Origin of the sequence: Pseudoalteromonas sp. P1-13-1a, from assembly GCF_001401875.1 — a bacterium.
GTDB lineage: Bacteria > Pseudomonadota > Gammaproteobacteria > Enterobacterales > Alteromonadaceae > Pseudoalteromonas.
Window position 1 is genome coordinate 57411 of record NZ_LKDV01000013.1, and the last position, 55363, is coordinate 112773.

The window sequence follows — 55363 nt, forward strand, 5'->3', positions numbered from 1 at the left end:
GCTGGTGGGAAAACAAATTAGCTGTTCTTAAAAAAAACTACCCATACTTTATAGAGTGCCCAAAAGACAACCGTTATGGCATGCACCTATACAGTAAATTTAAAATCCTTGATGCGCAAATATGTGAGCTCATTGAAGACGATATACCTTCAATTCATATATTGTTCGAAAACAATGAAGGCCTTGAAATGCAAGGGCACTTTATACACCCCGCGCCACCAAGCCCCACTGAAGAAGACTCATCGCGCCCACGCGACTCGGAGCTCATAATGGTGGCAAAAGCACTTAAAAATCCATCACGCCCGACCATTGTAGCCGGCGATTTAAACGACGTAGCTTGGTCGCGCAGCACGCGTTTATTTATGCAAATAAGTGGTTTTTTAGACCCACGTAAAGGCCGTGGCTTTTACAACACCTTTCACGCAAGTTACTTTTTTATGCGCTGGCCGCTTGACCATTTATTTCACAGCCAAGGCTTTAAAGTAAAACGCATTAAGCGCCTTGCTAAATATGGCTCTGATCATTTTGCATTACTTACCGAACTGGTGTTTGAAAACGCCAAGCAGCAATCATTAGAAGATAAACCAAAAGAGCTTAAGCAAGAAGAAATTCAAGAGCTTGCTATGAGCAAAGCCGATAAGCGAAAGGTGCCAAGGTTTGAGAAGAAGTGATAGCTATTAGTTTTTAGCTATTAGCTGTTAGTTGAATATGTTTAAACTTGAACGCCCAAGTTTAACTCATGGTACTTCATCAGCTTGTGTAGGTCGGATAAGCGAAGCGCCATCCGACACAGTAAAATACCTTGCCTTATGATCAATATTTTATGCAGTTGAGTGGCTCTGGGCGTGGAGTTGCCTTTCCGGTTTAACTCGTTTCTGCCCCAAAGTGAGTTGGAATAAATGCCCTAATATCTATTTTTCAGAAATAGCTAAACATTGAGTTTGACTTAAAATAAGAGTTAATTGATTTCCACACTGTGTAGCTCGCGCATATATTCAAAAAAATGAACGATGAGCGTATCTTCTTTTTCTGAATACCTTTAGTGTTAATAAAAATATTATAGTTGGCATTGCATTACATTTTTTGTTAAAAATAGTTTTAGTAATACATGCACATGCGCGTAACCTCGGCAGGAAGATGCATGAATGGCGCACTATAAAATTGTTATGCGATAGACAACGAGCCTATCGCAACGAAGCGTGCGGTGAGCCAGGTCACGCTTGTTGAGGTTCACGCCGCCTGGCGTGATAACGAAGCGCTCACCACGTTGACTTTAAGACTGCGGAACCGGCATGGGGGCAAGGTGCTGGGCTCGGAGTTGCGCGACGCCGCACAGCTGCCGCAATCTAGATGAGAACTGAGCCAGAGGCTTTGCATTTGGTAGAACTTCAAATATAAAAGGATACCCAGAATGTCGAACAAAGCTCTTTACATCACAGCTGCCGCATCGGTCCTGGTTGCCGTATGCGTACTGCACTTTTCGTCATCCGACACGCAGAATGTGTCTGGTTTCGCCGTTGACACCACTGCCGGAATCAAGGCTGCGCAGTGGAGTGACAACGTCACCATCACGCTGAACCCCGAAGAGCGGACGTTCCGCTACCAATCAGATGGCATCCCCTCAACCTATTTAGCCGATGCCTATCTGGTTCCGGACGATCCTAGTATGATGCCGTTCAGTACCAACCCGGACGCGACATTCTGGACGCTTGATGCAGGCGACATCGAGGCATCTCTCATCGACACGACGATCACCACGCAGCCCGTCTATTCTGAAACGCCCACCCAGACAATGTTGGGGGAGATCGGGTTCGCCATCAACGGGGCACGCATTTTCAATGACTACGAGGATATGGAGCAGACCATCGTGGCTCTCGACGACAACATCATCCACGATCACGCGGCATTTGTGGACGAATGCAACGGCCACCCTCTGGGCGACGGCACAACCTACCACTATCATGGCGTACCGATCTGCCTGAGTTCCAAGGTCGACGTAAGAGGTGAGCATTCGAGAATGATCGGCGTGTTGCAGGATGGGTTTCCCGCGTATGCCAATCAGGGGGAGGGCGGTGTCGTGATGACCAATGCCGATCTGGATGAATGCGGCGGGCATTTTGGCGTCACCCCCGAGTTTTCCGATGGCATCTATCACTACCATCTGACCGCGGACGAAGCCCCCTATTCCATTGATTGCTATCATGGAGAGGTCGAAATAGCTGCTCGTGGCGGCCGCCCCGACTTTAAAGCTGTGGCCGAAAAATTGGGCGTCAGTGAGGCAGCCCTGACCGAGGCCCTCGGCGATGGCCCACCGGATCTCGACGCGGCTGCGGAAGCCCTTGGCATTTCGGTCGATGAATTGCGCGCGGTTCTGCCCCCGCCTCCGGGTCAATAAGGCAGCGCGCGATGGAAAAGCTCGCCTATCTCGTTATCGGGGCCGCCGTCGCGGTGATCGTGATGACTCTTTTCCCGCTTGCTCAAGATACAAATGGGGCATCGGACACTGCCAAGGCACCGATGCAAATGACTATGAGCGGCATGGTCGGCCATTCCCATCCGCCCCGTGAAGTGTCCGCCGAACTGCCCGCGCCCACGGTGACGCATCTTGTCTTCCCCGACGCGATGGACGGCTACAATGTGCAAATTCTGACGGAGAACTTTACCTTCACCCCGTCGCGGATCAACCGCAAATCGGTCTTCAACGAAGGCCACGCCCATATCTACTTGAACGGCGCGAAGATCGCGCGGGCATATTCGATGTGGTTCCATTTACCCGGCAGCTTGATGCAACCGGGTGAGAACACGGTGACCGTTACGCTTAACGCGAACGATCACGGAGAATGGAGCCGGGACGGTGAGCCGATCTCGTCGACGGTAATAGTCCATGGCCCTGTAACTCGAGGCGGACAAGTAACCCGTTGAAACGCTCGCGTTTAGTGGGTTACCTATATAGGGATTGAATGGCCGTTAATGACCGATCTTGCCCTGAACATACGAATCGTCCTACGGCCGGCCACTGGTGCGAGGCGTTACTGATTAAATACCCTAATGAGGTTATGTTCACAACGAGTTTACCTACCGGTTGCACATCGCTCTTACCTGCCTAGCCTATCTGAACTCTAAGCTTAGTATCAGTTTTTCCATATCAATTGTCAGCTTAGTTTTAATTTTCTCACTGTGTTTATGGCTTTAAATACACTTGTAGGGTGGGTCTATTAGTGCATAAAACCATGCAGCTATACCCATAAAAAAAGCCTAAAAGTGATTGCTCACCTTTAGGCTTAATAATATTTTTAAAACGCGTATAAATACTCTTTTAATACGCGTATTTTACGTATGTAGCTAAATTAGCTATTGATCATAATACATTTGATATTCACAAATTCGCGCATGCCAAAGCCGCCGTGCTCTCGGCCGTAGCCACTTTCTTTAACACCACCAAACGGTAGGTTGGGTTGTGCTAGGCCGTAACCGTTAATGTTGATCATACCGGTATCAAAGTACTTTTTAGCTAGTTCAATGGCTTTTTTCTCGTCTTTTGAGAAAATACCACCGCCTAAACCATAGCGAGAGTCGTTGGCTATGCGCATTGCATCGTCGTTGTCTTTTGCTTTAATGAGCGAGGCTACAGGGCCAAATAATTCGTCGTCGTATGCTGGCATGCCCGGCGATAAATTATCAAGAATAGTCGGTGGGTAGTAGTAACCTGTTTGCGAAGGTACCTCGCCACCTGTAACTACATTTGCACCGGCTTTAACAGATTGCATTACTTGGTCGTGAATTTTATCGCGTAAATCTTCACGAGCCATTGGGCCTAGGTCTGTATCTTCAGCCATCGGGTCGCCCATTTTTAATGCTTCAAATTGCGCTTTAATTTTTTCTTTAAAGTCATCATATAATGACTCTACAACCACAAAGCGTTTTGCCGATACGCAAGTTTCGCCGTTGTTGATCATGCGCCCTGTAACACAGGTTTCAACAGCAAGGTCTAAATCGGCATCATCAAGAACTAAGTAGGCATCGTTGCTGCCAAGCTCAAGCACTGTTTTTTTAACGTGCTTGCCGGCTTCTTCGGCTACTTTTTTACCCGTGCCATCACTGCCTGTAAAGGTTACGCCGCTGATCGCTTTGTGCGAAATAAGCGCGCTGGCAGTTTTGCCATCAATCAGTAAGTTGCTAAAGCAATAGTCAGGGAAGCCCGCTTGCTTAAATAAGCTATCGATTTTTTCTGCCATGCCAAATACATTGCCCGCATGTTTAAGTACGGTCGTGTTACCGGCCATAATGTTAGCGGCACTGTAACGGATTACTTGATAAAGCGGGAAGTTCCAAGGCTGAATACCTAATAATACGCCCGTTGGTTGGTAGCTAATAATAGCGCGGCCGCCGTCCATATCGCGCTCTTCATCGCCAAGTACTTGTGGGCCGTTTTCGGCTGTGTAACGACAAATACCAGCGCACAGTTCAATTTCTTGAAAGCCTTGCTCGTACACTTTACCCATTTCTTCGGTCATTAATTTAGCAATAGATTCTTTTTGCTCTTCAAATAAAGAGGCTAATTTATTTAAACATTTAGCACGTTCGGTAAATGAAGTTTGACGCCATTTTAAATATGTTTCGTGAGATTTTTCGACTACCTGTTCAGCTTCTTCTTGAGAAAGCAGTGTGTAGGTATCAATGGTTTGCTCAGTTGCGGGATTAATCGTTTTAACTGTGTTACTCATTTTTATCTCCTTACAAATTAGTTATCGGTAATGGTGCAAACACAAAGCCAGTTTGTTTTATAAAGCAAAATTTATCTTAAGTGTTTGAATAGTAATAGCTTTAAGTTTTATGATGTGGCGTAAATTAAAACTAAGTGATGAGCAAGCAGTAAAAAATACTGCTTTATGCAATTTTTACAGCCTTAGTTAAACAGCTGCTGTGCTATTTGTTTGAGTAGGTACGTTTCACGAATGATAGACAACCCTTGTTTGTCGCTAAGGCTGATTGTGCGCTCGTTGTGTGCAATGGCGTCGTGAATATTAACCCATTTAGGCGTCATACCATTTTGTTGCTCGTAATGTTCAAGCTGTGCTTTACCAAGTGCTTTGTCTGCATCGCATAGATAGCAATACGACTGAATATGTATAATATCAAAGTCGTCTTTATACCAAGGGCGGTATTCTTCGTATAACCCAAACGGTTTAATAATTTGTATATTTTGCGCGCCAGTTTCCTCGCTAAGCTCCCTTATTAACCCTTGCTCTAGGGTTTCACCTTCATCCACACCGCCGCCGGGTAAGCTGTAGTCTTCGTAGCGCCGGGTATACATTAATAAAATATGTGCATCTTTAATCACAATAGCGCGGCCTGTACGGCGAGTAAATTGAGTGCCTTGGTTTAAATTTATACCAGGATGAACCATGGTTTTTAATAATTGCATTTTGTCTCCTTTTTATGACGTTAAAATTGTATCAGCTGGTATAATGGGTGAGTAATGAAAATAATTATAATTTCTAAAAAAATTATGATCGATATGGCTTAAGTGTACGTACATACTTGGTTATTAAAATTAAACGTTAAAGACTCAATAGTTTAATCATTTTTTAGAGATTCTTGTCGCCCCTTTTATTTGCATAATAGGGCGCGTAGAATAACAAGAAAAGCATAGGGATTTATCATGTTAAACATACTTTTAGTCGACGATGACGTTGAATTTAGTGACGTTGTTTGCCACATTGTCGAATTCCTCGGACACAACATTTGTACTGCAACCAGCTTAAAAGAAGCGCATCAATGGTTTGAAAATAATACCTTTGATCATGTGTTGCTCGATTTTATGCTGCCAGATGGCAGTGGCCTTCATTTGCTTGATCATTTAAAAATGATTGGACAGTCTCCTAAAGTAACGCTTATTTCTGGCCACCCTTCAGTAAAAGGGATTTTGGCAGATATGTGCGAGCAAGATGTTGGGCATTTATTAAAGCCACTACAACGCGAAGACCTAGAGCTGGTATTAAACGGCCCTAAAAAAACAGTTAAAAAGACAAAAGCTCCAGCTATTACACGCCACTTTAATACTCTAATTGGTGAATCAGCGCCAATGCAAAAGCTTTACACCATGATTGAGCGTGTAGCTAAAACCAATGCTAATGTAATGCTAATGGGTGAAAGTGGTGCTGGTAAAGAGGTGGTTGCGCAGGCTATTCATAATGCTAGCCAATGCGAGGGTCCTTTAGTGGCAAGCAACTGTGGTGCTTTATCTAAAGAGCTAATCGGTAGTGAACTATTCGGCCATGAAAAAGGGGCGTTTACTGGTGCAATTGCCCGTAAAGAAGGGGTATTTGAGCAAGCTGATGGCGGCACATTATTTTTAGATGAAGTCACTGAAATGCCTATTGATATGCAGCCAAACTTACTGCGTGTGCTTGAAACTAAAAAGGTAACACGCGTAGGTGGCAATCGTGAATTGCCTATAAACTGCCGCGTTATTTCTGCTACTAACCGTTCACTGACTGATCTGGCACAAAATAATGTTATTCGTGAAGATATTTATTTTAGACTTGCGGTTTTCCCTATAGATATACCCGCACTGCGTGAACGAAAAGAAGATATACCATTGCTTGCTAAAGCTTTTTTAGAACAGCTTAACGATGAAAATGGCACTGCGTTTTATTGGCATAATGAGCAACTCAAAGAGCTTCAGCAATACGAGTGGCCGGGTAATGTACGTGAACTGCGCCATGCTATTCATCGTGCCTTTATTATGAGCGATCCGCAGACAAGTGAAATTACCTTACCAGATAGCTTAGAGTCGCCGTTTTCGCGGGTAAATACGCAAGCAGCAGACAACCATGTTTCGGCTGGGCAAACAATCGAAGAAGTTGAAAAAGAGCTAATTCACGCCACGCTAGATAAAGTGCAAGGGAATAAAACACTCGCTGCGCAAATGCTAGGGATCAGCACAAAAACGTTGTATAACCGATTAAACGCATACGGTGGAATTGGAGAATATAAATAACCTGAACTGTAAATAATAAACCTATCTCTAGCAGCTATTTTCAACGTTAACTACGTTGAAATTTTTTGCAATAGGCCAGCTATTGACGCGTAAATTTGCCTTGTTTTCATTGAAAATCTCTGGCTAGAGAAAGTAAATTTGGTGATTACTGTAATTTAATATTTTAGTAAGTTTGTTAACCAGAGTTCAGGTTAAAAAAGTATAGGAAGTAATATGAGTGAGGAAAAAGAAGTAAATACGCTAAATAAACTGGTACACGATGCAAGAGCGCCGCTAAATAGAATTTCTATGAATGCAGAGCTTATTAAGCTGGTGTTAGAAAACGATATGCCAAAAGACAAAGCGTTAGCAGCACTCGATAAAATAATTTCAAACTGTCAGCAATGTAGCGAAAGCTTACAAAACATTACTGATTTTAATAATAAGTAGCCATTTAAAATTAGGTATTTACATATAATGAGTAAGCAAAAGCAGCAGGGTAAAACGAATATAACGTGGGCCGCTTTTATCGCGATAGTACTATGCATAGTGGTAGGTAATGCATTTTTAGCATTAAGTACTATTCAAGGATTAACGCAAACACAAAAAAGTTTGGATAATACCAGCTTATTAGCAGATGCTATAGAGCGCCTTCATTTATCAATTGTGCAGGCAGAATCTGGCCAGCGTGGCTACTTACTCACCGAAGAAGATGACTACCTAATGCCTTATTACGATGCGATAGGGCAAATAGAATCGCAAATACAGCATGTAAAGTCTCTACATTCTGAAATTGATGGACAAGCAGAACGAATTGCACAATTGTTAGTGTTAACCGAAGCTAAAATTAACGAGCTTAAAAAAACGGTTAAACTTGCCACTAATGATAAAGAACGCCGTGCATTGTATTTATTAAATACGCACAAAGGGCGAGAACTGTACAAAGATATTCGCGCTAAAGTTAATGATATTCAAGAACGAGAACTGTTGTTTAAGGTAAGTCATTTTTCGAAGTTGGCACAAATAAAAAATGAGGCAAAAATCACCTTTGCTATTACAGCAGTTACCAGTGCGCTTTTAATAATAGGTATGTTTGTATTAACACGGCTAAATTTAAGAAATGAGGCTAAATACCGCGAAGAACTTGAAAGGCAAAACGAAACACTTGCGAGTAAAGTGTCTGAGCGTACCCAAGAGCTTACCTTATATTCAGATGAGCTTAGCCGCTCAAACCGTGAGCTTGAAGAGTTTGCTTTTGTTGCCAGCCATGACTTACAAGAACCACTACGAAAAATTCAAGCATTTAGTGATCGCCTAGAAACCATGTTTAAAGATGAGCTGGGCGAAAAAGGCATCGATTATATAGGCCGTATGAAAAATGCAGCACAACGTATGTCTAATCTTATTAACGACTTGCTAGAGTTTTCGCGGGTAACAACGCGAGGTAAAGACTTTGACGACACTGACTTAAAAGGCGTAGTGAACGATATTTTAAGTGATTTAGAGGTCGCCATAAATGAAAGTAATGCGCAAGTAGAGGTGGGCGAACTGCCAGTTATTCAGGCCGATAAAAGCCAAATGCAGCAGCTATTTTTAAACTTACTATCTAACGCTGTTAAGTTTAGAAAACCAGGTGAAGAGCCACATATAAGCGTAACGTACGAGTATAAAGACGAGTTTAGCGAAGATCATAACGAAAAAGTGGGCTGGCAAATTATCACTATAAAAGATAATGGTATTGGTTTCTCACAAGAGTATGCTGATAAAATATTTGTACCATTTCAGCGCTTGCATGGGCGCTCGGAATATAAAGGCACAGGGATTGGGCTTTCAGTTTGTAGGCGTATAGTTGAGCGGCATGGTGGGATAATTACCGCTCATAGTAAAGACGGTGAAGGGGCAACCTTCATAATAAAATTACCTGTGGAAACAACGCTTTTCACACTTCAAGGAGAGGCTTAGATGCCGTATTCAAAAGTGAAACCTATTACAATATTAATGGCTGATGATGACGAGGACGATCGCCTACTTACGCAAGATGCGCTGGCTGAAAGCCGTGTACTAAACGAGCTGCATTTTGTGGAAGATGGGGTTGAATTATTAGAGTACTTAGAGCGAAAGGGTAAGTTTGAAGATAAAAGCTCATCGCCACGCCCTGGTCTGATTTTGCTTGATTTAAACATGCCGCGCATGGATGGCCGTGAAGCACTTGAGGCTATTAAAGCAAACCCTAACCTTAAAGGTATACCTGTTGTTATTTTAACCACCTCTAAGCAAGAAGAAGATATGGTTAAAGGGTACAATCTAGGCGCAGCTTCATACATAACGAAACCGGTAACGTTTGATGGCTTGGTTGATTTAATGAAAACCCTAGGAAAATACTGGGTTGAATTTGTAGAGCTGCCAACAACGTTTAACGACTAAATAATACCAATCCGCAATAATACTTAATCATACGAATTGGTATAAGTAGCAACAATAAGCCCCTAAATAGGGGCTTATTAAATGCCATTGAAAGGAGATAGCATGTTAGATAAAGTGACTCGCTTACTTTTAGTAGAAGATGATGAAGATGATTACATCCTTACACGCGACTACTTAGACCAGTTAGATTCACATACATTTGACATAGATTGGATAAGCTCTCCTGAGCAGGCAATAAGCATATTAAGTAAAAACGAGCACGATATATGCTTGCTTGACTACCGATTAGGTGCCTCAAATGGGCTAAGTGTATTAAAAAAAGCCATTGCTAATGGGTTTAGCGGGCCAATTATTATGCTTACGGGGCAATCTAATGATGAATTAGACTCCGCAGCGCTGGATGCCGGTGCTGTAGATTACCTTATAAAAACAGAAATGAGCTCGAGCCGTTTTGCCCGTGCTATACGTTATGCGCTGGCACGTAAAGATGTTGAAGGCGAGCGAGTAGAGCGTTTAAAAGCCGAAGCTGAAAACCGCTCAAAAGATAGGTTTTTAGCCCACTTAAGCCACGAATTACGTACCCCGCTTTCATCTATATTAGGTTACACAGAGCTATTGCTGCAAAGTGACTTTAGCAAACAGGCCGAGAACGAATTAGGGGTTATTTACCGAAACGGTAAACACCTACTGAGCTTGTTAAATGACGTGCTCGATTTATCTAAAATTGCTGCTGACAAATTAGAGCTTACATTAAGTGAAGTAAACTTAGATAGCATGCTTGCTGATGTTTACACCTTAATGCGTGTATCTGTGCTTGATAAAGGCTTAAAGCTTCGCTTTGAGTCTCTACAGCCTTTACCGCTTATTGTGAGACTTGATGCCACCCGCGTACGTCAAATACTCATTAACCTAATCAATAATGCGGTTAAGTTTACTGAAAAAGGCGAAATTGTAGTTAGCGCCTGGACCGAGTGGGTTGAAGGGCAAGAGATGCTATTTTTTAGTATTAAAGACTCAGGTATGGGGATTGCCCCTGAAAAACAAGCACTCATTTTTAAACCCTTTGAGCAAATAGCCGATGTTGAATCTCGATCTGTTGGCGGCGCTGGTTTAGGGCTCGCTATTTGTGCTGAGCTATTAACGCGTATGCACGGCAGTATTGATTTAACCTCGAGAATGGGGGAAGGCTCTACTTTTACTATTTCAGTGTACCCAGGCGATATTAGTGAAGTGGAACGCCAAGTATTAAACTTTAGTAGTGGCTCGCAGTTACAGACAAAATCTGCACCGTGTAAAGTAACAGGCCGCGTATTAGTGGTTGATGATTTACGCGATTTACGGATGTTAGTTGGTCATATGATTAGCACGTGTGGTGCGCGTGTAGATTATGCAGAGCATGGCCAACAAGCACTTGAAAAAGTAAGAATCGCACAAGCGTATCGCTCCCCATACGATATCATCTTCATTGATATCCATATGCCTGTAATGGGGGGGAAAGAAGCCACCATAGAGCTTAGAAAAATGGGCTACACAGGCCCAATTATTGCGCTTACAGCCGCAACAATGAAAGGCATACACGAAGAGCTTGCCGCACTCGGCTTTAACGATGTAATACCTAAGCCCGTTGATAGCTCCTCTTTGTATCAGTGTTTACAAGATTTTTTAGTATCTCCAGAGCACGCGCCTCAAGCTAAAAACATACACAGTGATAAAGCGGTAGTAGAGAAAAAACAGCGATTTTTGTTGGTTGAAGACGACCAAGATGCTGCGCAAATTACACAGTTACTGCTAGAGAGTCTAGGGGTAGAAACTGTGATCACCTCAACGTGTGCACAGTGTTTACAAACCCTAAATCATGACCAGCAATTTGATAAGGTATTGCTTGATATGCATTTACCTGACGGCCGTGGTGTAGATTTAGGGAAGCAAATTAATGAACGTTACCCTAACTTAAGCTTAGTGATTGTTAGTGGTGCAGAGCCTGATCCTAAGCAGATTAAAGATTTAAATATTAATCATGTACTTTTAAAACCGATTAATCTGAGCTTATTAGAAACCTTGATCAGCACGTAACTTAGAAGTGATTTTATGCAGTCAATTAAACTAGAAAGTGAGTTATTAACGCCCTCGAAAATAGTGTGTGTTGGGCGTAATTACACCGCACATATTGCCGAACTTAATAATGAGCTACCAGATCAAATGGTATTGTTTAATAAGCCAAATAGTGCCATAACGGATACCTTATTTACTACGCATAATAACGACACGCTGCACTTTGAAACTGAGCTGTGTTTTATTATTAAAAATAATGAGTTAGCGGGCGTCGGTTTAGGGTTAGATTTAACTAAACGTACTGTGCAAAGTAAGCTTAAAAATAAAGGGTTACCGTGGGAGCGCGCGAAGGCATTTGACGGCTCGGTATTACTAACGCCCTTTGTAAGTATTGCGGATGCTGAGCAGGCGTTTACGTTTGAGCTTAAAATTAACGATAAAGTTATTCAGCAAGGTGATACACAATTTATGATACACAAGCCTAAAGATATTTTAAGTGAAATTAATGAGTTTATGCACTTAGAAAATGGCGATGTAATAATGACCGGGACACCTGCAGGCGTTGGGGAAGTGCCTGCAAACAGTGTATTTACAGTTAGCCTATATGCTAATTCGGCGTGTTTGTTATCTCAACGTTGGCAGGTTCAGTCGTGTTAAGTATTTGCTGTTGGTAATACTTAGAAAACTGAGGGAAACTTTGTTCTAACCAAAAACGCTGACTATTTATATAAGCAGGCGAGTGTAATACCTGCTTATGTAGCGCTTTATTGATTTTATCAAGCGCTTTGGTAGCAAAGTTATTTGGCGCTCTTACTGCACATCCTATCGCTCCTAAAACAAATTTTCGGGAGTCTTCTTCTATTGGTACACTGACAATATTTTTAAATCGACTGTGATTTACAAAATAATCTCCCAGAAACGGGTAGTCTATTGTGTAATCTAAAAAGCCGCGGCTTAATCGAGCAATCACTGCTTGGCTTTCATTTTCGCTACTCCAGCTCAGCGATGCTTTACGATACACCGTGGTATTTTCGATTATTTTATTAATTTCTGAAGTAAACTTGCGCGCCGCCGCTTGACCATATACATATTGTTCGTCCGACAATAAATGAATAAGTTTAATAGGGTTCCCGTGTCGAGCTTGTATTTCTGCTGCCAGTTTTTGCGTGGTTAAAACCGAAAAGGGCGGGTATACCGTTGTTGGGGTAGAAAACTGTAGTACATCATTAGCTGTTTTTTTATGAATCACACACGGAAAGCACACATTATCGCCTTCATTTAAGTGCTTATTAATTCGCTCTTGCGGCACAATTAAGCGCGTGTGTTTTACATCATCAATAGTTTGGATGAGTTGCTCTGTGAGATTATCGCAAACCCCACCCTGAGGGGCGTGTGAGTCTTTATCTATATGAAACGGAGGCGTGTAACTTTGTAACCACACAATTTCTTCAATTGGGTGTGTATTGTCAGCGTACCCGTAATGTGAAAAGCCACCCAGTACAACGCAAAATAAAACTATATTTTTAAGCATAACCCACTAAAAATAATCCATTTAAGTTAACTTTAGTATAGTTTTACTTTGCATATGTTCAAATTTAACAACAGAATAGGCAGTAATTAAACCGCCTATTATTTTGCTTTAGTATGGCTGCGGGTAATCTTTAAAAATTGCGCCAATTTCAGCAAGGGTGTCATTGCTTAAAGTTAAGTTAAATGCGTCAATATCTTCTTTTAATTGCGCCATATTAGTCGCACCAATAATTGATGAAGTAACGCCATCGACTTGATTACACCACGCAAGGGCTAATTGTGCCGGTGTTATACCAATTTCATGCGACAAATCCACATAGCGCTGCGTTGCTTTTTGCGCGTTAGGGGTATCCCTGAAAATGCCATTTCGCTGCATAAATGTCCAACGCGAGCCCGCTGGGCGTGCACCGTTTAGGTATTTACCCGTTAGTAGGCCAGCAGCAAGCGGCGACCAAGGTAAATAAGCAATGTCTTCATGAATACATTGCTCAATTAAGTAGGGCCAATCTTTAGCGTGCGCTAGGCTAAATTCGTTCTGAATCGAAACCATTCGCGGTAAGTTATGCGCTTTAGCTAAATTTAAAAACTGGCTAATGCCCCATGGCGTGTCATCTGAAAGACCACAAAATTTTATTTTGCCGGCTTTAACGCACTCATTAAGGCCTTCTAAAATATCTAGCATGCCAGCTTGTTGTTGCTCGGTATTTACGTCACTAAAAGTAAGTTTACCTGGCCACTGCCTGCCAAAATGCGGGGTAGAGCGATTAGGCCAGTGCAATTGATATAAATCTATGTAGTCGGTTTGTAAACGCTTGAGGGAGTTATCTACAGCCTCAATAACCGCGCTGCGTGTTATATCGCCGCCATCACGTACCCACGACAAGCCGTTGCCCGCAATTTTAGTGGCCAATACAATATCACCGCGTTTTTGTTGGTTGCGGTTTAGCCAGTTACCAATAATTTGCTCTGTTTTACCGTAAGTGTCTGGTGAAGGAGGAACGGCATACATTTCGGCGGTATCAATAAAATTAACGCCTTGCGCTAAGGCATAGGCTATTTGCTCATCTGCCTCTTGTTGGGTATTTTGTTTACCCCAAGTCATGCTACCTAGGCATACTCTTGAAACATCAACCCCGCTGCTGCCTAACGGACTGTATTGCATGTAAAATCCTTAAATTGTGTAAGATCTTGAGTGTGGCTTATTAATACCAGCTCGCATACTATTTAATTAAGCGAATTGGTGTAATGCCGATAATAATGGCTCAGTGATCGCCGCCTTTTGCCCCGCTTTAAAGTCAAACATAACTACTTGAGAGTAGCCTGTTGTAGTAACAGCTTGCTGTGCATGACTATATACAGAGTAATTCATCATAAAGCGGTCGCTTTTTATATCCGAAATAGTAATACCTACGGTTAAAGTATCTGGAAAGGTTACAGGGCGCTTGTAGCGAATGTTGTTTTCGCTAATAACGGGACCTACGTCACCTGGTTTTATCGTATCAAACTGGTTTATTTTATTTAAAAAGTCGATGCGCGCAATTTCAAAGTAACGCAAGTACACCACGTTGTTTACATGTTGTAGGGCGTCCATATCGGCCCAAGCGACGGTGATATCGGTATGAATAGGGTGCTGTTCTTTGAACCTTTGCATGTATGTGTACTCTTAGTTTTAAATGAATCAGGTTATCAATATGGTGTTTGTAGCTCAAGACAATAAATACCATGTTTTTTTATAAGATGATTGTATCTATTTATTTTTAGGACTACAGTTAATTAACACAGACCACACACACGAGAACACACATGCAAAATATAATTAATTGGGCTTTAGCCAGTTTAATTTTTATAGCATCTTTTGCTTGCTACGCTATGGGTAATGCTTCAGGCGGTATCATGCTTTTAGCTGCGGGGTTTTTATTGGAATTTGTTTTTTGGCTACATTGCTTTAAAAAAGAAAAGCGCTTTAAGCTGCCGTTTTAAAAGCTGTATAAAGCTTGCTTAATTTAAACGCCAAACTTACTAGCGATTTTACTTTAGCAAGTAAACTGGCTTTATTAACCTTGCTTAATGAAAGTGAATCCTTAATAATGGCTGTATAAATAAACAGTTGTTATGTGGTAATGAAAAAGTTTATTCATATCGACATGGACTGCTTTTATGCAGCGGTTGAAATGCGTGATAACCCCAATCTTGCCAATGTGCCTTTAGCCATTGGTGGTAATAGTCGCCGAGGCGTGCTTTCTACAGCAAACTATAAAGCGCGCGAATATGGTGTACGCTCGGCTATGTCTAACTATCATGCCAAACAATTATGCCCAGATTTAGTTATTGTGCCTGGGCGAATGGCTGTTTATAAAGAAATTTCTAACCAAATACGGGCTATATTTAAACGTTATACTGACCTAATAGAGCCTTTGTCGCTTGATGAAGCCTACCTAGACGTCACCAATAGCTCGGCATTTAAAGGTAGTGCTACGCTTATTGCTCAACAAATTAGAGCCGATATTTTCAACGCTACTGGCCTCACTGCCTCTGCAGGCGTTGCTCCCATTAAGTTTATTGCGAAAATTGCTAGCGATGAAAACAAACCCAATGGCCAGTTCGTTGTATTACCAGATGAAGTTGATTCGTTTTTAAATAATTTGCCGCTGGGTAAAATACCTGGTGTGGGTAAGGTCACCCTTGAAAAGCTTAATTTAAAAGGATTGTATACAGGTAAAGATGTTCGCGAGAAAGGTGTGAATTGGATGCAACAGCATGTGGGGAATTTTGGTGTATCGCTTTATCAAAAATGTGCTGGCGAATACATTGGTAAAGTAACAACCGAGCGAGTACGTAAATCACTCAGTGTTGAGCATACTTATGAATACAACAAAAATAGCTTACAAGAGTGTCTAGATCAGTTGCCTAAATTACTGGAAGAGCTGACAGCGCGTCTTAATAAACAACAGCTACAAAATCGTATAAATAAATTAAGCGTAAAAGTGAAATTTGCAAATTTTGTGGTGACCAGTGCCGATCAAGCTCATCATCAATTAAACACAGCTATTTTTACTGAGCTACTTTCAAAAGCGTATCAACGGGGTATGCAGCAACCGGTGCGTTTACTAGGCATAGGGGTGGGTGTTAAAAATGAACCTAATTTAAATCTACAATTGAGCATTCTAGATTAGAGTGTACTTGAGTGTAACACCAAGTTGCCAGATTAAAATGAGCTCATCGCAGGTGGCTGGTTTTGTGTTTTTATATCAACGATAATAGCCCCTTATGTTTTCTAACAGGAGCTTTACTTATGGCATATCCTCAAGCGATAGCTGCACAATCACTCAGTGCAAGCTTTGCAGCATTTTCTCACGATGCACTTATTATAATTAGTGATGACTTTTCTCAACTTCCGAATAACTCACTACGTGATGCCATTGAATCACAGGCTAAAGTAGACTCTCGTATTGGTAAACAAGTTACGTTTTTAGTAATTGATAATCTACGCGTTGTTTTAGCACCTACAGGGCCGCTTAATCGCGATTACGATGATGTAAGACGCTACTTTGATGCCGCCAAACTCGCGATTAACGAAGCAAAAGCCGCGGGCAGTGTAAACCCTGCTATTTACTTACCTAAATTACATACGGATGCGCGTTACCAGCATGCATTAGAGGTGGCGTATTTAGGTGCATGCCAAGCATTATGGCAACCTTTAGAGGCGCGTGAATACCACGGTGAAAGTATTGAGCCCATTACGCAAATTGGTTTAATTGATGCGAGTGAGCAAACAGTAAAAGCTGTTAACGCAATTGCTGCAGGCCAATATGCTGCGCGCGATTTATGCGGTACTGAGCCTGAACGTATGGCGCCACCACGCTTTGCCGATTACTGTGTTGAGCTTTTCAAAGGCTCTACAGTGGCAGTTGATGTGATTGACGACATAGACACAATAGATAAAAACTACCCTATGCTTAGCACCGTTGCGCGCGCATCTTATGCGGTTGAGCGCCACCACCCACGCGTAGTAAAACTAGAGTACGTACCAGAGGGTGAAGTAACGCGTACGCTAATGTTTGTGGGTAAAGGTTTAGTATACGACACCGGCGGCGCCGATTTAAAAGTAGGCGGTTACATGGCAGGTATGAGCCGCGATAAAGGCGGTGCTGCATCTGTAGCGGGCTTTATGAAAGCGGTTGCTGATTATCAGCCAAAAGGCGTTAAAGTGATTTCTTATTTAGCGGTGGTTCGCAATTCGATTGGTTCAGATTGTTTTGTACCAGATGAAATCATTACTAGTCGTGAAGGCGTACGCGTACGCATTGGTAACACCGATGCCGAAGGGCGTTTAGCTATGGGTGACCTACTTAGCGAAATGAAAGACTTGGCTAAAACACAAGTTAACCCAACTCTATTTACTGTAGCCACTCTTACAGGCCATGCGGCACGTGCTATGGGACCTTACGGTGCGTATGTTGAAAACGGCCCAGCACGCAGTGCTAATACGTCTCGTCAAATAGCGGATTGCGGTGATTTATGGGCAGATGCAGCAGAGGTTTCTCGCTCTCGCCGTGAAGACTACGACTTTATAAAACCGCGTACCTTAGCTGATGATGTTTTATCAAGTAATAATGCGGCTTCTGCGGTTACCGCTCGCGGGCATCAATTCCCTATGGCGTTTTTAGCCGTTGTTGGCGGACTTGATAAACACGGTAACGATTCTGAGCAGCCATTGCCTTATGTGCATATGGATATTGCTGGTAGTGGTGTTGAAGGCGGTGATTGGCAGCATGGCAAGCCAACCGCGGCATCGGTAACCAGCTTATTTGCACGCTATTGTATGTAATACCAGTCCGCAATAATACTTAATCATTTTTCGGGGCTAAACGTGTCGCTATCTGTGGTAAAAATTTTCATTTACAACTAAATAGAAAATTTTTTGCCTAGGTATCAACACGTTTTTCCATCCTAAAAATAGATCACTTAATTATGCGAAATGGTATAAGCTAAAAACGCTTATGTAATAAAAAAGCCCTGTTAATTCAGGGCTTTTGTTTTTAAATTATTTTAACTTAAAGCGATTAACCACACTCGAAAGCCCTTGGCTACTTTGTTTAAGGTTGTCACTGGCATCGGTAAGCTGCTTGGTATTATTTAACGACTGCTCGGTTGATTGAGATAGCTCGTTAATACGTAAATTAACCTCGTCAGCGGCTTGCGTTTGCTGTTCGGTGGCACGGGCTATTTGGCTGTTCATGTCGGTAATTATGGATACCAGCCTTTCTATTTCATTGAGCGATGTATCGGCAGATGAAACTTGCTCTACAGTCGTCACCGACAGTGCTTGGCTTGATTTTACCGCCTCTACTGCTGCTTTAGCGCCTTCTTGCAATTTGGTGATCATGGTTTGAATTTCATCTGTGCTTTGCCCGGTTCTGCTTGCGAGTGTACGTACTTCATCGGCAACAACTGCAAAGCCTCTGCCGTGCTCTCCTGCACGAGCCGCTTCTATAGCAGCGTTGAGTGCGAGTAAGTTTGTTTGCTCCGATATACTTCTGATCACATCAAGCACAGAGCCTATGTTATTACTTTCGTTTGCTAAATCTTCAGTTACTTGGCTCACTGTTTCTATATTACTGGAGAGTGTTTCTATGGCGGTAATGGTACTGGCCACCACATTTTTACCGGTTGAAGCATTGTGTGCTGCATCGTTGGCGGCTTGTTCAGCGGCTTCGGCATTGCGACTCACATCATGAATTTGGTGCGTCATTTGCTCCATGGCGGCGGCAACTTGTGTAGAACTGTCGTTTTGTAGCTCAATGAAGGAATGGCTTGTTCTACTAGACTCATCAACTGTGTGAGCGTGTCGGCTTACATCATCTGCACTGTGCGATACATGTACTAACGACTCGCGCATTTTTAAAACAAATAAATTAAAAGAACGTGACAGCTCTGATATTTCATCATTGCCCGACTCGTTTAGCGTACGGGTTAAGTCACCTTCACCTTGCGATATGTTTTTCATCATTTCTGCGGCAAGGCGAGTCGGCGTGAGTATACTTTTACCAATAAAGTAACTTAATACAATGACAGCAATAATCATCACTAAGGCGCTAATTATGATTAGATTACGCTGCTCACTAAACGCTTCATCTATTGAATCTAGGTATACGCCTGAGCCAATAATCCATTGCCACGGGTTAAAGCCTTTTACAAATGCGACTTTACCTACTGGCTGTTCTTTTCCTGGTTTTGGCCATTTATAAGGAATAAACCCTTCTTTTTGTTGTTTTACAATGTTAACCATTTCTACAAAAAGTGCTTTGCCATCGGGGTCTTTATTATTAGTTAAGTCTTTACCGTTAAGCGCAGGCTTTATTGGGTGCATTACCATTTTGGGTTGGTAGTTGTTTACCCAAAAATAATTTGTTTTGTCATAGCGCAGCGCTTTTATGGCCTCAAGTGCTTGCGTTTGAGCTTGTGCTTGTGTGAGTGTATTATTTTGTTCAAGCTGGTGGAAATGCTCAATAACACTGTATGCCGTTTCTACCACATTTTGGGTTTTTAGATATTGCTCGTTTTTTAGTGAGCTATATTGATGAGTTAAGCTAGAGATACTTAATACAATTAAGCCAAAAATAACTATGCCAACAAGTAATGACAGCCGCTGAAAAATACTAAAACGCCTTAAATTTAGCATAAATTGATCCTTATGTGTGTACACTCAATGTGCTTGTTTTAATGGTAGTAAAAAAGCGAGTTTAAGCTAGGTGTAAGCACCATTAAGACAAAAAAAAGGCTGATTTTTCAATCAGCCTTTAGTCTATTTAGTCGTCATATGATTATTTATCATCAAAATGTCGATTAAAGAAGTTTGTGATGGTTTGGTGTAAATGTGTTTGCACCTGTTTACCGCGTAAGCTGTGTTTTGAGCCTGGGTAGGTCATCATTTCAAACTGTTTTTCGTTATCTTGTAGTTGTTTAAATAATTTAGTGGCGTGGGTAAACAACACGTTGTCATCGGCCATGCCATGGTAAATCATTAATGGGCCTTTTAAGCCGTTAGCGTATGGAAATACGGCGCTGTCTTCGTAGCCTTTGGCATTAGTTTTTGGGTGCCCAAGGTAGCGCTCAGTGTAATGGGTGTCGTAAAGCGCCCAGTCGGTCACTGGTGCACCCGATACACCAGCTTGAAAGTAATCACCGGCTTTAAACATGGTCATAAGAGCCATATAGCCGCCGTAGCTGTGGCCATAAATACCAATACGTTGTGGGTCTACGTAATCAAGCGTACGTAAAAACTCAACGCCTTTAATTTGGTCTGCCACTTCTACAACGCCTAAATGTTTGTAAATGGCGTCTTCAAACTTTTTACCGCGGTTGTAAGAGCCTCGGTTATCGAGCTGAAAAATAACATAACCTTGTTGCGCCATATATTGAAAGTATAAGTTTTTGCTGCGCCAGCTATTTGTTACGCGCTGTGCATGTGGGCCGCCGTATACATTAACAATGACTGGGTGCTTTTTACCGTCTGCAATATTACTTGGTTTAAATAAGCGGTAATGCATTACTTGGCCATCTTCTGCTTTGATGGTGCCGTACTCAGGTGTTGCTAAATCACTTAAATAAGGGGTTAATGGGTGGCTATCATCAAGCTTATTTTGTTCAAGCCATGTGATAAATTCGCCATTTACTTTACGAAGAGCCGCCGAGTTAGGCTTGTTTACCGATGAGCTGTTATCAATAAATGTTTTGCTGTCTTTTGCCATTACTACTTTGTGGTATTGGCCTTGTTCAGTGATACGCTTTATATTGCCTTTTTTAAACAGTGGTGCGCTGTATAAATGGCTTTCAAGCGGGGTGTCTTTACGTCCTGCAAAGTACACTATGCCTTTTTTCTCATCCACGCCTTTTAAGCTATCAACAACCCAGTCTCCTGAGGTGATTTGTCGAATTAGCTGGCCATTAGTGCGGTACAAATAAAGGTGTTTAAAACCATCGCGCTCAGAAGCCCAAACAAAATGCTTTTTGTCTTTTAAGAAATGCAGATCAAAGTTTAAATTGATCCATGTATCGCTGTTTTCAGTTAATGCGACTTTTTGCGTTTTAGTATCGCTATTGTAAAAGCGTAGTTCTAACTTATGCTGTGAGCGATTTTGCCATTGATACGAAAGAGTTGTGCTGTCTTTTAGCCATTTAGCACGGGCAATGTAAATGTCTTTATCGTCGCCTAAATCAATCCAGTCAACGCTTTGATTATTTAAAGACACAACACCCAGTTGAATTTCAACATTGTCAGTGCCCGTAAATGGGTAACGTTGGTTAAATAGCTTTACTTCGTCTGCGTATATTTCGTTACGGATAGCTTCTTTTACTGGGGTTTCATCTACGCGGGTAAATGCAATTTTAGATTCATCGCCAGCCCACCAGTAGCCGGTCATACGGCTCATTTCTTCTTGCGCTACAAATTCGGCCATGCCGTTTTTAATAACGCCGCCGCCATCTTTGCTTAGTTGTATTTCTTTGCCAGTATCAAGTGCTAATGCGTAAAGGTTTTGCTCGCGAATAAACGATACATAGTTACCTTTAGGAGAAAAGCGGGCATCGGTTTCAAACGCTTCTGTATTGGTAAGTTTTTTACTTTTACCAGACGCTAGCTCGTAATAATACAGATCGCCATTAAGTGGAAATAATAGGGCTTTGCCGTCTTTAGACCATTTGTACTCTAAAATACCTTTACCAAAAATACGTTGGCGTTCGCGGCGTGCTTTTTCCTCATCAGAGAGGTTTTCAGGGCCTGAAAACAGCTTTGCAGAATCAACCAGTATTCTGTTGGTGTTATCTTTTAAGTTGTATTCCCATAAATCATAGCGGTTGTAATCGTCGGTTTTGCCTTGCAGGTAAGTTACGCGGCTACCGTCTGGCGAAAATTTAAGTTGTACGGGGGCTTTACCCGACAGGCTCGGGTCGTCAAAAATACGCTCTAGTGATAATGGTTTTGCTTGCGCGCTCAGTGCACCAACAGCAAGTGGGAGTGCGAGGGTTAGGTATTTTATTTTTTTTAGCACAAGATTGCCTTAGCTTATTATAAATAGTGTATTAAATGGTAAAGCTAAGCGTGTGCAACTGCAAATAAATGCTATAAAGTGGCCATTATTAAAGACTAACTAGGATATGATGATGACAACTCCCACTTTTGAACTTGCCCCAGAGCTTAAGCGCGATTGTATAGAACTGGCAGATTGGCCTTTATGTAAAGTGCTATTACTTAACGATAGCCAATACCCTTGGTTTGTATTAGTACCCAGAAAACCTAATTTAAAAGAAATTATAGATTTGTCTGAAGACGACCAAGTTGTATATTTAAAAGAGTCGGCCAAACTCAGCAAGCTTATTATGCAAGTGTTTAGCCCTGATAAATTAAACGTGGCCGCTTTGGGTAATATGGTGCCGCAATTACATATTCATCACATTGCACGTTTTACGACTGATGCAGCATGGCCTGCTCCGGTGTGGGGTAAGTTCCCTGCAAAACCATACACAGATGAGCAAATAATAGCGCTAAAAAAAGCGCTGCAGTTATAATCTACAGCGCTTTATTAAAGTATTACGTGTTGGGTTAGTTAAGGCCTAGCACGTCTTTACCTTGTTTAAAGGTTACATCTACAGGGATATTAGCTTGGCTTAGTTTTTCTAAGTCTTTAGCAAGCTCTTCTTTAATATCGCCATGGGTGGCAATTAGCTGATCTACTTTTTCGTAATCGCCGTCACCTTGTAATGTTAAAATTAAGCGCGAAAGTTTAGCCATAGCCACGCCCATTTTTTCCATATTGACACGGTAGAAACCTTCTTCGTTTTTAGAAAAGGCGCCTTCTTGAGCAAAAAAGTTAAAGCGGATCATGTTAGCTTTACCATGTGCGCTTGATGCACCAAAGCGTACTGAGCGGAAAATACCTGCCATAAAGGTGGTGTAGTAATCTTCTAATGTACCTTCGGTAATTTCACCTTTTTTAAGTAACTGCTCAACCATGTATAAACCTAAAATATCGGCTTTACCTTCTTCAAGTGCGCTTGCGTGCTCTTGTAATGATTGGCGCACAGTGCCTTTATTTGTAATGGTGTTTTTAATACCTAGGCCGTGAGCGACTTCGTGGAACATGGTATTGGCAAAAAAGGCGTTAAAAGTAATATGCTTACGTTGCTCAGGTACAATTAACTGCTCAGCAATCGGCACTAAAATTTTATCAAATTTTGCACGCATTGCGTTTTTAAGCTGCAGGCGACGAGTGCCTTTTTCAAGCTGTACTTGCTCATCGTTTGGTAAGTTAATAGCAATAGTTTTGCTGCCCGCATTTGAGTGACCTGCGTAGTAAACCACATCGTAAGCATTTAAATCGGCGTCTGAGCCTGGCACTTCTTGCTTATATTTAGCATCTACCGGTAAACCTTTTTGCAGCTCTGGTAAAAAGGCCGCAAATTTAGCAAGGCGCTCGCTCCATTTTAAATCTTTAATTAGTACATACGACTCATAAGCAGAGCGGTAGCCAAAGAGTTGATCTTCGTAAGTTTCAATTGGGCCAATAACCACATCAACTGGGTTATTTTTCATGTCCATCCAAGCAAAGTCAGAACCCTGAAAATCATCTTTTTGAAGTGCATCAGCACGTAGGTTTAAGTAATTGGCAAATTCTTTATCATCGGCAAGTTTACTGGCTTCACGTAATAAGTCAGCTGCTTTAGCTAACTCTTGCGCGTATTCTTTTGAATAAGGCACACTGTAAAGATTACCTTGCTCATCACGTTTGATTAATGAGTAAAGGCCTTTTTTATCATCTACGTCGGCATTATTTAGTTCTTCTTTTGTTATGTCGGCTGGGTAGAATTGCGCGCCAAGGGCTTTTTCTTTGTAGCCTGATAAAAATGGTTCATCACCATTTAAACGATCCCATGGGCCGTAGTTAATATCAGCAAATTTACGTACTTTTTCATCACTCAGCTTTGCTAAAAAAGCGTCTTTATTATCGCCAAAAGCCTGTTTCCAAAATAGATCGTCCATAATTTTAGAAGCGTCGATAAGCTTAGCTACCATGGCTTTTTGATTCTCACTTAAATGAGATAGGTCGGCTTCGAGGCTAAAGTCGGTGTAAATATCTAAACGTTGTTTATCAATGTTAATTAAATCTGGGCCAGCTTGTGCGGCACTTTTTTGAGCAAGCTCTACACTTGTGGCTTCGGTCGAAGAGGGGGCTTGCTCTGAGCATGCACTAAGAAAAACGACGCCAGAGAGTAAAATTGCTTGGCTAATTTTGTTTAAGATCATTTGAATGCCTGTTAAAAAGTAAGTTTAATTATTTGTATGGGCGAACTCTGAACGCTAGCGCATACAAACGTTTCCTTATAGTGACTGCATTAAAACAAAACTAAATAGTAAATAGCAAGTGTTTGGCGTTGTGTAGCATCTTAGGGCGATGAAGGCACATTAATAACAATTAATTTATATAATTTTCTTAACTTTATCGGTAAGTTAGATAATACTCATTGTATTACTCATTTTATCCGAGGTTAGCAGTTGCATTGCGGCCCAGAAACAAAAGGATGACAGTTCTATGTCTACAGAAAATGCACTATTAACGATTTTGGTTGATAGAATCAACAACGATACTTTGGTTTTACCTACCTTACCTGAAGTCGCAATTAAAGTGCGTCAAGCGGCTGACAACCCTGATGTAAACTTAATGCAAATGTCAGAGGTAATTAGCCAAGACCCAGCACTTTCAGCGCGCATGATTAAAGTTGCCAACAGCGCAATTATGGGTCGCACAGTTAAGGTATCTAACTTACAGCAAGCCGTTACTCGCATTGGCTTACGCCAAATTAAAAATATAGCAACCGCAATGGCAATGGAGCAGCTGTTTGTTTCTAATAATGAGCTAATAAAAGGCTACATGAGTAAAGCGTGGCAAAAAACGCTAAATGTGGCGGGGCACTCAATAACGCTTATGGCGTTTTATTTACAAAATAATAAACGCACATCGTTAAATAGTGACTCTATAACGCTGGCGTCGTTGGTATATAACATTGGTGTACTGCCTATTTTAACCGAAGCTGAGCGCCACCCAGAGGTGTTTGCTAACCCAAGCTTTTTAGCGCATGCAATTCAAAAACTCAGTGGTAAAATTGGTGGCTCAATTATGGGCGCGTGGGAGTTCCCACCTGAATTTGTAAATGTTGCTAGGCATTGGGCTGACCCTACATATCGCCCTGAAGAGATTGGTTATGTTGATTTTATTCGTATTGGCGCTATTTTAGAGGGAACATTACAGGTGTCTGATAAATCAGCGGCTTTACAAACCTACATAGATAAAGGTGTTATTCCTTCTATGCAGCTATTTTCAAGTGACGAATACAACGACATGCTTGAAAGTGTGAAAGACACATTTAGCTAATTAGCAGTTATAAAGGTGAAAGCAAAAAGCACGACTGAGTCGTGCTTTTTTAGTTTTAATAGCGCTTATAATTTTAGCGTTTTATAAATCTTCTGCATCACCTAAACCGGCCGTCAGCTCTTCAAGCAGTAGCTTGATTTCTTCCGAGGCTAAAATAAAGTCAGCATCTAGTTTAACCGCCATATCTTCTTTTGGAATATCGGCGTTTTCTTCTTTTAACGTTTCTGAGTAGCTTAAACGCTTGATAGAACCATCGTTTTGCAGCATAAATTTCAGGCGTTCTTGCCAGTCAAGCGCAAGTTTAGTCACACGTTTACCATTTTCTAGGTGCGATTTAACTTCATCACATGATAAATCATGGCCTTTTAGTTTAACCTGTGCGCCACTGTCGTCGGCTTCTTCGAGTTCTGCATCAAACCCTATAGCAAAGTTTTCTGGCGTGCTGAAGTTAGTTAGCCAATCAGTTAAAAATACATCCAGGTCGTAGTTTGCAAACGCAGGAACTACCGGTAAAGTGCCCAGCGATTTACGCAGCAATGCAAGTAACTCTTCTGCTTTATTAAAACTGCCACTGTTTACTACAACCCACCCGTTTTCTTGATCGATAAAGGCAAACTGCAGGCTTGATTTTTTAAACGCTTGAGGTAATAAGGTCGTTAAAATGTTTTCTTTTAACTCGTCTTTTTCTTTCTTTTTAACCGGGCGGTTTTCTTCCGCCTCTATTTGATCTACTTTTTCGGCAACCATTTCATTAACAACAGATGCAGGTAGCACTTTTTCTTCACGTTTGGCACACACTAAAATGCTTTTTTGTGAAAAATGCGCCAGCGAGTCACCATGCTTACCAAATGCTTTTGTCCAACCAAATGTAGAGAGGTCTTGAGAGCCACACGGGCGAAATACATCTTGTTCTAACGCTTTTTCAAACTCTTCTTGAGTGTACGAAACATCTTGCTTAAAGCGATAACAAATCAGGTTACTAAACCACATAAGGTAACTTTTCCATCTTATAAATTTGCTCAATCATAGCAATAAAATGGGGTTCTCGAAATGGCTGATTTTAACCAAAGCCTTTATTGATTAAATAATGGCTTTGGCATATTTTTAGGAAACTCAATATGGTAATGCAGCCCTTTACCGGGTTCACTGTTAGCCTCTATTGAACCGCTGAGCGTTTGCTTAACTAAGTTAAAGGTTATATGTGTGCCCAAGCCACTACCGCCTTGGTCGCGCTTTGTAGTAAAAAAGGGGTCGAACAATTTAGCTAACTGCTCTTTTGTTACACCGTTACCGTTATCTTTGTAGTCAATCACAAGGAGCGTGTCATTGGCACTAATATTTATATCAATATTGCCCTGCGCAATATTATCAAAACCATGAATAATTGAGTTCATAATTAAGTTGGTAAAAATTTGGCTAATCGCCCCAGCAGGTAAATTTAGAACTAAATCATCCGGACACTGCAAGTTTATGGTGTGCTTGGTTTTTTTAAGTTTAGGGTGAAGCGACAAAATCACTTCGTTTAAGTAATCTTTAAAGTTAATTGTTCTTACAGCTTCACTGGCTTGATCTACCGCTATTTGTTTAAAGCTGGCAATGAGCTCAGAGGCTCTATCAAGGTTGGTTGTAAGCAAGCTCGTGCTTTGCTTGGCTTCGTTTATAAATTCTTCTAATGCTTTAGGCGATAAAGTTTTTTCTTTATACGCGCTTTCTAAGGTATTTAAACGCTCTTGCAAGAACGATATAGCGGTTACCCCGATACCAATAGGCGTATTTATGTCATGTGTAATGCCAGCAACAAGCCCGCCTAATGCGGCCATTTTTTCTGTGCCTACTAATCGCTCTTGAGCAAGGCTTAGCTCGTCAAGGTAGCGTTCGAGCTCTTTTTGTTTGGTTAATAACTCTTCTTCGGTGTGCCTACGTAAATCAACCTCTTCGGTTAACACTAGTTTTTGCTTTTCTAGTTCGTACTTCTGTTGCTGTAAATCCATCATTGCTTGACTTAAATTTGATGTTTTACGAGCAACATCCTGCTCAAGTTGTATATTGTGTTGGTCGAGCTTTTCATTACTAACAATCAGTTCACGTTGAGTGTGTTCAAGCTCCTTTCTGTATTGGACTACTTTATCTATTAAGTTATTAAAAGACTGCTCCATAACGTTTAGTTCGTTATGCTCTTCGGTTTCAATTTCTATGTGTTGACCTTCTAAGTCATCAAGCTCAAGGTTTTCTATTTGATCGGTTAATTCGTTTAACGGGTCGGTGAGAAGTTTTCTAAATGCCATTAAAAACAAGATGATCAAAAAGGTGGTTTTGATCATGGCGTTACCAATTAAAAAGTAAATAGATACCATTATTCGGCTAAACACCACGTCGCGGCTTGAAAATAAGGTTACATCACCCACTTGCGTAGCACGTCCTGAGAACTCAAAAATGAGTGGGAATGTATAACCAAATAGACCTGACTTAGTGTCCTCTATAATAACTTCTTCTTGAACAAGTTGTTGATTATAAAGTTTATGTATATCTAGAGAGCGCCCCAGTTGCGAAATAATTTCGCCGCTGTCGTCGCGTACAATAATGCCCTCCACCATAGGGATGGCAAGTAAGCCTTCTGCGGTTGTTATTGTTTGCTTTGTATTTAGTTCCCAAATTGCACGCGTTAAGCTTCTACTGAAGGTTTTTTGTAGTGTACTGAGCTCATCACGAATGTAGTCTTTAGTATTTACAAATTCAGCAAGCACTTGTCCACATGTCACCACAAAGGTGAGTAAAAAATACACTGATAAAACATTAGTTAACAATTTCTTAGAAAGGCTTTTTTGTAACATATGGGATTTACTCATCCGGTGTAATTATATCTAAGTTGCAATTTCTATTCTAAAAGTTAGTCAATAAAACCTTAAAAATAAATAAAAAAACTTATATTTTAAAGAGACTGACTCTTGTGAGTCGTTTTGTTTTAATAATAGTGCACTAATTTGGTTTAAAGTAATCCAAATGCCCACTTATATTACATAAGTATCGATTGGGTGGGGAATTATTAATAATAGTTAAAGTTTTATTGTAAGGTTACCGTATCACACTATACGAACAAGCAAAGTGTTAGAGTTTTAGGAACGTGTTAGAATAGAAAAAAACCAACGGATGGCTCGTTTTTATAATTTTTAGAAGGTTATTTTAGTAGTAAACATGATGAAATTTTCTATATTAGTGTGTGATGATTCCACTGTTGCACGTAAACAAGTTGTGCGTTGTTTAAATGAGTGCGTGAATGCCGACATACAGCAAGCTGCAAACGGGGCCGATGCGCTTGAGCTTTTACGCTTGCAGCAATTTGATCTTCTGTGTTTAGACTTAACCATGCCAGAAGTTGACGGTGTACAGGTGCTAGAGCGTATTAAGGCAGAAAAAATAGAGTGCTTTGTATTGGTGATCTCCGCTGATATTCAACAACAAATGAAGCAAAAGGTGGCGCAGTTAGGTGCTATCGACTTTATAAATAAACCTATTAACAAATCAGCCTTAAGCGAAGTTTTGCATAAATTTGGCATTCATTAGGTTTTTTCATGTTCAAAAAGGCTGTTTTATCTTTTAATTTGGGGTTGACAGCATAGCCTTTGTTAAGGCAGTCTTAGTGTTATGAAAACAATTAATCGCGTACTGACCATTATTATTACAACCACCATTCTTACTGGATAGTGGCATAGGTCGGTGCAACAAATTTAAAGGCCTGTGTTCACTAAGAACACAGGCCTTTTTTCGTTTTATGGGATGAGGAACATAAATAATGCGCGTTTTAAAATTTGGAGGCTCTTCGCTTGCTGACTTTGCCTGTTTGCAACAAGTAGCTCAACTTGTCAAAGCACAGTTAAAAGATGAAATGTTACTGGTGCTTTCTGCACCCGGTGGTATGACTGACTCATTAGTTGCGCTGGCAAGTGCCGCAGAGCAAGGTCAGGACTTTTCACAGCAATGGCAAGCTTTACTAAGCCGATGCGAAACATTAAAAGCAGAAGTAGAAAAAAGCAGTGGCGAAGTCGCAAACTGGCCAGATTTTCATGAGCTTAAAAATAAGCTAGATGGTGTGGCGCTTATTAAATGCTGCCCAGATCAAATTCGTGCTTTTGTAATTAGTTTTGGTGAGCGAGTAAGTGTATCGCTTATGCAAAGTTTATTAAGCTCGCACAATGCACAATACCTAGAAGCAACACGCTGTGTTGCCTCTACAGGGGGGTACATTGATGCTGAAGCCGACTTAGTAACGAGTAAAGCACGTTTTCAAGCAGTACTTAAAGAAAACCCAGCCACTATTTATATTATGCCAGGATTTACAGCCAGCAATGAGCAAGGCGAACTTACTACACTTGGCCGTAACGGCTCTGATTACTCAGCGGCAATTGCTGCTGCATGTTTAGATGCTGAAATATGTCAAATTTGGACAGATGTTGATGGGGTGTACAGCGCCGATCCGCGTTACATCAAAAAAGCGACTAAAGTTGACTTTTTATCTTATAAAGAAGCAATGGAGCTTTCTTACTTTGGCGCTAAAGTACTTCATCCTAAAACCATTTTACCGTGCGCCAAAGCGGGTGTACCGTGCGAAATTAAAAATACCCATAACCCAGATGCTCAAGGTTCATTAATTGGTAACGATTATTCATCGGATGAACCTGTAAAAGCGCTTTCTAGCTTGCAAGACTTAGCAATGCTTACCGTGTCAGGCCCTGGCATGAAAGGTAAGGTGGGTATGGCCTCTAAGGTATTTAATGCTCTTGCGCACGATAACGTATCGATTGTGTTAATTACGCAATCATCGTGCGAGTTTAGTATTAGCTTTTGTGTGCACGAAAGCGATTTAGCGCTAGCGCTAGAGGCCTTGCAAAGTGCATTTGAGCTTGAATTACAAGCAGGCTTAATTGAGCCGGTACACGTACAACGTAACCTTGCCATTGTTACTTTAGTGGGCGATAACATGCGTGCACACAAAGGTTTAGCTGCGCAGTTTTTTGCTTCTCTTGCACAGGCCCAAGTAAACATTGTAGCCATTGCGCAGGACTCTACAGAAAGTGCTATTTCAGCGGTTATTGACGGTGAGCTGTGTAACGATGCAGTAAAAATATGCCACGAGAACTTTTTTACTCACGTCCCTTCAATCGACTTATTTTTACTTGGCTGTGGCTTAGTAGGTCAAGAGCTTATTTCTCAGTTAGAACGCCAACAGGCGTGGCTTGAAAAACGAAATATTAAATTAAACCTATATGGCGTTGCTAATTCTCGTCAATTGCATTTAGACAGCGAAGGTATTGCATTTGATGATTGGCAGCAAAAGCTAGCAGCATCAGAGCAAGCGTTTGACTTAAATTTAGTAGAGCAGTTTGTAAAACAAAATCACTTAGTAAACCCAGTGATTGTAGATTGTACGTCTTCTGATGCGCTAGCGGCTCAGTATGTGGATTTTTTAAATGCGGGTTTCCATGTTGTGGCCGCTAATAAAAAGGCAACAACCAGCTCGTACGATTATTACCAAAACTTAATTGCAGCAACACAAAAAAATAACCGCAAATTTTTATACGAAACAAACGTAGGTGCAGGTTTACCGGTAATCGATAACTTACAGTCGTTATTTGGTGCAGGTGATGAGTTACTCGAATTTAGCGGTATTTTATCAGGCTCACTGTCGTACATGTTTGGTGCACTAGAAGATGGTTTATCACTTTCTGAGGCAACAATTAAAGCAAAAGAAAGCGGTTTTACAGAGCCAGACCCACGCGATGATTTATCGGGTACTGATGTAGCACGTAAATTACTGATTATTGCTCGCGAAGCCGGCATGAAATTAGAGCTTAGCGATATAGAAGTTGAGTCGGTATTGCCACAAGGTTTTGCACAAGACGACAGCGTAGATGAATTTATGGCTAAACTACCAAGTTTAGACGCTGAGTTTAACGACCGTATTCAAAGTGCCGCAGCAGAGGGTAAAGTACTTCGTTATGTAGGTACAATTAAAGAAGGCCACTGTAAAGTAGGTATTGAAGCGGTCGATTCATCGCATGCATTAAATGTTATTCGTGATGGTGAAAACGCATTAGCTATTTTAAGCCAGTATTATCAACCACGCCCGTTTGTAATACGTGGTTACGGCGCAGGCTCTGCAGTAACAGCAGCCGGTGTATTTGCCGACGTATTAAAAACGTTATCGCGCTAGGAGTTAAAAATGATAGAAGTATATGCTCCGGCGTCTATAGGTAATTTTGCAGTGGGCTTTGATGCACTAGGCGCAGCGCTTGCGCCTATTGATGGCAGTTTATTAGGTGACGTGGCCGTAGTAAGCGCCGCTCAAAGTGATGAGTTTGTTTGCTCAGGCGAATACGCGCATAAGTTACCAAGCGATGCGAGCGAAAACCTAGCATATCAGTGTTTAGTGCATTTTAGAGCGCACGTGGCGCCAGATATGCCAAGTGTAAAATTAGAACTTAAAAAGAACTTACCAATTGGCTCAGGGCTAGGTTCGAGTGCGTGCTCGGTGGTCGCAACCTTTGCAGCGCTTGATAAGTTTGCTCAAACCAATTTAAGTCAAGTTGAGCTTATTGAGTTAATGGCTGATTTTGAAGCGATAGTCAGTGGTGGGCGTCATTACGACAACATCACCCCGTGTTATTTAGGGGGCTTACAGATTACAGGCGATTTAATTCCTGATAAGTCAATTGCTTTACCAGTTGATGAAAACTGGTACTACGTAGCGGCGTTCCCTGGTTTTTCGCTTAATACCGCAAAGGCACGCTCGGTATTACCAAAAGAGTTAAGTATGCATGCGGGGGTTGAGTTTGCTCAGCGTTTATCGGCATTTAGCAGTTTGTTATTAACGCAGCGTTTTGATGATGCACTAAGCATTATGCAAGACGATATTGCAGAGCCGTACCGGGCGCCTTTAATTGCCGGCTTCAGTGAGGCAAAAGCGAACCTTCCAGCATTAGGCGCTGAAGTTGTCAGTATTTCAGGTGCAGGCCCTACGTTATTTACAGTGTGTAAAACATTAGAAGCGGCTGAAAAATGTGCGCAGTGGTTAGCGCAAAACTATATAAATGAGCAGGGCTTTTGCCACATTTGTAAATTAGATAACGACGGCACGCGTCAATTAACAGTTTTATAGGATAGGCATTTATGCAATTACATAATTTAAAAGAAAATTCTCAAAAAGTGTCGTTTGTTGAAGCGGTAAAAACAGGGCTTGGGCGCAATCAGGGGGTATTTTTCCCTGAAAGCTTAGCGCCACTAACAGATGTAGATACGTTATTAGATATGGATTTTGTTACCCGCAGTAGCAAAATTTTATCGCACCTTATTGGCGATGAACTGCCCGCTGATACTGTTGCTCAAATGGTAAAAAATGCGTTTAACTTCCCCGTAAAATTGGTAGAGGTTGAAGACAATAACTATTGTTTAGAGCTTTTTCACGGTCCTACGCTTGCGTTTAAAGACTTTGGTGGACGCTTTATGGCTGAGTGTTTAGCACAGTTTAACAAAGGCGAAAAAGTCACGATTTTAACGGCAACCTCTGGCGATACTGGCGCTGCTGTAGCGCATGCGTTTTACAACAAGCCAAATATAGATGTGGTTATTCTATACCCTAAAGGCAAAATTTCGCTTGCTCAGCAAAAGCTATTTACTACGCTTGGTGACAACATTCATTGTTACGCAGTTGATGGCAGTTTTGATGATTGCCAAGAGCTAGTTAAAAAGTCGTTTTTAGATGACGAAGTTAAATCTACACTGGGTCTTAATTCAGCTAACTCAATCAACATTAGCCGCCTAGTGGCACAAGTATGTTATTACTTTGAGGCCATTGCACAGCTACCAAAAGAAAAGCGTGCTACCGCGCATATTTCAGTCCCTAGTGGTAACTTTGGTAATGTATGTGCCGCCATGATTGGTGCTGTAATTGGTTTGCCAGTAGGTAAACTAAGCGCAACGACTAACCAAAACGATACCGTGCCACGCTACATGCTTGATAAAAATTGGGCGCCAAATGCCACGCTTGAGTCGCTTTCAAATGCGATGGATGTGAGCAAACCAAACAACTGGCCACGTGTGCAAACAATGTTAGATAATAACTGGTTTAGCTACGATAATTTTTACTCAACCAGCGTGAGCGAAGAAAATACGCAAGCAGTGATGAAAAATATTCAACAAACTGGTTATGTTGCAGAGCCGCATACCGCCATTGCATACCAAGGTCTTGTAGAGAATAAAGCACCCGGCGCAGCAGGTATCTTTTTAGCAACTGCTCACCCTGCTAAGTTTAAAGATAGCGTAGAAGAGATCCTAAATATTGAACTTGATATGCCAAAACCACTTAGCGACGCACTTGCTAAACCTTGTTTAGCAAGCGACATTAACCCTGATTATGAAGCGTTACGCACTGAAATACTTGCTAAGTTAGGCTAACTAGCTTAGCGTTAAAAAAGCGGCCTTGGCCGCTTTTTTTTGTATTTTGAACGCGCTGAATAAAGTATTTATCATTAACTAATTAAATGTAAAAAATAAAAATCATTTAAATTATTAATGCATTTATAAAAAAATATCATCTTAAAAACGCTGTGAAATAGATTCAATCCCTGTTTAAATATCCTCAACTTAAGAGCGTAGGCAAAGAGTCGTTTAAAGCGTACAATAAAGCCTCTAAAAAACACCATACACGTTGCCCTAGGAGACCCCAATGTTAGAACGTAGCATGAATATTTCGGATTTTGATCCAGAGTTATTTGACGCGATAAACAAAGAAACTGCTCGCCAAGAAGAGCACATTGAATTAATCGCATCAGAAAACTACTGTAGCCCACGCGTACTAGAAGCACAGGGTTCACAGCTTACAAACAAATACGCAGAAGGTTACCCGGGTAAACGTTACTATGGCGGTTGTGAGCACGTAGACGTTGTTGAACAGCTTGCAATTGATCGTGCTAACGAGCTATTTGGTTCTGACTATGCAAACGTTCAGCCACATGCGGGTTCTCAAGCAAATGCAGCTGTTTTCTTAGCATTATTAGAAGCGGGCGACACTGTACTTGGTATGAGCTTAGCTCATGGTGGTCACTTAACGCACGGTTCACACGTAAGCTTCTCAGGTAAGCTATACAATGCAATCCAGTACGGGCTAGACGAAGCAACTGGCGAAATTGACTACGCACAGGTAGAAGCGCTAGCACTTGAGCACAAACCAAAAATGATTATTGGTGGTTTTTCTGCGTACTCAGGTATTGTTGATTGGGCTAAATTCCGTGAGATTGCTGATAAAGTAGGTGCTTACTTATTCGTTGATATGGCTCACGTTGCTGGTTTAATTGCGGCGGGTGTTTACCCAAGCCCAGTACCTCACGCGCATGTTGTAACAACAACAACACACAAAACATTAGCAGGCCCTCGTGGTGGTTTAATTATTTCTGCATGTGGCGACGAAGCAATTTACAAAAAGCTTAACAGCGCTGTGTTCCCAGGTGGCCAAGGTGGTCCTTTATGTCACATTATTGCTGCAAAAGCCGTGGCATTTAAAGAAGCACTACAACCAGAATTTAAAACGTACCAAGCACAGGTAGTTAAAAATGCCCAAGCTATGGTTGCTGTTATGCAAGAGCGCGGTTACAAAATCGTATCTGATAAAACAGAAAACCACTTATTCTTACTTGATTTAATCGATAAAGATATCACAGGTAAAGATGCAGATGCAGCGCTTGGTAATGCAAATATTACCGTGAACAAAAACTCTGTACCAAACGATCCACGTTCACCGTTTGTTACTTCAGGTTTACGTATTGGTTCACCTGCAATTACGCGTCGTGGCTTTAAAGAAGCTGAATCGAAAGAACTTGCTGGCTGGATTTGTGACGTATTAGACAACATCAACGATGAGTCTGTACAAGCGCAAGTTAAAGAAAAAGTTAAAGCTATTTGTGCAAAATTACCTGTATACGCTTAATTGCATAAGCAGCAGTAATTTAGAGCACAACAAGGGGCCTGTTTACCTTTCGAGATTTAATTTGCAGTAGTATGTTTGGTTTTTAGGCAAGGCAGAGTCTATGTAGTGTGGTTACTCCACACAAATAGGCGATAACGCAGCATAAATGCCAAACATGCACTGCCCTCGGGTTCGTCCTAGGGGCGATTTACTCTTTGTTGCCTACATGGATGTAGGTAAGGGGCGTGAGCAGGACGCGGAAGCTTTGCTCGGTTTTTACTTAGCCCACTAGGTTACAAACCTCGCGCCGCGATCAAATCACCCCTAGATAGAACAAATTTAATCCTGAAAGGCCAACAGGCCCTATTTTTTTGCTAAGATAAAAGGCCGCTAAATAGCGGCCTTTTTTGTTTTAAAACGGAAGTACCGAGTTATGCATTGCCCATTTTGTACCGCAAAAGATACTAAAGTTATTGATTCTCGCCTAGTCGGCGGAGGCCACCAAGTTCGCCGTCGTCGTGAATGTAACGAGTGTCACGAGCGATTTACTACCTTTGAAGGCGCCGAGTTAGTTATGCCACGTGTAATTAAACAAGATGGCAGCCGAGAACCCTTTAATGAAGATAAACTACTCAATGGCCTTAATCGCGCCCTAGAAAAACGCCCTGTTAGTACAGAGCAAGTGGATGAAGTGGTTAATATTATTAAATCGCAGTTGCGTGCTACCGGCGAGCGAGAAATATCAAGTCACCTTGTGGGTGAGTGCATAATGGAGGCGCTTAAAAAGCTGGATAAAGTAGCCTATGTGCGGTTTGCCTCTGTGTATCGCTCGTTTGAAGATATACGCGAATTTGGTGAAGAAATTGCCCGTTTAGGGGAGTAATAATGCAAAACCAAACAACCTTTACCGCGCAAGATGAAACGTACATGGCACGTGCCATCGAGCTTGCAAAAAAAGGGCGATTTACAACCACCCCCAATCCTAATGTAGGGTGTGTTTTAGTTAAAGATAACCACATAATTGGTGAAGGGTTTCATCAATTAGCTGGGCAGGGACATGCTGAGGTTAATGCCCTTGCTGTAGCAGGTGAAAACGCAAAAGGCGCGACAGCGTATGTTACGCTTGAACCGTGTAGCCATTACGGACGCACTCCGCCGTGTGCAGAGGGTTTAAAAGCCGCAGGTGTAGTAAAAGTTATTGCGGCTATGGTCGACACCAACCCACAAGTAGCAGGTAAAGGGCTTAAAATACTTAGCGATGCCGGTATTGAGGTTGCATTTGGGCTTTTAGAGCAGCAAGCGCGCGCACTTAATTTAGGTTTTTTTAAGCGTATGGAGCAGGGGCTTCCATATGTTACGTGTAAAATGGCGGCCAGCATTGATGGTAAAACCGCGCTAAAAAATGGCCAAAGTAAGTGGATCACCGGCAGCGCTGCTCGACAAGATGTACAACTACATCGAGCACAAAGCTGCGCTATTTTAACGGGCGCCGATACGGTTATTACGGATGATGCTAAGCTCAATGTGAGGTTAAGCGAGTTGCCACAGGCTTTGCCTACTGAATTACCCCTACGCCAACCGGTGCGTGTTATAATTGACTCACAAAATAGGCTTACACCAGAGCTGGCAGTATTTAATATTGAAAGTGAAATAATAATTTTTACTACCAAGGTTGATAAATCAACGCAGTGGCCGCATTTTGTAAGGCATATAGAAGTGCCACAGCAAAATAACAAAGTTAATTTAACGTCTGTTTTAGCGTACCTTGCTAAGCTGCAATTTAATCATGTTTATTTAGAAGCGGGTGCTACACTTGCCGGTAAAATGACAGAGCTTAATTTAATAGACGAATATATATTTTATCTAGCGCCTAAACTAATGGGGTGCGATGCAAAAAGCTTAGTTAATTTTGCACCGCTAACAGATATGCAAAACACCGTTAATTTGACGTTTAAAGAGTGTGTGAAAATAGGCGATGATTTACGTATAACCGCCACAAAACACATTCCAACCACTTAATTAAAAGAGTAGGGCTATGTTTACTGGAATAATTGAAGCCACAGGCAAAATTGCGCTATTACAAAAAAAACAAGGCGATTTAGCCATTCGCATTCAAAGCGCTAACCTTGATATGAGCGATGTAAAGCTAGGTGATAGTATTGCCACTAATGGCGTATGCTTAACCGTAGTAGATAAGCACATTGATGGCTTTAGTGCCGACTTATCAAATGAAACTATCAGCCTCACTGGGTTTGCAAATTACAATATTGGCCAAACAGTTAATCTAGAAAAAGCCATGCAGCCGGTTTCGCGTTTAGGGGGGCACTTGGTCTCTGGTCATGTTGATGGCATTGCCACCATTACCGCTATTACGAGTAATGCGCGCGCAACAGAGTACTGGTTAAGCACAGATGAAAATTTAATGAAGTACATTCCTTATAAAGGGTCTGTATGTATAGATGGTATAAGCCTGACAGTAAACGCTGTCCAAGGTAATGAATTTAAATTAACCATAGTGCCGCACACAAGCGAGCAAACTACCATTGCTGATTTTAAAGTGGGCACACGCGTTAATTTAGAAGTTGACCAAATTGCACGTTATTTAGAGCGCCTTATTAAAGGGGCTGAGCAGCCAACGGGCTCAGACATTTCAATGAGCTTACTAGCTAAAGCTGGTTTTGTTAAATAACGACACTGATAACTTACACGAGCAAATTTATGAACTTACACAGCGCACAAGAAATCATCGACGACATTAAAGCCGGTAAAATGGTTATTTTAATGGATGACGAAGACAGAGAAAACGAAGGTGATTTAATCATTGCAGCAGAGCACATTAGCGCCGAAGCAATTAACTTTATGGCCACTCATGGCCGTGGCTTAATTTGTTTAACTATGACGCAAGAGCGTTGTGAGCAACTTGATTTACCGTTAATGGTTAAAAACAATGGCGCAGCGTTTTCTACTAACTTTACTATGTCGATTGAAGCTGCCAAAGGCGTAACAACAGGTATATCAGCAGCCGATAGAGCACGTACAGTTCAAGCGGCAATTGCAAAGGGTGCTGTACCAAGTGATATTGTACAACCTGGGCATATTTTTCCTATTATGGCACAACCAGGTGGCGTGTTAACGCGCGCAGGCCACACCGAAGCCGGGTGTGATTTAGCACGTTTAGCCGGCCTTGAAGCCTCATCAGTTATTGTAGAAATTCTCAATGCCGATGGCACTATGGCGCGCCGCCCCGATTTAGAAATATTTGCTAAAGAGCACGGTATTAAAATTGGCACAATTGCAGATTTAATTGAGTACCGAAACCTTAACGAAACCACCATAGAGCAAGTGGCTAAGTGTAAATTACCCACTGAGCACGGTGAGTTTGATTTAGTAACCTATAAAGATACGATTGACGGCCAACTGCACTACGTATTGCTAAAAGGCGAAATTAAAGAGCAAGAACCAACGCTTGTGCGCGTGCACTTACAAAGTACCTTTAACGACATTTTGCTTTCAGACAGAAGTGCGGACCGTAGTTGGGGGCTTTCTGATGCAATGGCTTACATTGCAGAAAATAACGGTGCACTGGTTATTTTAGGTAAACAAGAAAGCACCGAAGAGCTAGAGGCCACAGTAAAAGCATTTGCTGCTGCCGATGCTGGCGAAAATGTTACGCCGCGTAAATTTAAAGGTACATCGCGTACCGTTGGTGTGGGCTCGCAAATACTGGCTGATTTAGGTATTAAGCAAATGCGCTTAATGAGTCGCCCTAAAAAGTACCATGCACTTTCGGGCTTTCATTTAGAAGTGGTTGATTACGTTGAGCCACAATAAGGGCTCAGCTTTTAACTAGTCTATTTTTTTATTTTTATGGTATGATGCGCAGCAATTTTTGCGCAATCGCAACCGCTTGAACATATTTTTAGGGTTATCAAATGAAAATTATTGAAGGTAATAAGTACGCTCCAGGCAAAAAATTCGCTATTGTTATTTCTCGTTTTAACGATTTTATTGGTAGCAGCCTACTAGAAGGTGCTGTTGATGAGCTAAAGCGTACTGGTGGCGTAGCCGATGATGACATTACCGTTGTGTATGTACCCGGTGCAGTAGAGTTACCTTTAGCGGCAAAACGCATTGCGGCAAAAAAAGAGTATGATGCAATCATCGCATTAGGCGTAGTGATCAGAGGTGGTACACCACACTTTGACCTCGTTGCTGGCGAATCTAACAAAGGCCTTGCAAATGTATCGCTTGAGTATGATATCCCGGTTGCATTTGGCGTATTAACCACAGAAAGCATTGAACAAGCAATTGAACGCGCTGGTACCAAAATGGGTAACAAAGGCGGCGAAGCGGCATTAGGCGCGCTTGAAATGGTTAATGTGTTAGATAAAATTTAAGTTTAAGGAATTTTTGTGAAACCAGCAGCAAGACGTAAAGCACGTATCTTAGCACTTCAAGCCGTTTATTCTTGGCAATTAAGTGGCAATTTAATTGCCGATATCGAACAACAAATGTTGATCGAAAACGACGTGACTAAAATTGATGTTGAATACTTTAAAGATTTAGCGCGTGGCGTTGCCGTTAATTATAAGCAACTAGATGAAGCTGTATCTCCGCATTTAACACGTCCATTTGATGATTTAGATATGGTAGAGCGTGCAATTTTACGTTTAAGCGCGTATGAGCTTAAATTCCGTGAAGATGTGCCATACAAAGTAGCAATCAATGAAGGCATTGAGCTTGCTAAAATATTTGGCGCTGAAGACAGCCATAAATTTGTAAACGGTGTACTTGATAAAGCTGTTAAGCATTTACGCAAGTAATACTAACCTTGCTAAAGCGCTCTGCTAAAGAGCCTAGCTTTAACAGTTAGTACACGTTAAAAAGGAGAGCCGGCATAGGTCGGCTTTTTTGTGTATGAAGGAATTTGAATTAATAAACCGCTACTTTAAAGGTCGTGGTATAACTCGTCGTGATGTAAGCCTAGGAATAGGGGACGACTGTGCATTAGTTACCGTTCCGCAAAACTGCCAACTTGCAGTAACAACTGATACGCTTGTATCGGGTGTTCATTTTTTTGATGACATTTCTCCCCGAGCATTAGGACACCGAGCACTGGCCGTAAATCTAAGTGATTTAGCAGCCATGGGGGCTGAGCCAACTTGGGTGTCGGTGGCACTAACCCTACCAAATATTAACCAGCAGTGGATTGAAGAATTTACTGAGGGAATGCACGAAATTGCTGAGTACTTTAATGTACAAATAATTGGTGGCGATACTACGCAGGGCCCTTTAACAGTTACTATATGCGCTAAAGGCACTGTGCCAGAGGGCAAAGCTTTACGCCGTGCAGGTGCTAAAGTGGGCGACTGGGTATGTGTAACCGGCACGCTAGGTGATGCAGGCTTGGCTATTGAATCTCGCAAGCGTGGCCTAAGTATTGAGCCCGAGCACTTAAAGTACATAAATAGCCGCTTTGATTACCCCACTCCACGGGTGGCTGCAGGGCAAGTATTACGTGGCCTTGCTTCATCAGCTATTGATGTGTCTGATGGCCTTATGGCGGATTTAAGCCACATACTTGATATGTCACAAGTCAGCGCCAGTATAAATATTGAAAACATCCCAACCTCAGACGCTATGCGTTCAAGCCTGAGCTTTGAGGCGCAATTGCCGTATATTTTAGGCTATGGCGATGACTATGAATTACTTTTTACTGTCTCTGAAGATAATAAAAGCATGTTGGAGCTTAAATTACGTCAATACGGCGTAGAAGCAACGTGCATAGGGCAAATAAAAAGTGGCGAAGGGCACATTGAGCTTTTACACCACGGTGAAAAATTTAATTTTGAGCAACAGGGCTTTGAGCACTTTGCCAAGGAGCAGGTTTGACTAGCAAAAAACAGTTTAATTTAAAGCGCCCGCACCAGTTATTTGGCCTAGGGTTTGGCACTGGCCTTGCGCCTGTTGCGCCAGGCACCTTTGGTACATTTGCTGCTTTACCATTTATTTTTATGACCATGTATTTTCCGCTTTGGCTACAAATCGTGTTTGCCGTGGTTATTAGTATTTTTGGTATTTGGGCGTGTGGCAAAACCGCCGATGATTTAGGTGTGCACGACCATCCAGCCATAGTGTGGGATGAAGTTGCGGGTTATTACATTACGATGATAGGTGCAGCGCTTAGTTGGCAAACCCTACTTGTAGGCTTTTTATTATTTAGATTTTTTGATATTGCCAAACCTGGCCCGATCAAAACGCTCGATAAGCGAATGGACGGTGGCGTGGGTATAATGGCAGATGATGTACTTGCCGGTATTTTTTCGCTTATTTGTTTGCAAGCGTTAATAAAAGCAGGTTTACTACCCTTTTAATTTTTGTGTTTTATTTGTTTAACTAGGTGGCAGCGAAATGATGCGATTTTTACTGGTATGTGTACTTATGTTGTGTGCCATGCCAAGTTGGGCTTCTATTACTGATTACGTTGTTAAGCAATGGAATATTAAAGATGGCTTGCCTTCGCAATCGCTAAAAAGTGTTGTGCAAGATCAGCAAGGCTATATGTGGGTCGGAACGCAATTTGGCCTTAGCCGCTTTGACGGCACAACGTTCACTAATTACAACACACAAAATAGTCCTTTTTTGCCAAGCAATGGTATTAATAAACTGCTCATAGATAGCAATGGCTATCTGTGGGTGGGCACTAAAAGTGGCTTGGTGGTCATAAACCCGCAAACGCTTGCCGCACAAGAATTTAATATTAAAGGCCCAGTTAGAGACATATTAGAAGATGCCAAGGGCAGCATTTGGATTGCAGCTAATGGGCTTTATTATGTAGACCGCAACCAAGTTGATTTACGTGATAAAGCGAACGAACTCGTTCCTATTGTAAATGCTACTGTGATCACCCAAATAGTGGGGTCGGTTAGTCAAATGGCGCTTTCTCCAGAGGGAATTTGGCTTGTCAACGACCGTCATTTACTACGCTTAACTAAAAGCGCCTCTGATTTTTCAAAACTCAGGTTGGAGTTAACAGCTAAGGTGTCATTGCCTGAGCGGTTAGCACAAACCATTGTTCATGATCTGTCTTTTTTAAATGGTAATTTATATTTAGCCTCTGAACTGGGTGCCTACTTTTTAGATTTAGATGATGAGCTAAGACCTTTTCCGCTGCCGAATGCGAATAACTCAGCTGTGTATAAATTTATGAGCGACACCAATGGTGGCTTATGGGTTTCTACGTATGGACGACTGCTTTTTAGAGCTAAGTCGGGTGAGTGGCAATGGGTTGAGCCAAGTCAGCTTGATCAAAGTATTTGGTTTGCCGATATTTACCGCGATAGCCAAAATAATATTTGGCTTGCAAGTTTTAGCGAAGGCTTATGGCTTGCACACGAAGGGCGTATAGAACGCCACTCTGCTTTATCGCAAATGACTGAGGCCGTTATGGCAATCAGCCAAGCGCCCGATGGTAATTTATGGGTGGCAAATAAAAGTGGTATTGGTTATTTCGATTTAAATAAAAACTTTGTCAATAAAATACCCAGCGCGCAATTTGGCCGTGCAACAGTACACGACTTACAGTTTGATGGCTCGCGTTTATATATAGCGACCGGACGAGGGCTGTTTTTTTACGAGCAAGATAAACTATACAGTTTTCCTGGCAGAGCGCTGCGCGACAACCCTGTATTTGCTATTAGTCCATCAAGCAAAGGCGGTTTTTGGATAGGTACAGGGCGTGGCTTGTATAGGCTGAGTTATGGCGGGTTAACACCCTTTGCATACAACGCCTTTTTAGGCAGTAAATTTATAACGTATGTGCTCGATAAAGCAAACTTTGGTGTAATCGGGACCAGTAAAGGGGCGTATTACTTTACTGACCGTGGCATTGAAAAAATAGGTGACCAAACCTCGCTCGAAAGTGCATACATCACCAGCGTATTACACATAGATGGTGTAGGTATTTTAATTGGCTCGCTTAATGACGGCTTATTTTACAGAAGCTTACAAGGGCATTGGCGACAGTTAGATGCAGCCAACGGCTTACCCTATGGCTCTATTTTTAGCCTAGAGTATGACGAAACTTATAAGCGTGTATGGGTAAGTACCATGAAAGGTGTTTACCGTATGCCAGTAGCGCAATTTAAATCAGAGGTGTCGAGCCTAAAAGTGGAAGAGGTTATTTCTTCTTTTGATAGGCAGCTCGATGGTAAAGCAAGCCAGTGTTGTAACGGTTTAGGACACGATGCCGTTGCCATGACCGATTATTCAATTTGGTACCCAAGCTTACAAGGCATTGTAGAAATACCTAAAAATACCGAGCTATTTGGCCTAAATGTATTAAAGCCTAAAGTAGAAACACTAACCACACCTCTGCGTGCATTAACTACCGCAGCATTGGGCGAAAAGCCTTTACTAGATACTGATGAGCGCGACATAACGTTAAAGTACACCGCCATCGATTATTATGCGCCAAATAGTATTGAGTTTAGATATAAGTTAAGTGGCTTAGATAGTGATTGGCGCTATGCTAATGCACGCCGAGAAGCCATTTATACAAATTTACCGGCGGGGTCATTTTTATTTGAGCTTGAGGCAAAACGCCAAGGCGAAGATTGGGACAGAGCGCAAACTGTCGAGTATGCATTTGTAGTACCGCAGCGCTTTGACGAAACTATTTACTTTAGATTGCTAATTGTTAGTGGGTTTATTTTACTGTTTTACTTTATTTTTTGGGTATTTAGAGCGCAAGAGCGCCGTAAGCAAGAAGTACTCGAAGCCCTGGTTACAGAGCGTACATTAGAGCTGCGCCAAGCTAACGATAAATTAGGCCAAGTAAACTCACAGCTTAAACTAGTTAGTCACTCAGATGAGCTTACTGGGCTACGTAGCCGCCGCTTTTTGTTTGATCAGCTCCCTAAAGATATTGAGCATTTCCAACGTAATGCGCAGTCTTTACAAGCGCAAGGTAAGTCACTTGTACTGCTTATTATCAACTTTGATAACTTTAGCCGTATAAACGATGCGTATGGCCCAATAGCAGGCGATAGCTGCTTACAACAAATGGCAGCACTACTTAATTCACGTACCCAAGGCTCTGACTATGTAGCACGCTGGAGTGGGGATGAGTTTTTATTATTGCTGCGCGATTTTAAGTGCAACATGATTGACAGCTATGCCTCTGACTTATGCCAAGCAATCGCATTAAATTCGTTTCAATTACCAAACGGTAAAACAACCAATATTACGGCTTCATTGGGGTGGTCTTTTTACCCACTGCCACTTTTAGGTGGGCAAGTAATAAGCTGGGAGACGTCGATAAACTTAGCCGATATAGCGCTTCATCAGGTTAAAAAACGCGGTGGTGACGGTGTCGCAAATATTACGTTTGATAAACAGTTAGATGCGTTTGAGTTTGAGCAAAATTCGAATGTTGATCAGCAGCTGGGTATTTTACAAAGTAATGGCTTAGCAGATATTAAAGTGTGGATGCGATAAAGTTAAATCGATACCTTTTATATGCGTGTTGGCTATTGATAGTTAAACCTAACGTATGAAGTAATGAGAAAGCTAAGCTGTAAAATGTTTAGGTAAAAAAAGGAGCTTAAAAGCTCCTTTTTTTATTTAATTAAGCGATAAACGATTTTATTGAATTTAAAATGCCTTGTTCGCCTAAACCCATTTCATCGTGCATTTGCGCTTGTGTGCCGTGCTTAATAAATTCATCAGGGATACCTAAGTTAAGCACTTTTAGGTTGGCTTTTTGCGCTGCTAAATATTCATTAACCGCTGAGCCTGCGCCACCACAAATAGCGTTGTCTTCAAGCGTTACTATTACATCATGAGTTTGGCTAAGCTCATCTAATAAACTTGTATCAAGTGGCTTAATAAAGCGCATATTAACTAGCGTTGCACCTAGCTCACTTGCAGCAAGTTGCGCGTTTTCAAGCAAAGTACCAAAGGATAAAATAGCAATTTTAGCGCCTTGCTTAATGGTATTGGCTTTGCCTATTTCTAGTAGCGTCATTTCGCTTTGAATATCGGCAGTACCGGCACTACCACGAGGGTAGCGAACTGCTACAGGGCAATTAGCCTTATAACCGGTATAAAGCATATGGCGGCACTCGTTAGTATCACTTGGGGCCATAATAACCATATTGGGAATACAGCGCATGAAGCTTAAGTCGTACGCACCTTGGTGTGTTTCGCCGTCGGCGCCCACAATACCTGCGCGGTCTATAGCAAAAAGCACAGGTAGTTTTTGCAGTGCAACATCGTGAATAAGTTGATCATACGCACGTTGTAAAAAGCTCGAGTAAATAGCTACAACGGGTTTTAACCCTTCACAGGCAAAACCGGCGGCCAATGTGACAGCGTGCTGCTCTGCTATAGCAACATCGAAATACTGCTCTGGGTGTTCTTTTGAAAAACGCACCATACCTGAGCCTTCACGCATTGCCGGCGTAATAGCCATTAACTTTTTATCTTGCTCGGCCATATCACACAGCCAATCACCAAACACCTTAGAAAAAGTGGCGGCGCCAGGTTTAGATTTAGGTAAGCTTGATGTATTAGGGTCGAACTTTGGCACACCGTGATAGCCAATAGGATCAGCTTCTGCCGGTTTGTAGCCTTTACCTTTTTGGGTTTTTATATGTAAAAGCTGAGGCCCTTTTAAATTACGCATATTACGCAGTGTATCTACGAGCATATTTACATCGTGGCCATCAATTGGGCCAATGTAATTAAGACCTAGTTCTTCAAAAAAGGTACCTGGAATAACCATTCCTTTAAGGTGTTCTTCTACTTTACTGGCAAGTTCTTTAACAGGAGGCACGCCAGAGAGTAACTTTTTACTGCCTTCGCGAATATTTGTGTAAAAGCTGCCAGATAAAATACGCGCAAAGTGGTTGGTTAACGCACCGACGTTTTCAGAAATAGACATTTCGTTATCATTTAAAATGATTAACATGTCAGATTTTACATCGCCTAAGTGGTTCATGGCTTCAAATGCCATACCTGCTGTAATCGCGCCATCGCCTATAACGGCAACAGTTTTGCGGCCTTTACCTTCTTTTTGAGCCGCAATAGACATACCAAGTGCTGCCGAAATAGAGGTACTTGAATGGCCTACGCTAAAGGTATCGTATTGGCTTTCTTCACGAAAAGGGAATGGATGCAATCCGTCTTTTTGACGAATTGTATGCATTAAATCGCGTCGGCCCGTTAAAATTTTATGCGGGTACGCTTGATGGCCTACATCCCATACAAGGCGATCTTCTGGTGTGTTATACACATAATGTAGAGCAACGGTAAGCTCAACAGTTCCTAAACCAGACGCTAAATGGCCGCTACTTTGCGAAACAGAGTTGAGTAAATAGTCTCGTAACTCGTTGCTAAACGCAGGGAGTTTATCTTGCGCTATATCGCGTAAGTGGGCTGGTTCGTCAACCAAGTTAAGTAATGGATACTTGCTACTATCAAGTGTCATGGTATTTATTTTATCCTTCGCTAACACCGGTGCTAACTTATTAGTTGTTACCGCTGTTGAGTAATAATGTCAGTGCTAAATGGCAATACGTATATGTAACACTCAATGGTCACGTTTAATCAGGTAGTTTGCCAGCGCCGCTAGAGTAGAGGTATCAGCATCTATTTTGTTTAATGCTTGATGTGCTTGCTCTATTAAATTTTGCGCCATTTGCTTGGCGCCTTGCATACCTAATAGGGCCGGATAAGTTGCTTTATTAGCAGCTAAATCAGAGCCTTGTGGCTTACCTAAAATAAATGTGTCACCTTCAACATCTAAAATGTCGTCGTGCACTTGAAATGCCAGCCCTATAGCATACCCAAAAACACGTAAGTTTTCTAAGGTTTGTTTGTCTGCTTTTTCGCTACATAATGCACCCAATGTAATGGCACAGTTGATTAAGGCACCTGTTTTTAACCTATGAATTCGCTCAAGCTGTTGTACTGTAATCATTTTATCAGTGGCTGCAATATCTAACCCTTGTCCGCCTACCATACCTTCAAGCCCTGATGCTTTAGCCAGTGCGCTGATCATTTTTACTTGGGTTGCCGCGCTGCAGGTAAATTTGTGAGCCGAGATTAGCTCAAAGGCTAATGTTTGTAGTGCATCGCCCGCTAAAATTGCATGCGCATCGTCAAACTCTATATGGCAAGTTGGGCGTCCACGACGAAGGTCGTCATCATCCATAGCGGGTAAATCATCGTGCACCAACGAGTAGCTATGAATACACTCAATAGCAGCAGCAAGGGTGTCTAGATCTTGCTTATTAGCTCCGAGCATTTCACCACTTGCGTAGACTAAAAAGGGGCGTAAACGCTTACCACCGTTAAATAAGCCGTACTGCGTGGCCTCTTTTACTGTGTGTGCGGTATCAAGGGGTTGATCAAAGTACTGTTGCAGGGTCTTTACGACATCTTGTTGAGCACATTCTATTTTTTCTTGTATGCTCACGGTTATTCCATATCGTTGTTAAAGGAAGAAAGCGCTGCTTTTTCGTCATTACCCATCAAAATAGACACTTTTTGTTCTGCTTGTTGTAATTTACCTGTTGAGGCGTTAGCTAAGGCTATACCACGCTCAAATTGCTTTAACGACTGTTCAAGCGATAAATCACCTTGTTCCATTTCACCAACAATGGTTGAGAGTTCTTCGAGTGCTTGTTCAAAACTTAGGTTTTCAGGTTTTTTAGTCGCCATGTTTAATTTCAGCCAGCATGATAAATTTAGGAGCCAATTTTAGGGGGAATGCTAAACTAGGTCAAAGGATGATCGTTGTTTTTTGAGTTATATCAGTTTAAATCGTATTTTTACCATGTATAAGATGCGTATTAGTGCTTACTGTGTACAATAAAATTAATCAGTCGCTAGGCGAGCAGGGTATCTTGATCTAAAATTAGGCCAAACACAGTGTTTTACACTTTTTTCAAAAATGGCTTAAGTATTTCAGTACCTTGCCGATAAGCAGTTAATAATAAAAGTTTGAATAACAAAGTATAATACTTTGGAGGAAATGTGGATTTAGCAACCATAATTGGGATCCTTGGCGCAATTGGTTTAATTGTCATGTCCATGTTTATGAGTAGTAGCGGCGAAATGGGTATGTTTGCCGATGCGCCTTCTAGTGTAATTGTATTTGGTGGCTCACTATTTATTGTGTTATCAAACTTTACCTTGTCACAGTTTTTGGGCATAGGTAAGGTTGTTGGTAAAGCATTTATGTTTAAAATCGAATCGCCAGAAGAGCTGATTGAAAAAGCAGTTGAACTTGCTGATTCGGCCCGTAAAGGTGGGTTTTTAGCCCTCGAAGAAGCCGAAATACCAAACCCTTTTATGCGCAAAGGTGTAGATATGCTCGTTGATGGCCACGATGCTGATGTAGTTCGTGCCACGCTTCAAAAAGACATTTCTTTAACTACAACTCGTCACGAACTGGGCGCCGGTTTATTTAAGTCACTTGCCGATATAGCCCCAGCAATGGGTATGATAGGAACGTTAATAGGCTTAGTTGCTATGTTATCTAACATGGATGACCCTAAAGCCATTGGCCCCGCAATGGCGGTGGCATTATTAACTACTTTATATGGTGCATTTTTAGCAAATGTAGTGGCTATTCCTATTCAGGTAAAACTTGAGCTTCGTAAAGACGAAGAGGCCATGAATCAGCGTCTAATACTGGATGCTATTTTAGGTATTCAAGATGGCCAAAACCCGAAAGTAATTGAAGGTATATTGAAAAACTACCTTGCTGAGTCTAAGCGCAAAGTAGATACCGAGGAGTAACCATGTCTGATCAAGAGTGCAAATGCCCACCCCCAGGTCTGCCTGCTTGGATGGGAACATTTGCTGACTTAATGTCGCTTTTAATGTGCTTTTTTGTACTTTTGCTCGCGTTTTCAGAAATGGATGTACTTAAATTTAAGCAAATAGCAGGCTCGATGAAGTTTGCATTTGGTGTGCAAAACAAAATAGAAGTAAAAGATATCCCTAAAGGGACCTCGGTTATTGCTATGGAATTTACCCCAGGTAAGCCTGAACCTACCCCGATAGAAACCATTCAGCAACAAACCGTTGAAATGACCCAGCAAATGTTAGAGTTTCAAGCGGGTGATGAAAGCTCAGCTGGTGGTAGACAAGAGCAACGTGGCGATAAGCGTGGTGGCGAGTCACGTAGTACATCGCAGCAGCAATCTTCAGAGCAAGCAACTTCAGCCGCCGATCAAGAACAAACTAACGAGTTAGTGAAAAAAATAGCACAACAGCTCGAAAAACAAATTATCGACGGTGCAATCGAGCTTGAATCTTTAGGACAGCAAATCATTATTCGTATCCGTGAAAATGGCTCATTTCCCTCTGGCAGTGCTTTTTTACAACCTAAATTTAAGCCCATAATTCAAGATATTGGTGAGTTATTAAAGGATGTACCTGGTGAAATTACGGTATCGGGTCACACTGATGATTTTCAGGTTTCAAACGAGTTATATATTAATAATTGGGACTTATCGTCAAAACGCGCGGTAGCAGTAGCAAGCGAATTACAAACTGTTCAAGGGTTTGATAAAAACCGCATGATGGTAGTAGGGCGCGCTGATACTCGCCCGCTAGTTCCAAACGATTCAAACGAAGATAGACGCAGAAACCGCCGAGTTGAAATATCAATTTTACAAGGTAAGGCCAAAGAGTCAGACCCTATTGATGTACGTTAGGTTATTGCCTAGCGTTAAACTTTAGTAAATTAGTTTCTTTTTAAGGTACTTTATCCCTTTAAGTATCTTGGCAATCTCATTATTTTAGCTTACAGTACATTTCTTTAACATATGTAATGGAGTGCCTGTGGAAACAATCAGTAAATATTGCGATATGCCGGGAAATGGTTCTGGTGGTGACGAAGATAAGACTAATGAATAACAATGCCAATATGGTTAAGTGAGTTACATTCTTTTCTTGAGCTAAGTTGGGTTTTATTTTTACTCCCTGCTATTTTTATTTTCTATCTAAGAAAAGATTATTTAGCACTCAGGTTTGTATGTATCACGAGTGCTTTTTTCTTATTCGGCGCTTTTATATATGAGCCTTTAAAAGCGTTGGATAAAGGTATAAACATATACAGATACGTTGTTTGGGCTTTTAATGATATTGCTTGGATGGCACTCATTGCTTACCTAGGTTTAAAAGATAAAGTTTACTTATGGCAATCTGTATTAGGTCAGCTTGTGGTTATTATGGCGCCTATATTACAGCTATTTAGAGTTGTAGATCGCCATTTATGGGATTTATCTTATAGCACTTTAATGTATAAAACGCTTTTGCCACTCATTAATATTTCTACTGTTGTAGTGTGCTATCTCCCTCTTATTTATATTTTAGTTAAAAATAAAGAATACCCGATTAATAGTAAATATAAAAACTCCCCACCCTTAAAATAGCTGTGCTAAACTACTGTTTATATAAACAGTTAATGAGCAGCTCCCATGAAACTCTATATCGCAGAAAAGCCATCACTTGGCAGAGCTATTGCTGATGCACTGCCTAAACCACATAAAAAACACGATGGCTATATAGAAGTGGCTAATGGCGACTGTGTCTCGTGGTGTATCGGGCACTTGTTAGAGCAAGCTGAACCTGATGATTATGATGCGCGTTTTAAAAAGTGGCAATTTGAACACCTTCCCATAGTGCCGGAGCAGTGGCAGCTCAAAGCAAAAACGAAAACACGTAAGCAATTAACTATTTTAAAAAAGCTAATTAAACAGGCATCAGTGCTGGTGCATGCGGGCGATCCCGATAGGGAAGGCCAATTGTTGGTGGATGAAGTCATAGAGCAAGCCAAAATAAGTAAAACCAAAAAGCAAAGTATTCAGCGTTTGCTAATAAGTGATTTAAATCTAGCGGCGGTAAAAAAAGCACTCAACCACATGCGTTCAAACCGTGAATTTATTCCGCTTAGTGTGTCGGCGCTTGCGCGTTCACGCGCAGATTGGCTATTTGGTATGAACCTTACGCGTGCTTATACGCTGGCGGGGCAAAAAGCTGGCTTTGGCAATGTGTTGTCGGTGGGTCGCGTACAAACCCCAATTTTAGGTTTAGTGGTTAATCGGGATAACGAAATAGCTAACTTTGTGTCAAAACCATTTTATGACGTGTTGGCGCATTTAATAACTCCTGAGCAGCAAAGCTTTGTGGCCAAATGGGTACCAAGCAAAGCCTGCGAACCGTATCAAGATGAAGAAGGGCGTGTATTAAATAAAGCACTTGCTGAAAATGTCGCCTCGCGAATAGCCAATCAACCAGCTGAAGTCACTGCGCTCGAGCAAAAACAAAAAAAACAAAGCGCGCCGCTGCCTTATAATTTATCGGCACTGCAAATAGATGCTGCAAAGGCATTGGGTATGGCAGCTCAGCAAGTACTCGATATTTGCCAAACGCTCTATGAGCGTCATAAGTTAATTACTTACCCTCGTTCCGATAATCGTTATTTGCCTAAAGAGCATCATTTAGATGCGCCTGCAATTTTAAAAGCAATTGCAGCTAATGGCGGTCAAAGTACTGAATTTGTGAATGGGGCAGACGCTAAAAAACGTAGCAAATGTTTTAACGATGCAAAAGTGGCTGCACACCATGCAATTGTGCCTACCGCCAAACAACTAAAAACAGCGACTCTGGCGCCTGATGAAGCAAAAGTATATCAACTTATTAGCAGGCATTACTTAATTCAGTTTTACCCCGATTATATTTATAACGAAACTAAAGTAGAGGTAACCATTGCGGGAGGTTTATTTAAAGCCAATGCAAAGCAAGATGTAAGCCTAGGGTTTAAGGTATTAATGGGCAAAGCCGAGCTAAAAGATGAAGCAACCTTGCCTCATTTAACAAAAGGTATGGCGCTTAACTGCACTAAAGGTGAAGTTGTAGAAAAACACACTACGCCACCGTCTCATTTTACTGATGCAACATTGCTGGCTGCCATGACCGGCATTAGTCGTTATGTAAAAGATTCACAAATTAAAAAAATACTCAAAGAGACTGATGGATTAGGTACAGAGGCTACCCGCGCAGGCATTATTGAATTATTATTTAGGCGTCGTTTTTTAAAGCGCGAGGGTAAATCAATTAAAGCCACACAAACAGGCCTGGCACTTATTAGTGTTTTACCAGAGGGCTTAGCTAGTCCCGATTTGACCGCTAAATGGGAGGCGAGCTTAGGCAACATTGCTCAACAAACAATGAGCTACCAACAATTTTTACAACCACTGCTGGTGGAGCTTGAAGGTTTTGTACAGCAAGCAGCTAGTTGTGATAGTCATGTATTTTCAAAGCTACCTAAAGCTCCGCCTAAAAAGCGCTTTGCTAAGCGTGGTAAAAAAACACCATTTAAAAAAACAAATTATAAAAAGAGCTCAGCAACCACTTAATTGCTGAACTCTCAAATACGGCTTACTTTTTATTAAATAACGCGACTGCAGCGTTACTCATGGCTTTTATACCGGTCGGTAATGCTACTTTATAATCTGGCGCAAATTTACTTGAGTGTAATGAGGGAAGTGTTTGGTTACTTTTCATCGCATTTGTATATTGCTGTTGGTTTACTCCACCTAGCCAAAATAACGTAATAGGAATGTTTTCGTCAGTTCTACCGTACAGCCCAAAATCTTCACCAGCCATAACCGCTTTTGTCTCAAGTACATTAGTTTCGCCAATTGCATCAGCAATAGCGCTCCTAACAATATTAGTTTGCTGAGGGTTGTTGTAAGTAGATGGAATAGATTCATCTTCATGAACGTGAACAACAGGGTAGTGCGACTTAGCAAGGCCTGCACTTTGAGCAATACCGGCTGTAATACGTTTTATAGCGGCTATTTGCGCCGTACGCACCTCTGGGTTGTAGCTTCTAAGCGTAAGCTGAAGTTTTACTTCATCGGAAATCACATTATGCTTTGAACCACCATGAATAGATCCCACAGTCACAACAGAAGGCTCAAGTGGAGAAAGCTCGCGACTTGTGATTGTTTGTAATGCTAATACCGTACGCGCAGCAATAACAACTGGGTCTACGGTAGTGTGCGGGTAGGCGCCGTGTCCGCCTTTGCCTTTTATAGTTATATCTACCGAATCAACACTTGCCATAGTGTATTCATTTTTCATTGATACCTTACCCGCAGGCACGCTGGCACTCACATGCAGCGCAATAACATGATCAGGCTTAGCATATTTACTAAATAAGCCTTCACTTAACATAGCTTTTGCGCCACCGCCAACTTCTTCTGCAGGTTGAGCAACCATCATTAACGTTCCTTGCCACTTATCTTTGTGGGCAATAAGTTGCTCAGCAGTACCAATAAACGAGCTCATATGTATATCGTGGCCACAGCCATGCATTACACCTACTTTATTCCCATGCTCATTGGTCACTTGTACTTTAGATGCATAAGGTTTACCGGTTTGCTCTGTGATTGGTAGGCCATCGGTATCAGTACGAATCATTATTGTAGGGCCGGTGCCATTTTTATAAATCCCTACCACACCATAGCCGCCCACCTTATCTGTTACATCAAACCCAAGTTTTGTTAATCGCGATGCTATTTTTTGACCCGTTTCTTTTTCATGATATGAAAGCTCTGGAGATTGGTGTAAGTCGAGGTAAAACTTTTCAATAGCTGGCATACTCTTAGTTAAATCTAAGTTTAGGGGCTTAGCATAAGTAAGTGGGCTTGCTATCATAAATGCTGCAGCTAGATAGGTGATTTTCATGTTTTCCCTCATTATTTGAAAGTATTTAATACTTGTATTTATTATGTTCGTCTCCATATAAAAACCTAAATAAATGAATATGGCAATTAATTCAATGAGCAACATAGTTAGTATCAACGCACAAAACCTTCAGCAAGTACTCGGTGAAACATCACAACAAAAGTTGGTGCTGCTTAACTTCCACTCGCCACAAAGTCCTGAGTGTATTAGCCAAATCGGCATATTAGAAAATTTAGCTACGCAATATAAAGACCATATTGTAGTGGCTAACCTTGATTGTGACGTAGAACAAGCACTTGCCTCGCAATTAGCGCAGCAGGTTGGTTTGCAAACCTTACCTACACTTGTATTGTTAAAAGATTCAGCGCCAGTCGATTTATTAGCGGGCGTGCAAACAGACGCGCAAATTCGCGAAGCCCTGAGTAAGCATTTACCAGCGCAACAGGACCTACTTCTTGAACAAGCAAAACAAGCATTGTTAAAGTCGGATCTAAATGCTGCATTTAATTACGCAAAGCAAGCGTATGAAATAGACAGTGCAAACGCCCGTATAAAGCTTGTATTAGCTGATATATGTATTCAAATACATAAGCTAGATGATGCTCAAGCACTTATTGATACAATTGACGCCCAAGAGCAAGATGCTTACTTTCATAACATAAAAGCAAAATGCGAAGCGGCCCTCGAAGCTACCGACTCGCCAGAGATAAATGAAAAGCAATCTCAAGTAGAAAAGCACCCAAATGATTTAGACTTAAAAACAGAGCTAAGCCAATTGCTAAACGATGCAGGACGAAAAGAAGAAGCACTCGAAACACTCTTCAGCGTACTTAAAAAGGATCTTAACTTTAATGACGCTAAAGCAAGCTTTTTAGCAATTATCGCTTCTCTACCAGATGGAGATGCACTTGCAGCGAAATACAGAAGAAAGCTATATAGTATTTTGTATTAATACCCGTAGTTAATAAATTAACTAAAAAGCACCTTATAGGTGCTTTTTGCGTTTTATACATCGTTATATTTAAAACAGACTGGGCTTTGCATATAGGTTTAGTTTGTTTTTTGTACTTACTTTGGCCCTTTAGAGTGAAAAATACACGAAATAGCTTTTATTTATAGTTTTTATTAAAAAACGCTTGCGTAAAAATCCGTTCTCCCTATAATGCGACCCCACTGAGACGGCAGAGCAGGCAACGCTTAGCGAGGCAAGCAAACGAC

Annotated in this window: 46 protein-coding genes (1 of these 46 running past the window's edge); 32 read left to right on the forward strand and 14 right to left on the reverse strand. The window is 41.6% G+C overall.

Going from position 1 to position 55363, the window contains the following annotated elements; translation table 11 throughout:
• The 3 genes from AN391_RS10110 to AN391_RS10120 all read left to right on the forward strand — a co-directional run.
• Positions 1–671: the 3' portion of an endonuclease/exonuclease/phosphatase family protein gene (locus AN391_RS10110; RefSeq protein ID WP_055015299.1), read on the forward strand. 409 nt of this gene lie to the left of the window's left edge; only the last 671 of its 1080 coding nucleotides appear in the window; its start codon lies beyond the left edge, outside the window; the stop codon is at positions 669–671.
• A gap of 740 nt (positions 672–1411) precedes the next feature.
• A complete protein-coding gene (locus AN391_RS20765) occupies positions 1412–2395 on the forward strand; it encodes a YHYH protein (RefSeq protein ID WP_055015300.1) in 984 nt (327 codons plus the stop codon).
• Between the two features lie 11 nt (positions 2396–2406).
• Entirely contained in the window at positions 2407–2922 is a 516-nt protein-coding gene (locus AN391_RS10120) for a hypothetical protein (protein ID WP_055015301.1), read from the forward strand.
• A 425-nt stretch (positions 2923–3347) separates the two neighbouring features.
• Here AN391_RS10120 and AN391_RS10125 read toward each other — a convergent pair whose 3' ends face one another.
• On the reverse strand, positions 3348–4724 hold the full coding sequence (locus AN391_RS10125) for an NAD-dependent succinate-semialdehyde dehydrogenase (protein ID WP_055015302.1): 1377 nt from the start codon (positions 4722–4724) through the stop codon (positions 3348–3350).
• A gap of 182 nt (positions 4725–4906) precedes the next feature.
• Positions 4907–5425 carry an NUDIX hydrolase gene (locus AN391_RS10130; protein WP_055015303.1) on the reverse strand — a complete coding sequence of 173 codons (519 nt, stop codon included), beginning with the start codon at positions 5423–5425 and terminating at the stop codon, positions 4907–4909.
• A 237-nt stretch (positions 5426–5662) separates the two neighbouring features.
• Here AN391_RS10130 and AN391_RS10135 point away from each other — a divergent pair, with 237 nt between their 5' ends.
• From AN391_RS10135 to AN391_RS10160, 6 genes are all read left to right on the forward strand, one after another.
• Positions 5663–7003 (forward strand): sigma-54 dependent transcriptional regulator, encoded by a 1341-nt coding sequence (locus tag AN391_RS10135; RefSeq protein WP_055015304.1) that lies wholly within the window; start codon positions 5663–5665, stop codon positions 7001–7003.
• Positions 7004–7216: 213 nt separating this feature from the next.
• Positions 7217–7432 carry a histidine kinase gene (locus AN391_RS10140; RefSeq protein ID WP_055015305.1) on the forward strand — a complete coding sequence of 72 codons (216 nt, stop codon included), beginning with the start codon at positions 7217–7219 and terminating at the stop codon, positions 7430–7432.
• A 27-nt stretch (positions 7433–7459) separates the two neighbouring features.
• On the forward strand, positions 7460–8944 hold the full coding sequence (locus AN391_RS10145) for an ATP-binding protein (RefSeq protein ID WP_055015306.1): 1485 nt from the start codon (positions 7460–7462) through the stop codon (positions 8942–8944).
• Positions 8945–9406, forward strand: coding sequence for a response regulator (locus AN391_RS10150; protein ID WP_055015307.1), 462 nt, complete (start codon positions 8945–8947; stop codon positions 9404–9406).
• Positions 9407–9508: 102 nt separating this feature from the next.
• Positions 9509–11479: a hybrid sensor histidine kinase/response regulator gene (locus AN391_RS10155; protein WP_055015308.1), complete on the forward strand. Its 1971-nt coding sequence runs from the start codon at positions 9509–9511 to the stop codon at positions 11477–11479.
• Between the two features lie 15 nt (positions 11480–11494).
• Entirely contained in the window at positions 11495–12115 is a 621-nt protein-coding gene (locus AN391_RS10160; RefSeq protein WP_055015309.1) for a fumarylacetoacetate hydrolase family protein, read from the forward strand.
• Here the strand turns inward: AN391_RS10160 and AN391_RS10165 are convergent.
• From AN391_RS10165 to AN391_RS10175, 3 genes are all read right to left on the reverse strand, one after another.
• On the reverse strand, positions 12066–12989 hold the full coding sequence (locus tag AN391_RS10165; protein ID WP_055015310.1) for a hypothetical protein: 924 nt from the start codon (positions 12987–12989) through the stop codon (positions 12066–12068). The two genes, AN391_RS10160 and AN391_RS10165, sit on opposite strands and share 50 nt — an antisense overlap.
• A gap of 108 nt (positions 12990–13097) precedes the next feature.
• Complete coding sequence (locus tag AN391_RS10170; RefSeq protein WP_055015311.1) at positions 13098–14150, reverse strand: aldo/keto reductase; 1053 nt, start codon at positions 14148–14150, stop codon at positions 13098–13100.
• Between the two features lie 66 nt (positions 14151–14216).
• Entirely contained in the window at positions 14217–14639 is a 423-nt protein-coding gene (locus tag AN391_RS10175) for a thioesterase family protein (RefSeq protein WP_055015312.1), read from the reverse strand.
• Between the two features lie 469 nt (positions 14640–15108).
• On the opposite strand from AN391_RS10175, the gene dinB reads away from it, so the two are divergent.
• The gene (gene dinB / locus AN391_RS10180) at positions 15109–16161 is read left to right on the forward strand and encodes a DNA polymerase IV (protein WP_055015313.1); all 1053 of its coding nucleotides are present in this window, start codon (positions 15109–15111) and stop codon (positions 16159–16161) included.
• A 119-nt stretch (positions 16162–16280) separates the two neighbouring features.
• Positions 16281–17816: a leucyl aminopeptidase family protein gene (locus AN391_RS10185; RefSeq protein ID WP_055015314.1), complete on the forward strand. Its 1536-nt coding sequence runs from the start codon at positions 16281–16283 to the stop codon at positions 17814–17816.
• Positions 17817–18032: 216 nt separating this feature from the next.
• Here the strand turns inward: AN391_RS10185 and AN391_RS10190 are convergent, their stop codons facing one another.
• A complete protein-coding gene (locus AN391_RS10190; protein ID WP_055015315.1) occupies positions 18033–19670 on the reverse strand; it encodes a methyl-accepting chemotaxis protein in 1638 nt (545 codons plus the stop codon).
• A 142-nt stretch (positions 19671–19812) separates the two neighbouring features.
• Positions 19813–22038: a S9 family peptidase gene (locus AN391_RS10195; RefSeq protein ID WP_055015316.1), complete on the reverse strand. Its 2226-nt coding sequence runs from the start codon at positions 22036–22038 to the stop codon at positions 19813–19815.
• Positions 22039–22150: 112 nt separating this feature from the next.
• Between AN391_RS10195 and AN391_RS10200 the strand changes: the two genes are divergently transcribed.
• Entirely contained in the window at positions 22151–22555 is a 405-nt protein-coding gene (locus AN391_RS10200; protein ID WP_055015317.1) for an HIT domain-containing protein, read from the forward strand.
• 34 nt (positions 22556–22589) lie between these two features.
• On the opposite strand, the gene AN391_RS10205 is transcribed toward AN391_RS10200, so the two are convergent.
• On the reverse strand, positions 22590–24290 hold the full coding sequence (locus AN391_RS10205; protein ID WP_055015318.1) for a dipeptidyl-peptidase 3 family protein: 1701 nt from the start codon (positions 24288–24290) through the stop codon (positions 22590–22592).
• Between the two features lie 286 nt (positions 24291–24576).
• On the opposite strand from AN391_RS10205, the gene AN391_RS10210 reads away from it, so the two are divergent.
• The gene (locus tag AN391_RS10210; RefSeq protein WP_055015319.1) at positions 24577–25416 is read left to right on the forward strand and encodes an HDOD domain-containing protein; all 840 of its coding nucleotides are present in this window, start codon (positions 24577–24579) and stop codon (positions 25414–25416) included.
• A gap of 81 nt (positions 25417–25497) precedes the next feature.
• Here the strand turns inward: AN391_RS10210 and rdgC are convergent, their stop codons facing one another.
• Together rdgC and AN391_RS10220 are read right to left on the reverse strand one after the other, a co-directional pair.
• On the reverse strand, positions 25498–26406 hold the full coding sequence (rdgC, locus tag AN391_RS10215; protein ID WP_004586854.1) for a recombination-associated protein RdgC: 909 nt from the start codon (positions 26404–26406) through the stop codon (positions 25498–25500).
• A gap of 83 nt (positions 26407–26489) precedes the next feature.
• Complete coding sequence (locus AN391_RS10220; RefSeq protein ID WP_055015320.1) at positions 26490–28247, reverse strand: HAMP domain-containing sensor histidine kinase; 1758 nt, start codon at positions 28245–28247, stop codon at positions 26490–26492.
• 361 nt (positions 28248–28608) lie between these two features.
• Here AN391_RS10220 and AN391_RS10225 point away from each other — a divergent pair, with 361 nt between their 5' ends.
• The 14 genes from AN391_RS10225 to AN391_RS10290 all read left to right on the forward strand — a co-directional run bounded on the left by AN391_RS10225 (position 28609) and on the right by AN391_RS10290 (position 44869).
• The gene (locus tag AN391_RS10225) at positions 28609–28977 is read left to right on the forward strand and encodes a response regulator (RefSeq protein WP_055015321.1); all 369 of its coding nucleotides are present in this window, start codon (positions 28609–28611) and stop codon (positions 28975–28977) included.
• 229 nt (positions 28978–29206) lie between these two features.
• Positions 29207–31624: a bifunctional aspartate kinase/homoserine dehydrogenase I gene (thrA, locus tag AN391_RS10230; RefSeq protein WP_055015322.1), complete on the forward strand. Its 2418-nt coding sequence runs from the start codon at positions 29207–29209 to the stop codon at positions 31622–31624.
• Between the two features lie 9 nt (positions 31625–31633).
• Positions 31634–32569, forward strand: coding sequence for a homoserine kinase (gene thrB / locus AN391_RS10235; RefSeq protein WP_055015323.1), 936 nt, complete (start codon positions 31634–31636; stop codon positions 32567–32569).
• 11 nt (positions 32570–32580) lie between these two features.
• The gene (gene thrC, locus AN391_RS10240) at positions 32581–33864 is read left to right on the forward strand and encodes a threonine synthase (protein WP_055015324.1); all 1284 of its coding nucleotides are present in this window, start codon (positions 32581–32583) and stop codon (positions 33862–33864) included.
• A gap of 271 nt (positions 33865–34135) precedes the next feature.
• Complete coding sequence (gene glyA / locus AN391_RS10245) at positions 34136–35392, forward strand: serine hydroxymethyltransferase (RefSeq protein WP_024031685.1); 1257 nt, start codon at positions 34136–34138, stop codon at positions 35390–35392.
• Positions 35393–35804: 412 nt separating this feature from the next.
• Positions 35805–36254 (forward strand): transcriptional regulator NrdR, encoded by a 450-nt coding sequence (gene nrdR, locus AN391_RS10250; RefSeq protein WP_004586861.1) that lies wholly within the window; start codon positions 35805–35807, stop codon positions 36252–36254.
• Positions 36255–36256: 2 nt separating this feature from the next.
• Complete coding sequence (gene ribD / locus AN391_RS10255) at positions 36257–37390, forward strand: bifunctional diaminohydroxyphosphoribosylaminopyrimidine deaminase/5-amino-6-(5-phosphoribosylamino)uracil reductase RibD (RefSeq protein ID WP_055015325.1); 1134 nt, start codon at positions 36257–36259, stop codon at positions 37388–37390.
• Between the two features lie 16 nt (positions 37391–37406).
• Positions 37407–38060, forward strand: a complete 654-nt coding sequence (locus AN391_RS10260; protein ID WP_055015326.1) for a riboflavin synthase — start codon at positions 37407–37409, stop codon at positions 38058–38060.
• Positions 38061–38089: 29 nt separating this feature from the next.
• Entirely contained in the window at positions 38090–39202 is a 1113-nt protein-coding gene (gene ribBA / locus AN391_RS10265) for a bifunctional 3,4-dihydroxy-2-butanone-4-phosphate synthase/GTP cyclohydrolase II (RefSeq protein ID WP_024031688.1), read from the forward strand.
• A 101-nt stretch (positions 39203–39303) separates the two neighbouring features.
• On the forward strand, positions 39304–39768 hold the full coding sequence (ribE, locus tag AN391_RS10270; RefSeq protein WP_004586865.1) for a 6,7-dimethyl-8-ribityllumazine synthase: 465 nt from the start codon (positions 39304–39306) through the stop codon (positions 39766–39768).
• 15 nt (positions 39769–39783) lie between these two features.
• Positions 39784–40194, forward strand: a complete 411-nt coding sequence (nusB, locus tag AN391_RS10275) for a transcription antitermination factor NusB (RefSeq protein ID WP_004586866.1) — start codon at positions 39784–39786, stop codon at positions 40192–40194.
• Positions 40195–40288: 94 nt separating this feature from the next.
• Entirely contained in the window at positions 40289–41263 is a 975-nt protein-coding gene (thiL, locus tag AN391_RS10280) for a thiamine-phosphate kinase (RefSeq protein ID WP_054983488.1), read from the forward strand.
• The gene (locus AN391_RS10285; RefSeq protein WP_024031690.1) at positions 41260–41745 is read left to right on the forward strand and encodes a phosphatidylglycerophosphatase A; all 486 of its coding nucleotides are present in this window, start codon (positions 41260–41262) and stop codon (positions 41743–41745) included. Before thiL ends, AN391_RS10285 begins: the two co-directional genes overlap by 4 nt.
• A gap of 37 nt (positions 41746–41782) precedes the next feature.
• Positions 41783–44869, forward strand: a complete 3087-nt coding sequence (locus AN391_RS10290; protein ID WP_029773767.1) for a ligand-binding sensor domain-containing diguanylate cyclase — start codon at positions 41783–41785, stop codon at positions 44867–44869.
• A 130-nt stretch (positions 44870–44999) separates the two neighbouring features.
• On the opposite strand, the gene dxs is transcribed toward AN391_RS10290, so the two are convergent.
• From dxs to AN391_RS10305, 3 genes are all read right to left on the reverse strand, one after another.
• Positions 45000–46862 carry a 1-deoxy-D-xylulose-5-phosphate synthase gene (dxs, locus tag AN391_RS10295; RefSeq protein WP_055015327.1) on the reverse strand — a complete coding sequence of 621 codons (1863 nt, stop codon included), beginning with the start codon at positions 46860–46862 and terminating at the stop codon, positions 45000–45002.
• A gap of 102 nt (positions 46863–46964) precedes the next feature.
• Complete coding sequence (gene ispA / locus AN391_RS10300) at positions 46965–47852, reverse strand: (2E,6E)-farnesyl diphosphate synthase (protein ID WP_055015328.1); 888 nt, start codon at positions 47850–47852, stop codon at positions 46965–46967.
• A 2-nt stretch (positions 47853–47854) separates the two neighbouring features.
• Positions 47855–48097: an exodeoxyribonuclease VII small subunit gene (locus AN391_RS10305; RefSeq protein WP_055015329.1), complete on the reverse strand. Its 243-nt coding sequence runs from the start codon at positions 48095–48097 to the stop codon at positions 47855–47857.
• Between the two features lie 315 nt (positions 48098–48412).
• Here AN391_RS10305 and pomA point away from each other — a divergent pair, with 315 nt between their 5' ends.
• From pomA to AN391_RS10325, 4 genes are all read left to right on the forward strand, one after another.
• Positions 48413–49180 carry a flagellar motor protein PomA gene (pomA, locus tag AN391_RS10310; RefSeq protein WP_004586874.1) on the forward strand — a complete coding sequence of 256 codons (768 nt, stop codon included), beginning with the start codon at positions 48413–48415 and terminating at the stop codon, positions 49178–49180.
• 2 nt (positions 49181–49182) lie between these two features.
• The gene (locus AN391_RS10315) at positions 49183–50103 is read left to right on the forward strand and encodes a flagellar motor protein MotB (protein WP_004586875.1); all 921 of its coding nucleotides are present in this window, start codon (positions 49183–49185) and stop codon (positions 50101–50103) included.
• Between the two features lie 204 nt (positions 50104–50307).
• Complete coding sequence (locus AN391_RS10320) at positions 50308–50823, forward strand: hypothetical protein (protein WP_055015330.1); 516 nt, start codon at positions 50308–50310, stop codon at positions 50821–50823.
• A gap of 45 nt (positions 50824–50868) precedes the next feature.
• On the forward strand, positions 50869–52809 hold the full coding sequence (locus AN391_RS10325) for a DNA topoisomerase III (RefSeq protein WP_055015331.1): 1941 nt from the start codon (positions 50869–50871) through the stop codon (positions 52807–52809).
• Between the two features lie 22 nt (positions 52810–52831).
• On the opposite strand, the gene AN391_RS10330 is transcribed toward AN391_RS10325, so the two are convergent.
• Complete coding sequence (locus AN391_RS10330) at positions 52832–54145, reverse strand: M20 family metallopeptidase (RefSeq protein ID WP_055015332.1); 1314 nt, start codon at positions 54143–54145, stop codon at positions 52832–52834.
• Positions 54146–54239: 94 nt separating this feature from the next.
• On the opposite strand from AN391_RS10330, the gene AN391_RS10335 reads away from it, so the two are divergent.
• Positions 54240–55097: a tetratricopeptide repeat protein gene (locus AN391_RS10335; protein ID WP_055015333.1), complete on the forward strand. Its 858-nt coding sequence runs from the start codon at positions 54240–54242 to the stop codon at positions 55095–55097.
• Positions 55098–55363 lie beyond the last annotated feature (266 nt).

Excerpts from the sequence above, each read along its gene's own strand:
- AN391_RS20765 (WP_055015300.1), top strand. The coding sequence starts at position 1,412 with ATGTCGAACAAAGCTCTTTACATCACAGCTGCCGCATCGGTCCTGGTT.
- AN391_RS10120 (WP_055015301.1), top strand. The coding sequence starts at position 2,407 with ATGGAAAAGCTCGCCTATCTCGTTATCGGGGCCGCCGTCGCGGTGATC.
- AN391_RS10125 (WP_055015302.1), bottom strand. The coding sequence starts at position 4,724 with ATGAGTAACACAGTTAAAACGATTAATCCCGCAACTGAGCAAACCATT.
- AN391_RS10130 (WP_055015303.1), bottom strand. The coding sequence starts at position 5,425 with ATGCAATTATTAAAAACCATGGTTCATCCTGGTATAAATTTAAACCAA.
- AN391_RS10135 (WP_055015304.1), top strand. The coding sequence starts at position 5,663 with ATGTTAAACATACTTTTAGTCGACGATGACGTTGAATTTAGTGACGTT.
- AN391_RS10140 (WP_055015305.1), top strand. The coding sequence starts at position 7,217 with ATGAGTGAGGAAAAAGAAGTAAATACGCTAAATAAACTGGTACACGAT.
- AN391_RS10145 (WP_055015306.1), top strand. The coding sequence starts at position 7,460 with ATGAGTAAGCAAAAGCAGCAGGGTAAAACGAATATAACGTGGGCCGCT.
- AN391_RS10150 (WP_055015307.1), top strand. The coding sequence starts at position 8,945 with ATGCCGTATTCAAAAGTGAAACCTATTACAATATTAATGGCTGATGAT.
- AN391_RS10155 (WP_055015308.1), top strand. The coding sequence starts at position 9,509 with ATGTTAGATAAAGTGACTCGCTTACTTTTAGTAGAAGATGATGAAGAT.
- AN391_RS10160 (WP_055015309.1), top strand. The coding sequence starts at position 11,495 with ATGCAGTCAATTAAACTAGAAAGTGAGTTATTAACGCCCTCGAAAATA.
- AN391_RS10165 (WP_055015310.1), bottom strand. The coding sequence starts at position 12,989 with ATGCTTAAAAATATAGTTTTATTTTGCGTTGTACTGGGTGGCTTTTCA.
- AN391_RS10170 (WP_055015311.1), bottom strand. The coding sequence starts at position 14,150 with ATGCAATACAGTCCGTTAGGCAGCAGCGGGGTTGATGTTTCAAGAGTA.
- AN391_RS10175 (WP_055015312.1), bottom strand. The coding sequence starts at position 14,639 with ATGCAAAGGTTCAAAGAACAGCACCCTATTCATACCGATATCACCGTC.
- dinB (WP_055015313.1), top strand. The coding sequence starts at position 15,109 with ATGAAAAAGTTTATTCATATCGACATGGACTGCTTTTATGCAGCGGTT.
- AN391_RS10185 (WP_055015314.1), top strand. The coding sequence starts at position 16,281 with ATGGCATATCCTCAAGCGATAGCTGCACAATCACTCAGTGCAAGCTTT.
- AN391_RS10190 (WP_055015315.1), bottom strand. The coding sequence starts at position 19,670 with ATGCTAAATTTAAGGCGTTTTAGTATTTTTCAGCGGCTGTCATTACTT.
- AN391_RS10200 (WP_055015317.1), top strand. The coding sequence starts at position 22,151 with ATGACAACTCCCACTTTTGAACTTGCCCCAGAGCTTAAGCGCGATTGT.
- AN391_RS10205 (WP_055015318.1), bottom strand. The coding sequence starts at position 24,290 with ATGATCTTAAACAAAATTAGCCAAGCAATTTTACTCTCTGGCGTCGTT.
- AN391_RS10210 (WP_055015319.1), top strand. The coding sequence starts at position 24,577 with ATGTCTACAGAAAATGCACTATTAACGATTTTGGTTGATAGAATCAAC.
- rdgC (WP_004586854.1), bottom strand. The coding sequence starts at position 26,406 with ATGTGGTTTAGTAACCTGATTTGTTATCGCTTTAAGCAAGATGTTTCG.
- AN391_RS10220 (WP_055015320.1), bottom strand. The coding sequence starts at position 28,247 with ATGTTACAAAAAAGCCTTTCTAAGAAATTGTTAACTAATGTTTTATCA.
- AN391_RS10225 (WP_055015321.1), top strand. The coding sequence starts at position 28,609 with ATGATGAAATTTTCTATATTAGTGTGTGATGATTCCACTGTTGCACGT.
- thrA (WP_055015322.1), top strand. The coding sequence starts at position 29,207 with ATGCGCGTTTTAAAATTTGGAGGCTCTTCGCTTGCTGACTTTGCCTGT.
- thrB (WP_055015323.1), top strand. The coding sequence starts at position 31,634 with ATGATAGAAGTATATGCTCCGGCGTCTATAGGTAATTTTGCAGTGGGC.
- thrC (WP_055015324.1), top strand. The coding sequence starts at position 32,581 with ATGCAATTACATAATTTAAAAGAAAATTCTCAAAAAGTGTCGTTTGTT.
- glyA (WP_024031685.1), top strand. The coding sequence starts at position 34,136 with ATGTTAGAACGTAGCATGAATATTTCGGATTTTGATCCAGAGTTATTT.
- nrdR (WP_004586861.1), top strand. The coding sequence starts at position 35,805 with ATGCATTGCCCATTTTGTACCGCAAAAGATACTAAAGTTATTGATTCT.
- ribD (WP_055015325.1), top strand. The coding sequence starts at position 36,257 with ATGCAAAACCAAACAACCTTTACCGCGCAAGATGAAACGTACATGGCA.
- AN391_RS10260 (WP_055015326.1), top strand. The coding sequence starts at position 37,407 with ATGTTTACTGGAATAATTGAAGCCACAGGCAAAATTGCGCTATTACAA.
- ribBA (WP_024031688.1), top strand. The coding sequence starts at position 38,090 with ATGAACTTACACAGCGCACAAGAAATCATCGACGACATTAAAGCCGGT.
- ribE (WP_004586865.1), top strand. The coding sequence starts at position 39,304 with ATGAAAATTATTGAAGGTAATAAGTACGCTCCAGGCAAAAAATTCGCT.
- thiL (WP_054983488.1), top strand. The coding sequence starts at position 40,289 with ATGAAGGAATTTGAATTAATAAACCGCTACTTTAAAGGTCGTGGTATA.
- AN391_RS10290 (WP_029773767.1), top strand. The coding sequence starts at position 41,783 with ATGATGCGATTTTTACTGGTATGTGTACTTATGTTGTGTGCCATGCCA.
- dxs (WP_055015327.1), bottom strand. The coding sequence starts at position 46,862 with ATGACACTTGATAGTAGCAAGTATCCATTACTTAACTTGGTTGACGAA.
- AN391_RS10305 (WP_055015329.1), bottom strand. The coding sequence starts at position 48,097 with ATGGCGACTAAAAAACCTGAAAACCTAAGTTTTGAACAAGCACTCGAA.
- AN391_RS10315 (WP_004586875.1), top strand. The coding sequence starts at position 49,183 with ATGTCTGATCAAGAGTGCAAATGCCCACCCCCAGGTCTGCCTGCTTGG.
- AN391_RS10320 (WP_055015330.1), top strand. The coding sequence starts at position 50,308 with ATGCCAATATGGTTAAGTGAGTTACATTCTTTTCTTGAGCTAAGTTGG.
- AN391_RS10325 (WP_055015331.1), top strand. The coding sequence starts at position 50,869 with ATGAAACTCTATATCGCAGAAAAGCCATCACTTGGCAGAGCTATTGCT.
- AN391_RS10330 (WP_055015332.1), bottom strand. The coding sequence starts at position 54,145 with ATGAAAATCACCTATCTAGCTGCAGCATTTATGATAGCAAGCCCACTT.
- AN391_RS10335 (WP_055015333.1), top strand. The coding sequence starts at position 54,240 with ATGAGCAACATAGTTAGTATCAACGCACAAAACCTTCAGCAAGTACTC.